The sequence below is a fragment of the Nonomuraea sp. NPDC049419 genome, assembly GCF_040676995.1.
Classification (GTDB): Bacteria; Actinomycetota; Actinomycetes; order Streptosporangiales; family Streptosporangiaceae; genus Nonomuraea; species Nonomuraea salmonea.
This window is the reverse complement of record NZ_JBFAQB010000002.1, coordinates 115,344-170,618: the sequence shown is the minus strand read 5'-3', so window position 1 is coordinate 170,618 and position 55,275 is coordinate 115,344. Positions and strand designations below refer to the sequence as shown.

General features: G+C 71.9%; 54 protein-coding genes and 4 tRNA genes (2 of these 58 running past the window's edge). 22 read left to right on the top strand and 36 right to left on the bottom strand.

Annotation, left to right across the window (positions count from 1 at the left end; genetic code table 11):
• A protein-coding gene (locus AB0K12_RS06085; protein WP_364556021.1) for an amidohydrolase family protein crosses the window boundary here: on the top strand, window positions 1-341 show its end. 643 nt of this gene lie to the left of the window's left edge; the window shows 341 of its 984 coding nt (coding positions 644-984); its start codon lies off the left edge, out of view; the stop codon is at window positions 339-341.
• Here the strand turns inward: AB0K12_RS06085 and AB0K12_RS06080 are convergent.
• From AB0K12_RS06080 to AB0K12_RS06040, 9 genes are all read right to left on the bottom strand, one after another.
• Window positions 303-821, bottom strand: a complete 519-nt coding sequence (locus tag AB0K12_RS06080) for an FtsW/RodA/SpoVE family cell cycle protein (protein ID WP_364556019.1) — start codon at window positions 819-821, stop codon at window positions 303-305. The genes AB0K12_RS06085 and AB0K12_RS06080 overlap by 39 nt on opposite strands.
• On the bottom strand, window positions 737-988 hold the full coding sequence (locus tag AB0K12_RS06075) for a penicillin-binding transpeptidase domain-containing protein (protein WP_364556017.1): 252 nt from the start codon (window positions 986-988) through the stop codon (window positions 737-739). The genes AB0K12_RS06080 and AB0K12_RS06075 overlap by 85 nt, the downstream gene beginning before the upstream one ends.
• On the bottom strand, window positions 985-1,128 hold the full coding sequence (locus tag AB0K12_RS06070) for a hypothetical protein (RefSeq protein WP_364556015.1): 144 nt from the start codon (window positions 1,126-1,128) through the stop codon (window positions 985-987). The genes AB0K12_RS06075 and AB0K12_RS06070 overlap by 4 nt, the downstream gene beginning before the upstream one ends.
• Window positions 1,125-2,333 carry a rod shape-determining protein gene (locus tag AB0K12_RS06065; RefSeq protein WP_364556013.1) on the bottom strand — a complete coding sequence of 403 codons (1,209 nt, stop codon included), beginning with the start codon at window positions 2,331-2,333 and terminating at the stop codon, window positions 1,125-1,127. Before AB0K12_RS06065 ends, AB0K12_RS06070 begins: the two co-directional genes overlap by 4 nt.
• Before the next feature lie 135 nt (window positions 2,334-2,468).
• Complete coding sequence (locus tag AB0K12_RS06060) at window positions 2,469-2,900, bottom strand: nuclear transport factor 2 family protein (protein WP_364556011.1); 432 nt, start codon at window positions 2,898-2,900, stop codon at window positions 2,469-2,471.
• Between the two features lie 132 nt (window positions 2,901-3,032).
• Window positions 3,033-3,104: transfer RNA gene (locus tag AB0K12_RS06055), tRNA-Val, on the bottom strand.
• 8 nt (window positions 3,105-3,112) lie between these two features.
• Window positions 3,113-3,183, bottom strand: a tRNA-Cys gene (locus AB0K12_RS06050).
• 15 nt (window positions 3,184-3,198) lie between these two features.
• A tRNA-Gly gene (locus AB0K12_RS06045) sits at window positions 3,199-3,270 on the bottom strand.
• A gap of 79 nt (window positions 3,271-3,349) precedes the next feature.
• Window positions 3,350-4,549 (bottom strand): hypothetical protein, encoded by a 1,200-nt coding sequence (locus AB0K12_RS06040; protein WP_364556009.1) that lies wholly within the window; start codon window positions 4,547-4,549, stop codon window positions 3,350-3,352.
• A gap of 124 nt (window positions 4,550-4,673) precedes the next feature.
• Between AB0K12_RS06040 and AB0K12_RS06035 the strand changes: the two genes are divergently transcribed.
• The 3 genes from AB0K12_RS06035 to hutH are packed head-to-tail and all read left to right on the top strand — an operon-like array spanning window position 4,674 to window position 7,543.
• Window positions 4,674-5,225, top strand: a complete 552-nt coding sequence (locus AB0K12_RS06035; RefSeq protein WP_355414258.1) for a hemerythrin domain-containing protein — start codon at window positions 4,674-4,676, stop codon at window positions 5,223-5,225.
• Between the two features lie 43 nt (window positions 5,226-5,268).
• The gene (locus AB0K12_RS06030) at window positions 5,269-5,976 is read left to right on the top strand and encodes a helix-turn-helix domain-containing protein (protein ID WP_364556006.1); all 708 of its coding nucleotides are present in this window, start codon (window positions 5,269-5,271) and stop codon (window positions 5,974-5,976) included.
• A 16-nt stretch (window positions 5,977-5,992) separates the two neighbouring features.
• Window positions 5,993-7,543 carry a histidine ammonia-lyase gene (gene hutH, locus AB0K12_RS06025; protein ID WP_364556004.1) on the top strand — a complete coding sequence of 517 codons (1,551 nt, stop codon included), beginning with the start codon at window positions 5,993-5,995 and terminating at the stop codon, window positions 7,541-7,543.
• A gap of 4 nt (window positions 7,544-7,547) precedes the next feature.
• Here the strand turns inward: hutH and AB0K12_RS06020 are convergent, their stop codons facing one another.
• Window positions 7,548-8,765: a Rid family hydrolase gene (locus tag AB0K12_RS06020; RefSeq protein WP_364556002.1), complete on the bottom strand. Its 1,218-nt coding sequence runs from the start codon at window positions 8,763-8,765 to the stop codon at window positions 7,548-7,550.
• 7 nt (window positions 8,766-8,772) lie between these two features.
• Between AB0K12_RS06020 and AB0K12_RS06015 the strand changes: the two genes are divergently transcribed.
• The 3 genes from AB0K12_RS06015 to AB0K12_RS06005 are packed head-to-tail and all read left to right on the top strand — an operon-like array spanning window position 8,773 to window position 11,497.
• Complete coding sequence (locus AB0K12_RS06015) at window positions 8,773-9,690, top strand: LysR family transcriptional regulator (RefSeq protein WP_364556000.1); 918 nt, start codon at window positions 8,773-8,775, stop codon at window positions 9,688-9,690.
• On the top strand, window positions 9,657-10,670 hold the full coding sequence (locus AB0K12_RS06010) for a chorismate-binding protein (RefSeq protein ID WP_345386444.1): 1,014 nt from the start codon (window positions 9,657-9,659) through the stop codon (window positions 10,668-10,670). Before AB0K12_RS06015 ends, AB0K12_RS06010 begins: the two co-directional genes overlap by 34 nt.
• Window positions 10,667-11,497, top strand: a complete 831-nt coding sequence (locus tag AB0K12_RS06005; protein ID WP_364555997.1) for an aminotransferase class IV — start codon at window positions 10,667-10,669, stop codon at window positions 11,495-11,497. Before AB0K12_RS06010 ends, AB0K12_RS06005 begins: the two co-directional genes overlap by 4 nt.
• A gap of 184 nt (window positions 11,498-11,681) precedes the next feature.
• Here AB0K12_RS06005 and AB0K12_RS06000 read toward each other — a convergent pair whose 3' ends face one another.
• Window positions 11,682-13,091 (bottom strand): hypothetical protein, encoded by a 1,410-nt coding sequence (locus tag AB0K12_RS06000; protein WP_364555995.1) that lies wholly within the window; start codon window positions 13,089-13,091, stop codon window positions 11,682-11,684.
• 92 nt (window positions 13,092-13,183) lie between these two features.
• Here AB0K12_RS06000 and AB0K12_RS05995 point away from each other — a divergent pair, with 92 nt between their 5' ends.
• On the top strand, window positions 13,184-13,804 hold the full coding sequence (locus AB0K12_RS05995; protein WP_364555993.1) for a DUF305 domain-containing protein: 621 nt from the start codon (window positions 13,184-13,186) through the stop codon (window positions 13,802-13,804).
• Between the two features lie 68 nt (window positions 13,805-13,872).
• Here the strand turns inward: AB0K12_RS05995 and AB0K12_RS05990 are convergent, their stop codons facing one another.
• Complete coding sequence (locus AB0K12_RS05990; protein ID WP_103958541.1) at window positions 13,873-14,289, bottom strand: SsgA family sporulation/cell division regulator; 417 nt, start codon at window positions 14,287-14,289, stop codon at window positions 13,873-13,875.
• Window positions 14,290-14,749: 460 nt separating this feature from the next.
• Here AB0K12_RS05990 and AB0K12_RS05985 point away from each other — a divergent pair.
• Window positions 14,750-14,824 (top strand) — tRNA-Val (locus tag AB0K12_RS05985).
• Between the two features lie 357 nt (window positions 14,825-15,181).
• Here AB0K12_RS05985 and AB0K12_RS05980 read toward each other — a convergent pair.
• From AB0K12_RS05980 to AB0K12_RS05970, 3 genes are all read right to left on the bottom strand, one after another.
• Window positions 15,182-16,714, bottom strand: coding sequence for a hypothetical protein (locus AB0K12_RS05980; protein WP_364555991.1), 1,533 nt, complete (start codon window positions 16,712-16,714; stop codon window positions 15,182-15,184).
• 1 nt (window position 16,715) lies between these two features.
• Window positions 16,716-17,036: a hypothetical protein gene (locus tag AB0K12_RS05975; protein WP_364555989.1), complete on the bottom strand. Its 321-nt coding sequence runs from the start codon at window positions 17,034-17,036 to the stop codon at window positions 16,716-16,718.
• Window positions 17,037-17,203: 167 nt separating this feature from the next.
• Entirely contained in the window at window positions 17,204-17,800 is a 597-nt protein-coding gene (locus tag AB0K12_RS05970) for a GntR family transcriptional regulator (protein WP_364557700.1), read from the bottom strand.
• A 62-nt stretch (window positions 17,801-17,862) separates the two neighbouring features.
• Between AB0K12_RS05970 and aceE the strand changes: the two genes are divergently transcribed.
• A complete protein-coding gene (aceE, locus tag AB0K12_RS05965) occupies window positions 17,863-20,322 on the top strand; it encodes a pyruvate dehydrogenase (acetyl-transferring), homodimeric type (protein ID WP_364555987.1) in 2,460 nt (819 codons plus the stop codon).
• 66 nt (window positions 20,323-20,388) lie between these two features.
• Here the strand turns inward: aceE and AB0K12_RS05960 are convergent, their stop codons facing one another.
• The 7 genes from AB0K12_RS05960 to AB0K12_RS05930 all read right to left on the bottom strand — a co-directional run bounded on the left by AB0K12_RS05960 (window position 20,389) and on the right by AB0K12_RS05930 (window position 28,890).
• On the bottom strand, window positions 20,389-21,678 hold the full coding sequence (locus AB0K12_RS05960; protein ID WP_364555985.1) for a HAMP domain-containing sensor histidine kinase: 1,290 nt from the start codon (window positions 21,676-21,678) through the stop codon (window positions 20,389-20,391).
• Window positions 21,675-22,364 carry a response regulator transcription factor gene (locus tag AB0K12_RS05955; protein WP_364373584.1) on the bottom strand — a complete coding sequence of 230 codons (690 nt, stop codon included), beginning with the start codon at window positions 22,362-22,364 and terminating at the stop codon, window positions 21,675-21,677. The genes AB0K12_RS05960 and AB0K12_RS05955 overlap by 4 nt, the downstream gene beginning before the upstream one ends.
• Window positions 22,365-22,457: 93 nt before the next feature.
• The gene (locus AB0K12_RS05950) at window positions 22,458-23,795 is read right to left on the bottom strand and encodes a cation:proton antiporter (RefSeq protein WP_364555982.1); all 1,338 of its coding nucleotides are present in this window, start codon (window positions 23,793-23,795) and stop codon (window positions 22,458-22,460) included.
• A complete protein-coding gene (locus AB0K12_RS05945) occupies window positions 23,752-25,158 on the bottom strand; it encodes a cytochrome P450 (protein WP_364555980.1) in 1,407 nt (468 codons plus the stop codon). The genes AB0K12_RS05950 and AB0K12_RS05945 overlap by 44 nt, the downstream gene beginning before the upstream one ends.
• Window positions 25,152-26,447: an alpha-hydroxy acid oxidase gene (locus AB0K12_RS05940; RefSeq protein WP_364555978.1), complete on the bottom strand. Its 1,296-nt coding sequence runs from the start codon at window positions 26,445-26,447 to the stop codon at window positions 25,152-25,154. The genes AB0K12_RS05945 and AB0K12_RS05940 overlap by 7 nt, the downstream gene beginning before the upstream one ends.
• Window positions 26,448-26,458: 11 nt before the next feature.
• On the bottom strand, window positions 26,459-28,015 hold the full coding sequence (locus AB0K12_RS05935) for an NAD(P)-binding domain-containing protein (protein ID WP_364555976.1): 1,557 nt from the start codon (window positions 28,013-28,015) through the stop codon (window positions 26,459-26,461).
• 92 nt (window positions 28,016-28,107) lie between these two features.
• Window positions 28,108-28,890 (bottom strand): DUF4352 domain-containing protein, encoded by a 783-nt coding sequence (locus AB0K12_RS05930; protein ID WP_364555974.1) that lies wholly within the window; start codon window positions 28,888-28,890, stop codon window positions 28,108-28,110.
• Window positions 28,891-29,026: 136 nt separating this feature from the next.
• On the opposite strand from AB0K12_RS05930, the gene AB0K12_RS05925 reads away from it, so the two are divergent.
• Together AB0K12_RS05925 and AB0K12_RS05920 are read left to right on the top strand one after the other, a co-directional pair.
• Window positions 29,027-29,773: an SDR family oxidoreductase gene (locus AB0K12_RS05925; RefSeq protein ID WP_364555972.1), complete on the top strand. Its 747-nt coding sequence runs from the start codon at window positions 29,027-29,029 to the stop codon at window positions 29,771-29,773.
• Window positions 29,774-29,874: 101 nt separating this feature from the next.
• Window positions 29,875-30,735: a hypothetical protein gene (locus AB0K12_RS05920; protein WP_364555967.1), complete on the top strand. Its 861-nt coding sequence runs from the start codon at window positions 29,875-29,877 to the stop codon at window positions 30,733-30,735.
• Window positions 30,736-30,843: 108 nt separating this feature from the next.
• Here the strand turns inward: AB0K12_RS05920 and AB0K12_RS05915 are convergent, their stop codons facing one another.
• From AB0K12_RS05915 to AB0K12_RS05905, 3 genes are read right to left on the bottom strand one after another with little or no spacing between them, the layout of a single operon-like run.
• On the bottom strand, window positions 30,844-34,062 hold the full coding sequence (locus AB0K12_RS05915) for an AAA family ATPase (RefSeq protein WP_364555965.1): 3,219 nt from the start codon (window positions 34,060-34,062) through the stop codon (window positions 30,844-30,846).
• A complete protein-coding gene (locus tag AB0K12_RS05910) occupies window positions 34,046-35,344 on the bottom strand; it encodes an oxygenase MpaB family protein (RefSeq protein WP_364555963.1) in 1,299 nt (432 codons plus the stop codon). Before AB0K12_RS05910 ends, AB0K12_RS05915 begins: the two co-directional genes overlap by 17 nt.
• 22 nt (window positions 35,345-35,366) lie before the next feature.
• A complete protein-coding gene (locus tag AB0K12_RS05905; protein WP_364555961.1) occupies window positions 35,367-36,077 on the bottom strand; it encodes a Crp/Fnr family transcriptional regulator in 711 nt (236 codons plus the stop codon).
• A gap of 179 nt (window positions 36,078-36,256) precedes the next feature.
• Here AB0K12_RS05905 and AB0K12_RS05900 point away from each other — a divergent pair, with 179 nt between their 5' ends.
• Window positions 36,257-36,865, top strand: a complete 609-nt coding sequence (locus AB0K12_RS05900) for a sigma-70 family RNA polymerase sigma factor (protein WP_364555959.1) — start codon at window positions 36,257-36,259, stop codon at window positions 36,863-36,865.
• 1 nt (window position 36,866) lies between these two features.
• On the opposite strand, the gene AB0K12_RS05895 is transcribed toward AB0K12_RS05900, so the two are convergent.
• The 3 genes from AB0K12_RS05895 to AB0K12_RS05885 all read right to left on the bottom strand — a co-directional run bounded on the left by AB0K12_RS05895 (window position 36,867) and on the right by AB0K12_RS05885 (window position 40,114).
• Complete coding sequence (locus tag AB0K12_RS05895; RefSeq protein WP_364555957.1) at window positions 36,867-38,156, bottom strand: hypothetical protein; 1,290 nt, start codon at window positions 38,154-38,156, stop codon at window positions 36,867-36,869.
• A gap of 246 nt (window positions 38,157-38,402) precedes the next feature.
• Window positions 38,403-38,822 carry a hypothetical protein gene (locus AB0K12_RS05890; protein ID WP_364555955.1) on the bottom strand — a complete coding sequence of 140 codons (420 nt, stop codon included), beginning with the start codon at window positions 38,820-38,822 and terminating at the stop codon, window positions 38,403-38,405.
• 125 nt (window positions 38,823-38,947) lie between these two features.
• Window positions 38,948-40,114 (bottom strand): alpha-hydroxy acid oxidase, encoded by a 1,167-nt coding sequence (locus AB0K12_RS05885; RefSeq protein WP_364555953.1) that lies wholly within the window; start codon window positions 40,112-40,114, stop codon window positions 38,948-38,950.
• A gap of 89 nt (window positions 40,115-40,203) precedes the next feature.
• Between AB0K12_RS05885 and AB0K12_RS05880 the strand changes: the two genes are divergently transcribed.
• A complete protein-coding gene (locus AB0K12_RS05880) occupies window positions 40,204-40,854 on the top strand; it encodes a metal-dependent phosphohydrolase (protein ID WP_364555951.1) in 651 nt (216 codons plus the stop codon).
• On the opposite strand, the gene AB0K12_RS05875 is transcribed toward AB0K12_RS05880, so the two are convergent.
• From AB0K12_RS05875 to AB0K12_RS05865, 3 genes are read right to left on the bottom strand one after another with little or no spacing between them, the layout of a single operon-like run.
• Window positions 40,807-41,070, bottom strand: coding sequence for a DUF4031 domain-containing protein (locus tag AB0K12_RS05875; protein WP_364555949.1), 264 nt, complete (start codon window positions 41,068-41,070; stop codon window positions 40,807-40,809). The two genes, AB0K12_RS05880 and AB0K12_RS05875, sit on opposite strands and share 48 nt — an antisense overlap.
• Entirely contained in the window at window positions 41,067-41,819 is a 753-nt protein-coding gene (locus AB0K12_RS05870) for an HAD family hydrolase (RefSeq protein ID WP_364555947.1), read from the bottom strand. The genes AB0K12_RS05875 and AB0K12_RS05870 overlap by 4 nt, the downstream gene beginning before the upstream one ends.
• Window positions 41,820-41,837: 18 nt before the next feature.
• Complete coding sequence (locus tag AB0K12_RS05865) at window positions 41,838-43,019, bottom strand: cytochrome P450 (protein WP_364555945.1); 1,182 nt, start codon at window positions 43,017-43,019, stop codon at window positions 41,838-41,840.
• Window positions 43,020-43,391: 372 nt separating this feature from the next.
• Here AB0K12_RS05865 and AB0K12_RS05860 point away from each other — a divergent pair, with 372 nt between their 5' ends.
• From AB0K12_RS05860 to AB0K12_RS05845, 4 genes are all read left to right on the top strand, one after another.
• Window positions 43,392-44,633, top strand: a complete 1,242-nt coding sequence (locus AB0K12_RS05860) for a hypothetical protein (protein ID WP_364555943.1) — start codon at window positions 43,392-43,394, stop codon at window positions 44,631-44,633.
• Between the two features lie 51 nt (window positions 44,634-44,684).
• The gene (locus AB0K12_RS05855; RefSeq protein WP_364555941.1) at window positions 44,685-45,371 is read left to right on the top strand and encodes a DUF2786 domain-containing protein; all 687 of its coding nucleotides are present in this window, start codon (window positions 44,685-44,687) and stop codon (window positions 45,369-45,371) included.
• A 120-nt stretch (window positions 45,372-45,491) separates the two neighbouring features.
• Entirely contained in the window at window positions 45,492-45,614 is a 123-nt protein-coding gene (locus tag AB0K12_RS05850; RefSeq protein WP_364555939.1) for a hypothetical protein, read from the top strand.
• 5 nt (window positions 45,615-45,619) lie between these two features.
• Window positions 45,620-46,384 carry an SDR family oxidoreductase gene (locus tag AB0K12_RS05845; protein ID WP_364555937.1) on the top strand — a complete coding sequence of 255 codons (765 nt, stop codon included), beginning with the start codon at window positions 45,620-45,622 and terminating at the stop codon, window positions 46,382-46,384.
• 112 nt (window positions 46,385-46,496) lie between these two features.
• Here the strand turns inward: AB0K12_RS05845 and pgm are convergent, their stop codons facing one another.
• Window positions 46,497-48,128 (bottom strand): phosphoglucomutase (alpha-D-glucose-1,6-bisphosphate-dependent), encoded by a 1,632-nt coding sequence (gene pgm / locus AB0K12_RS05840; RefSeq protein ID WP_364555935.1) that lies wholly within the window; start codon window positions 48,126-48,128, stop codon window positions 46,497-46,499.
• 97 nt (window positions 48,129-48,225) lie between these two features.
• Between pgm and AB0K12_RS05835 the strand changes: the two genes are divergently transcribed.
• From AB0K12_RS05835 to thrS, 3 genes are read left to right on the top strand one after another with little or no spacing between them, the layout of a single operon-like run.
• Window positions 48,226-49,128, top strand: a complete 903-nt coding sequence (locus AB0K12_RS05835) for an LLM class F420-dependent oxidoreductase (protein WP_364555932.1) — start codon at window positions 48,226-48,228, stop codon at window positions 49,126-49,128.
• 39 nt (window positions 49,129-49,167) lie between these two features.
• A complete protein-coding gene (locus AB0K12_RS05830; protein ID WP_364555930.1) occupies window positions 49,168-49,764 on the top strand; it encodes a GH25 family lysozyme in 597 nt (198 codons plus the stop codon).
• A gap of 41 nt (window positions 49,765-49,805) precedes the next feature.
• The gene (gene thrS / locus AB0K12_RS05825; RefSeq protein ID WP_364557698.1) at window positions 49,806-51,797 is read left to right on the top strand and encodes a threonine--tRNA ligase; all 1,992 of its coding nucleotides are present in this window, start codon (window positions 49,806-49,808) and stop codon (window positions 51,795-51,797) included.
• An 84-nt stretch (window positions 51,798-51,881) separates the two neighbouring features.
• Here thrS and AB0K12_RS05820 read toward each other — a convergent pair whose 3' ends face one another.
• Complete coding sequence (locus AB0K12_RS05820) at window positions 51,882-52,607, bottom strand: PIG-L family deacetylase (protein ID WP_364555927.1); 726 nt, start codon at window positions 52,605-52,607, stop codon at window positions 51,882-51,884.
• Between the two features lie 35 nt (window positions 52,608-52,642).
• Window positions 52,643-53,164 carry an Asp23/Gls24 family envelope stress response protein gene (locus AB0K12_RS05815; protein ID WP_364555925.1) on the bottom strand — a complete coding sequence of 174 codons (522 nt, stop codon included), beginning with the start codon at window positions 53,162-53,164 and terminating at the stop codon, window positions 52,643-52,645.
• A gap of 76 nt (window positions 53,165-53,240) precedes the next feature.
• Here AB0K12_RS05815 and AB0K12_RS05810 point away from each other — a divergent pair, with 76 nt between their 5' ends.
• On the top strand, window positions 53,241-53,771 hold the full coding sequence (locus AB0K12_RS05810; protein ID WP_364555923.1) for an HIT domain-containing protein: 531 nt from the start codon (window positions 53,241-53,243) through the stop codon (window positions 53,769-53,771).
• Between the two features lie 115 nt (window positions 53,772-53,886).
• Here AB0K12_RS05810 and AB0K12_RS05805 read toward each other — a convergent pair whose 3' ends face one another.
• Window positions 53,887-54,093 (bottom strand): hypothetical protein, encoded by a 207-nt coding sequence (locus AB0K12_RS05805; protein WP_364555921.1) that lies wholly within the window; start codon window positions 54,091-54,093, stop codon window positions 53,887-53,889.
• 170 nt (window positions 54,094-54,263) lie between these two features.
• Window positions 54,264-55,275, bottom strand: the 3' portion of a protein-coding gene (locus tag AB0K12_RS05800; RefSeq protein ID WP_364555919.1) for a family 10 glycosylhydrolase. It continues 551 nt past the right edge of the window; 1,012 of the gene's 1,563 nt are visible here — the last part of the coding sequence; the start codon falls outside the window, past its right edge; it ends in the stop codon at window positions 54,264-54,266.

Here is a 55,275-nt window from a genome sequence, read left to right as displayed (position 1 = left end):
GCCTGCCGTTCCTGGACGAGACCTGCTGGCAGCTCATCCGCTACCCCAACCTGTACGCCGACCTCGCGGCCACGATCAACTTCATCGTGCGGGCGCCCAGGATGTTCGCCGAGATCCTCGGCAAGCTGCTCTTCTGGTGCGGCGAGGACAAGATCATCTACGGTTCGGAGGCGCCGATCTTCCACCCGCAGTGGGCGCTGCGCGCGTTCAGGGACTTCCAGATCCCGCAGGACCTGTGCGAGGGGTACGGCTACCCGCAGCTCACCGACCAGGCCAAGCGCAAGATCCTGGGGGAGAACCTGCTACGCCTGCACGGCCTTGCTCCGGTGCACGGCCTGTAGCAGCCCGACGGCCACCAGACCGGCCACCGTGGCGGAGCCGCCGTACGAGACGAACGGCAGCGGCACCCCCACGATCGGCGTCAGCCCCAGCGTCATGCCCACGTTCATGAACGTCTGGACCCCGAGCCAAGAGACCATGAACCGCAGCGTCTGCGCCGACGCGGGCAGCCGGCCCGCCACCGGCGGCGTGATCTCCCGCACCGCCGTGCCGTCAGGGCGGACCACCCGCAGGCCGACGCGCGGGCTGTGCAGGGTGCCGCCGTTCGCGATCGCCGCGTACGCCCGCGCCAGCTGCAGCGGCGTGACCAGCACGCCGCCCTGCCCGATGGCGAGGTTCGCCGCGTCGCCGCCCCGCCACGTGCCACCGCCCCGGCAGTTCTCCCGCGCCAGCTCCCTCAGGTACGCCGCCCGCGCCCGGTCCGCGAGCTCCGGGTAGCCCTGTCCGCGCGGCGGCAGCTGTCGGCCCTCGTCGCCCGCCACCGCTCCTTCTTGGCTGCCTCGCCCGGCAGGTTCACGCCCGTCGGCGCGCCGAACCCGAACCCGCGCGCCGTCCGCTCCAGCGCCGGCGAGCCGCGCCGCCACAGCTCGTCCGCCAGCCGGTAGAAGATCGTGTCGCACGAGTGCACCAGCGCCCCGTGCATGGTCATCCGGCCCAGGTCCGCGCTGCCGCGGCGCCGTAGACGGTGGCGCCGGCCGCGCGCAAGGGGTCGAGCGGCGTCACCGTGCGGTCCACCACGACCAGCGGGACCGCGACCGCGAGCACCACCAGGACGAACGCCCGTCTCACCGCCGTGACCATTCGGGCAGCAGCACGTCACGCATCGCCTGGAACCGCTCGACGCAGCGGCCCGCGCCGAGCGCCACCGAGTAGAGCGGCTTGTCCACGACCCTGATCGGCATGCCGGTCGCCGCACCCATGCGCTCGGCCAGGCCGCGTAACAGCGCGCCGCCGCCGGTCAGCACGATGCCGTTGTCCAGCAGGTCGCCCGCCAGCTCGGCCGGGCACTGGTCGAGCGTGGTCTGGACGGCGTCGATGATGGCCTGCACCTGGTCCTCGATGGCCTCGCTGATCTCCTCGGAGGTGATGGTGGCCGTCTTCGGCAGGCCGCTGACCAGGTCGCGGCCCCGCACGGGGGCCGAGGTCCGCACCGGCGCGGGGCTCTGCGCCGCCGGCGCGCTCTCCGGCCTGGCCCTGGACCTGAACGGGTTCCAGCCGCGCGGCGCGGGCGGCTCCCGGGGCTCCTCCTCGGGCGCCACGACGTCGTCCGGCGGCTCGGGCACCGGGCCCACCCGGTGGCGTCCTCGCGGCGTCTCGTCCGCGTCGGGCGCCGGGAGCGCCACGCCCAGGTCGATCTTCAACCGCTCCGCCGTACGCTCGCCGAGCAGCAGCGCGTGCTCCTTCTTGACGTACGTGATGATCGCCTCGTCCAGCTCGTCGCCGCCCACCCGCAGCGACTTGGCGACCACGACGCCGCTCATCGAGACGATCGCCACCTCGGTGGTGCCGCCGCCGATGTCCACGACCATGTTGCCGGTGGCCTCGCCCACCTTCAGCCCGGCGCCGATCGCGGCCGCCATGGGCTCCTCGATGATGTGCACCCGCCGCGCGCCCGCCTCGTACGCGGCCTCCTTGACCGCCCGCTGCTCGATCGAGGTGGTGCCGCTCGGGACCGCCACCACGATGCGCGGCCTGGCGAGGAACCGGCTCGGGTGCGCCCGCTGGATGAACATCCGTAACATCCGCTCCGCCGCGTCCAGGTCCGCGATCACGCCGTCCTTGAGCGGCCTGATCGTGGCGATGTGCGGGGGAGTGCGGCCGACCATCCGCTTGGCGGCCTTGCCGACGGCGACCACGGTGTTCTTGTGCAGGTTGATCGCTATGACGGAGGGCTCGTTGAGCACGATGCCCTTCCTGCGGACGTAGACGAGCGTGTTGGCGGTGCCCAGGTCGACCGCTATGTCATGACCGAGAAGAGCCCATGCGCACGCCATCGCCGCACAGCCTTTCGACCGGAACAGGGCAGGGGGACACTGCCCGCCCAGCCGCTGCCCTCAGTAACCCCCCCCCACAAACGGCACAAACCCCTAACCCGCCGCTTTCCAGGGCTCTCCAGGGCTCTCCAGGGCTCAGGTGGCGGTGCGCCAGGACTGTTCCTCGACGAGCTCCACGCTGCGCCAGCCGCCGGGGGTGCGGCGGAGACGGTGGTGGTACCAGCCGCCGCCGTGCAGGAAACCCTTGGTCCGCGCGCCCGTCATCTCCCGCGTGGGGGCCAGCGTGTCGAGGAACGGCGCGCTCACCCGCGCCTCACCGTCGCCGAACGCGAACGTGGCCGCGCCCACCAGATGTGACCGGCCGGGCCAGTGCGAGAGCACCTCGGCCAGCCACGCCTTGACCTCGTCGCGGGTGCCGCTGATGCCTCCGGACGAGCGGTAGTCGATGCTCGCGTCCGGGGTGAACACCTCGTCCAGCAGGTCCCAGTGCCCTGAGTCGACGGCTCTGGTGTAGCGGGCCAGCAGCTCCGTGATCTCTGATCGGTCGGCGATCTCCTGCGCGTCCATGGACTGATCGTCGCGCTACGCGAGGCTTCTGGCCAGCAGCCCTTGGAGGCGATGCGCGGGCACCCGTACGGAGAAGGGCGCATCGGAGAAAGACGAAGCCCCAGCCGGTGAGGGCTGGGGCTGCGTCAGGGGTGGACGATACTGGGATTGAACCAGTGACCTCTTCCGTGTCAGGGAAGCGCTCTCCCGCTGAGCTAATCGTCCTTGGTGTGAGGTGGCGACGGGATTTGAACCCGTGTGGACGGCTTTGCAGGCCGCTGCCTCGCCTCTCGGCCACGCCACCGAGCCGGAAGCTCCGAGCGGAAGACGGGATTCGAACCCGCGACCCTCACCTTGGCAAGGTGATGCTCTACCACTGAGCCACTTCCGCGTGTCGCCCCGGTCGCTGCCGGGTGACGTAGAGAACTCTAGCGAATCTCGGCCCACTCCCCAAACTGGAATCCGAACACCTACGGCGTGAGCCGCACGCCCACCGGATGCGGGCCCTCCGTCTCCAGCCGGTACTCCCGCCCGTTGATCGCCCGGTTGTGCTCGATGACCCGCTCCGACGGCGGCTGCTCCCCGCCCATGATCGCCTCCTGCATGCGGGTGAACCGCTCGTGGGCCTCGCGCACGTAGCCGGTGCCCAGGGTGATGACGTCCACCTGCGTGGTGAGCAGGTCGCGCAGGTAGCCCTTGTTCGGCTCGAACGTCACGGGCGGCGGCAGCGCGGGCGCCAGCACCTGGTCGGGGTCGCGCCCGTCGAACCGCTTGAACAGCTCGGCGGCCAGCCGCAGATGTTCGAGCTCCATCATGAGGTGCAGCTCCCAGATCGCGCGCACCTTGGGCTCGGACTCCGTCTCCATGAACGAGTGGTAGAGGTAGCACTCGTTGTACTCGTGGTTGAGCAGCATCTCCCACCAGCTCTCGCCGGGATCGACGAGCGACTCGTAGTGGGTGACGTGCTCCTCCTCGATGAGCCCGATCTCCTGGTAGAGCTGCCGCGCGATGGGCTCCATGTAGGTGGGGCCGACGTTCATGTAGAAGTTCATGGTCTGCTGCTCGGCCGCCATGATCGTCAGCGCGTGCAGCCGCGACAGCGGCTCGGTCTCGCGGCGCTCGTAGGGCCGGCGCACGTTGTCGATCGGGTCGCGATGATGCTGGTACGTCGGCCGTCCCGGCATGACCTCGGTGAGCTGGTCGACGATCTTCTCCGCCTTGCGGCGCTCGATCATCTCGTACAGGTTGGCGTAGCGGTAGAGATGGTCGAAGTCCTCCAGCACCCCGAACTGGTAGGCCTGCTTCAGGTACGGATCCGGCTCCATCCGCGCCACCCAGGCCGTCAGGTCCACCGCGACCTGCTCGTACGCGATCGTCGTCTCCAGCACCGACGACGAGCCCGGCAGCAGCCAGTTGACCGCCTTCTGCTGCTGCGCCTCGATGTAGCGCACGCGCGCGAGCTGCCGCTCGACCTCGAGGTCGGCGCAGTGCCTGGCCAGGTGGTGGCTGAACATGACGGCCTCGACCTCGATGCCGTTCATCGTGATGATCCGGCACCGCGTGTAAGGATCGGCGGCGTCGGGGTCGATCGGGGTGACGTTCAGCTCCCGCCAGCCGCGCAGCTGCTCGTCCAGCGGGATACCCCGCTCCTGGAGTGGGTCGAAGGACATGGTGCTGCGCGTACCCGCGCCCGTGCCGGGCAACCTCCGCGTTCGGTGCTCGAAGCGCCCGCGTTCGGTAAGCCGGCGCGTGCCGGGACGGCGCCGGGGTAGGGCGCTCGACGTGGCTGAACACGTGGCTGAACACGATGTCATCGAGCTCCTGATGGCCCAGCACGGGCGGATCAGGGACCTGTTCGACGAGGTGGAGCAGGCGCCTCCGGACAAGGTCGGGGAGGCGTTCGAGCGGTTGACGCGCCTGCTGTCGGTGCACGAGACCGCCGAGGAGGAGATCGTCCACCCGTACGCGCGCAGGAAGCTCGACAACGGCCAGGGCCTGGTGGCCGACCGGCTGGCCGAGGAGAACAAGGCCAAGCGCCTGCTCCTCGACCTGCACAAGGCGGGCGTGGACGACGCGCGGTTCTGGGAGGGGCTGGCGGAGCTGCGTACCGCGGTGACGGCGCACGCCCGCAGCGAGGAGCGCTACGAGTTCGCCAAGCTGCGCGCGCGGACGTCGGTGGCGGAGCGGCGGACGATGGCGGCGGCCGTGCGCGCGGCGGAGTCGATGGCGCCGACCCGCCCGCACCCGGGCACCGAGTCGATGACGAAGAACGTGCTGGTGGGCACGCCCATGGCGATCATGGACCGGGCCCGCGACATGCTCCGCAAGGCTTTGGGCAAGCGGTAACCCTTCGATGCGCAGCGAAGTGTCGCCGTACTAGCGTCGAGGCATGGAACACATCGCCGCAGACGCCGACATCGCGCCCGTTGCCGCGCTGATCGCGGAGCCGGCGCGGGCCGCGATCCTGACCGCGCTGCTCGGCGGGCGCGCGCTGGCCGCCGGTGAGCTGGCCAGAATGGCCGGGGTGAGCGCCGCCACCGCGAGCGCCCATCTCGCCAGGTTGCTGGACGGCGGGCTGGTGGCCGTGGTCCGCCAGGGCCGCCACCGCTACTACCGCCTGGCCGGGCACGAGATCGCCGAGGTGCTGGAGGTGCTGGCGCGGATCAGCGCCCGCCCGCCGGTGCGCTCGCTGCGCCAGTCGCGCCAGGCCAGGCAGCTGGAGGAGGCCCGCACCTGCTACGACCACCTCGCGGGCCGCGCCGGGGTGAGCCTGCTCGACCGGCTCAAGGACGGCGGCCACTACGACGGCCACGACCTGACCGGGCAGGGGGAGCGGCTGCTGTCGCGGCTCGGCGTGGACGTCGCCGGCACGCGCAGGTCGCGGCGGCGCTTCGCGCCCGAATGCCTGGACTGGACCGAGCGCAGGGCGCACCTCGGCGGCGCGCTCGGCGCGGCGATCACGGAGGTGCTGTTCGAGCGCGACTGGCTGCGCAGGGGCCCCGTGCCGAGGGCCGTGACCTTGACCGACGCGGGACGGCAGGGGCTGGAGGAACTCTTCGGAAGTAAGGAGCTAACATCGGGTACGCCGGTTACCTAAGCGAGAGAGACGCACCATGCGCGACAACGAAGTCGTGACCGTCGGCCCAGAACCGCTGACCTTCGACGACGTCATCAGGGTGGCCCGCCACGGCGCCCCCGTACGCCTCAGCGACGACGCCGTCGCCGCCATCGCCGCCGCCCGGCAGCGAGTGGACGAGCTCGCCGAGACCCCCGTCCCCCACTACGGCATCTCCACCGGGTTCGGCGCCCTCGCCACCCGGCACATCGACCCGGCGCTGCGCGCCCAGCTCCAGCGCTCCCTCGTCCGCTCGCACGCGGCAGGCAGCGGCCCCGAGGTGGAGACCGAGGTGGTGCGCGCCCTCATGCTGCTGCGCCTGCACACCCTTGCCACCGGCCACACCGGCATCAGGCCGACCACCGCCAAGACGCTGGCCGCGCTCATCAGCTCGGGCATCACGCCGATCGTGCACGAGTACGGCAGCCTCGGCTGCTCGGGCGACCTGGCGCCGCTGGCGCACGTGGCGCTGACGCTCATGGGCGAGGGCGTCGTCAGGGACGCGTCGGGCGCGGTGCGGCCCGCCGCCGAGGCGCTCAAGCAGGCCAGGATCGACCCGGTCGAGCTGGCCGCCAAAGAGGGCCTGGCGCTGATCAACGGCACCGACGGCATGCTCGGCATGCTCATCCTCGCCATCCACGACCTCACCAAGCTGGTCAGGACCGCCGACGTGAGCGCCGCGATGAGCGTCGAGGCGCTGCTCGGCACCGACCGGGTGTTCGCGCCCGAGCTGCAGGAGCTGCGCCCCCACCCGGGCCAGGCGCGCTCGGCCGCCAACATGGTGAAGGTGCTGCGCGGCTCCGGCATCATGGCCAGCCATCGCGACCCGGCCGCCTGCACGCGGGTGCAGGACGCGTACTCGCTGCGCTGCGCCCCGCAGGTGGCGGGCGCGGCCCGTGACACGATCGCGCACGCCGCCTCCGTCGCCGGGTGGGAGCTGGCCAGCGCCGTGGACAACCCGGCCGTGCTGGCCGACGGCCGGGTCGAGTCCAACGGCAACTTCCACGGGGCGCCGCTGGCGTACGTGCTGGACTTCCTCGCGATCGTGGCCGCCGACCTCGCCTCGATGGCGGAGCGGCGTACCGACCGGTTCCTCGACGTGGCCCGCAACCACGGCCTGCCGGCCTTCCTCGCCGACGACCCCGGCGTCGACTCAGGCCACATGATCGCCCAGTACACCCAGGCCGCCCTGGTCTCCGAGCTCAAGCGGCTGGCCGTGCCCGCCAGCGTCGACTCCATCCCGAGCTCGGCCATGCAGGAGGACCACGTCTCCATGGGCTGGTCGGCGGCCCGCAAGCTGCGCAAGTCGGTGGACGGGCTCACCCGGGTGCTGGCCGTCGAGGTGCTGACCGCCGCCCGCGCGATCGACCTGCGCGCCCCGCTGGAGCCCGCGCCCGCCACGGCCGCCGTCGTACGGGCGCTGCGCGAGACCGTGCCCGCCCCCGGCCCGGACCGGTTCCTGGCCCCCGAGATCGAGGCCGCGGTCCGGCTGGTCGCCGAGGGCGGCGTGGTCGCCGCCGCCGAGTCCGTGACGGGGCCGCTGGACTGACCCCCTACCGGTGCGGCAGGGCCACGATCAGGTCCACCTCCAGGCGCAACCCCGGCATGAACAGCTTCGACACCTCCACCGTCGTGCTGGCCGGGGGAGTGCCGGTGAGGTAGCGGCGGCGCACCGCGCCGTAGGCGAGACGGTCGTCCATGTCCGTCAGATACGTGCGGATGAACGCCACGTCCCCGAACGTCGCGCCCTGGTCCTCGAGGATCCGCGCGATGACCTGGAAGACGTGCTCGGCCTGCTCCTCCATGGTCTCGCCGACCACCTGCCCGCGCTCGTCGAAGGCGGCCTGGCCGGAGATGTAGAGCATGTCTCCGACGCGGGTGGCGTGCGAGTACGCGCCGTTCGTGGCGGGGATCGTCGGCAGGTTGAGCGGCACCGCCCGATGGACGGCCGCCCCGCTCACCGGCCCGGCGAGGTGGGTGGCGATGGCCGTCAGGTCGTGGCCGCCCAGGCCGGCCGCCTCGGCCTCCTGGAGGCGGGCGCGGGCGGCGGTGGCCAGCGTGGCGTCCTGCCAGGCGCCCAGCGCCAGGTCCTTGGCCGCGTGGCCGAGCGAGTAGCGGGTCTGCGCGGCCGGGGAGCGCAGCCGCTCGGCCAGCGCGCCCAGCGGGGTCGCTCCCAGCACGTCCGCCAGGGCGTCGCGATCCACGCCGTGCGCCTCCCCGTACGCGAACGTCTCGGCGAGCAGCACCTGGGCGGGCACGAGCGCGCTCATGACGGCGATCTTCATGGCCGCGCCCGCCCCCAGCGGGCCCAGCTCGCGCACCTGCCCGAAGATCGACAGCACTTCCCGGCACCCCGAGACGTCACCGCCGGCCAGCACGGTCAGCGTGCCGTCGGCCGCGGGCCCCACGCTGCCCAGCACCGGCGCGTCCACCAGGTTCACCGACGGCGGGAGCAGCGCGCGCAGCTCGCGCACCGCCTCCGGGCCGATCGTGGACATCTCCACGACGGTCGCTCCCGGCCGCAGCCGATGTCGCGCGGCCGTCAGCACCTCGCGGACCGCGGCCGGGTCGCTGAGCATGGTGATGACCAGCTCCGCGCCCTCCACGGCGGCGGCCACAGGGCCGTCCGCCCGCCGCCACGTCGTCACCTTGTGCCCGGCGTCCACGAGTCGCCGGGCCATGGGGACGCCCATGCGTCCCTGTCCCAGAAAAGCAATCACGGCTCCGAGTGAAGCCGACCGTTTGGTATTCCACCAACAACTTGATTGCATGGCTGCCATGCCCGACACGAATGCCTTCGACACCGGCGCGCTCCGGCTGTTCGACGAGGTGGCGCGGAGCGGGTCCATCACCGCCGCCGCCGAGCTGCTCGGCTACACCCAGTCGGCGCTCTCGCGGCGCATCGCCGCACTCGAACGCGCCGCGGGCGGGCCGCTGTTCGAACGCCTGCCGCGCGGCGTCCGCCTGACCCCCGCCGGCGCGGCCCTGCACCGGCACGCCGTCGCCGTGCTCGACCGGCTCGGCCGGGCCGGCGAGGAGCTGGCCGCCATCCACCGGGGCGAGGGCGGGCAGCTGCGGGTCGGCTCGTTCGCCACCGCCAACGTCGCGCTCGTGCCGCACGCGCTCAGGCGGTTCGCGGCCCGGCGGCCCGGCGTCGAGCTGCGCCTGACCGAGGGGCTCAGCGCGCCGCTGGTCGAGCGGCTGCACGCCGGAGCGCTCGACGTGGCGGTGATCAGCGACTACCCGGCCGGGCTGCCCGCCGAGGAGACGCGTACGGTCCCGCTGCTGGCCGACCGGCTGCTCGTCGCGCTGCCCGCCCGGCACCGCCTGGCCGCCGAACCCGACGTGGACCTGCGCGACCTCGCGGAGGAGACCTGGATCGAGGCCGCCCCGCGCGGCCAGCCGACGCTGCTGCTGCGGGCGTGCGCGGCGGCCGGGTTCACCCCGCGCGGCGGGCTGCGGGTGGCCGAATGGTCGGGCAAGTTCGGGTTCGTCGCGGCGGGGCTCGGGGTGACGCTGGTGCCGGAGCTGGCGGCGGGAGCCGTACCGGCCGGGCTGGTCCTCAAACCCCTCAGGGGTACGGAGCCCGCACGCAAGGTCTACGCGGCCCTGCCCGATACGCCACTGCCCGCCGCGCTGGAGCTGGTCGAAATGCTGGGACAATGGGAGATGTGTACCGCGATTACGCCCACTTAGGACACGTTCTCGCCACCGGGCTGCGTGACGTGACCTCCGACCTCGCCGCGCTCGACGGCGAGGGCTGGTGGGCCGTCGTCGTCGACTACGAGGGCAAGGTGACGTGCGCCCGGTTCGACCACGTCCGCCCGGCGCCCCTGCCCACACCCTCGGGGCCGTGGCGCGGCCCGCGTCCCGACCAGTGGCGCAGCTCGCTCGACCGCGCCGCGTACGAGCGAGGCGTCCAGGCCATCCGCGCTTACATCGAGCAGGGCGAGGTCTACCAGGCCAACCTCTGCCGCGTCCTGACCGCGCCGCTCGCCCCCGACGCCGACCCGCTCGCCCTGGCCGCCCGGCTGGCGGCGGGCAACCCGGCGAAGTACGGCGGCGTGATCAGCCTGCCCGGCCTGAGCGTCGTCACGGCATCGCCCGAGCTCTACCTGTCGCGCGACGGCGACGTCGTGGAGTCGCGCCCGATCAAGGGCACCGGCGTCACCGAGGCCGACCTGCTCGACAAGGACTACGCCGAGAACGTCATGATCGTCGACCTGGTCCGCAACGACCTGGGCAGGGTCGCCGAGGTCGGCTCGGTCGAGGTGCCCGCGCTGTGCGTGGCCGAGGAGTACCCCGGCTCCGTCCACCTCGTCTCCACCGTGCGCGCCAGGCTCCAGGCGGGCGCGGGCTGGCCGGAGCTGTTCGAGGCGACGTTCCCGCCCGGGTCCGTCACGGGCGCGCCCAAGTCGTCGGCCCTGCGCATCATCAATGAGCTCGAACCAGCACCGCGCGGCCCGTACTGTGGGGCCGTGGGCTGGGTCGACGCCGACCGAGGCAGGGCGGCGCTGGCCGTAGGCATCAGAACATTCCAGATCTCGGCCGGCGAGATCCGGTTCGGCACGGGAGCGGGCATCACCTGGGGCAGCGACCCCGGGCGCGAATGGCTCGAGACCGAGCTCAAGGCAGCCAGGCTGATCGCGCTGGCATCACAGGAGGAAACTGCATGAACATCCCTGTCTGGGTCAACGGGGAGCTGATCAACCCCGCTGAGGCCACCGTCTCGGTCTTCGACCACGGGCTCATGGTCGGCGACGGCGTCTTCGAGACCATCAAGATCATGAACGGCAGGTCGTTCGCGCTCACCCGCCACCTCGATCGGCTCACCCTCTCCGCCCAGCGCATGGACCTGCCCGAGCCCGACGTCGAGGCCATCGCCGCCGGCATCGACAAGCTGCTCGACGCCGCCCCCGCCTGGGAGCTGGGCCGCATCCGCGTCACCTACACCAGCGGCCCCGGCCCCCTCGGCTCCGACCGCGGCGACCAGGGCACCACCAGCGTCGTCATCGTGGACGAGCAGAAGCCCTTCCCCGCCACGGCGAACGTCGCCGTCGTCCCCTGGCCGCGCAACGAGCGCGGCGCCCTGGCCGGCGTCAAGAGCACCTCCTACGGCGACAACGCCAAGGCCCTGCTGCACGCCAAGCGGCGCGGCGGCGGCGAGGCGATCTTCGGCAACCTGGCCGGCGACCTCTGCGAGGGCACCGGCTCCAACATCTTCGTCGTCCGCGACGGCCGCCTGCTCACCCCCACCCTCGCCTCCGGCTGCCTGGCCGGCGTCACCCGCGCGCTGGTGCTCGAATGGTGCGGCGCCGAAGAGGCGGACGTCCCCCTCCAGGCCCTGTACGAAGCCGACGAGGCGTTCCTCACCTCCACCACCCGCGACGTGCAGCCGATCAAGCTCGTCGACGACACCGAGCTGCCCGCCGCCCCCGGCCCCATCACCACCAAGGCCATGCGGATCTTCGCCGAGCGCTCCGCCGCCGACCTCAACCCGTGACCCAGGCCGCCCCGTCGTGACGCGCGGCGGGGCCGGACCGTTTCGCATACCGCCCGACGAGCCGCCGCTCACCATGGAGTGGCCGTGGGCCCGCATCGCACCCACGGCCGTCACGCTGGACGGCGCCGCCATCGCCCGCGCCGCCGGGCGCTCGTCGTCCTGCCGGCCCGCCTGACCGCGCGGGTCAGTACGACTGCTGCGTCTGGACGTTGAAGTCGTCCATCTTCACCTTCGCGGCCGGGTCGGTGAGCGGGTCGTGGATCTTCAGCACGTCCAGGCCGGCCCTGATGTCGCTGGAGTAGATGTAGCCGTTGTAGTAGTACGCCGACCACGTGCCCGCGATGCCGTCGCCCGGGAACGGCCCGCGGTCGAAGAACCCGATCTCCTTCGGGGCCGCCGAGTCGGTGAAGTCCCAGATGGACACGCCGCCCTGGTACCACGACTGCACCATGACGTCCTTGCCCGGCACCGGGATGAGCGAGCCGTTGTGCGACACGCAGTTCTCGTTCTGCTGCTGCTCGCGCGGGATCTTGAAGTAGCCGCGCTTCTCCAGCCGACCGTCCACCAGGTCGTAGATGGCGTTCGCGCCCTTGGTCTGCGGCGTGTTGCGGTCGCAGGTGGCCTGGCTGCCGCCGCCCAGCTCGTCGCCGAAGACGACCTTCGTCCCGTCGTTGTTGAACGTCGCCGAGTGCCAGATCTGGAAGTTCTCGGTGTCGGTGAGCTCCTGCAGCACCCGCGGGTTGACCGGGTCGCTGATGTCGAGCAGCACGCCGTCGCCGAAGCAGGCCGCCGCGGCCACCTTCTTCTCCGGGTAGGCGGTGATGTCGTGGCAGCCGGAGCCGAGGTCGCTGGCCGCGCGGTCGGGGAACAGGTTCGGCTTGGCGACCACCTTCGCGTTCTCCGGGGCCGCCAGGGGGACCTCCACGATCTGCAGCAGCTCGTGCGGGGCCGGGCAGGTGGGGGAGTCGGGCTCGGGGCCGGGCGAGGAGACGTACACGTAGAGCGTCTCACCGGCCGGGACCATCGTGTGGGTGTGCGAGCCGCACTCGGTCTGGACGGCGCCGACGTACCGCGGGCTCCGCTTGTCGCTGACGTCGAAGATCCGCAGGCCCTCCCACGCGCGGGGGCCGTCGGCGGCGTCGCACTCGGGGCCCGCGCGCGGCTCGTCGATGGACAGGATCAGCAGATCACCGTGGATCGTCACGTCGTTCTGCTGGGCCGGGCAGGAGACCTGGCTGACCACCCTGGGCCGCTCCGGATCGCCGATGTCGTAGATCGCGAAGCCGCCGAAGTTGCCCACGTACGCGTAGTCGCCCTGGAAGGCGAGGTCGGTGTTGAAGTCCTCCTCGCCGTTCAGCGGAGCGGTCCGCGGCACGTTGGCGACATGCCGGACATTGGGGCTGGTCTGCGCGCCGCTCCCGTCCGAGGACGTGCCGCCCTCCCGGGATCCGGTCGTGGCCGGCGCGGGCTCGGCGGAGGACGCCGCTCCCGGTTCGGCGGCGGGCGCCGCGGCGCAGGCGGAGGCCAGGACCAGCACCGCCGACACCAGCGTGGCCCGCAGCGTGGTGCCGCGCACCTTGGTACCGCGCGACATGGCGAAGATCAACGCGCATCCCCTTTGTCTCGTAGCTCACTATGGAAGCTATGTCAGCAGGATCGGGGACGCGTACGGTAATCATCACACTTATGGCGACATTTGCCCTTGCGGGATGTGCGCAGGAGCCTCCCGCGCCGGCCGGGCCGTCACCCGTGGGCACCGAGGCGCCGGTGATCGTGCCAGGCAGCCCCGGGGCTCCCGCCCGCACCGCCCGGCCGGGAGAGCGGGTCGGGCGCACGCCGTCGTCCGCCGTCGCCGCCGACGTGCGCTTCGCCGAGGGCATGATCCCCCATCACCGCCAGGCGCTGGAGATGACCGCGCTGGTCGAGGCCCGTACGACGACCGGGAGCATCCGCTCGCTGGCCCGCCAGATCTCCGCCGCCCAGACGCCGGAGATCAAGGTCATGACGAACTGGCTCGCCGAGCTCGGGCGCCGCGCCCCGGCCGGTCACGACCACACGCAGGGAGCCGCGTACGGGATGGCCACCCAGGAGCAGCTGAACGCGCTGCGGGGCGCCAGGAACGGCGCCTTCGACCGGCTGTTCCTGCAGCTCATGACCCGCCACCACGAGGGCGCGGTCAAGATGGCCGGCGAGCAATTGGCCGGCGGGCGCGACCAGCGCATGCGGCTGCTCGCCAAGGACGTCTACTCGGGGCAGAGCATCGAGATCGCACGGATGCGACGGGTGCTGGAGTCGCTGCCGGCGTAAGGGGGCCCTGCATGATCACGTCCGGCGTTCCTGGGGGAGATCGCCGGACGACGTGCCGCCTTCTTCGGTCAGGAGGGCCAGAGCATGTTGGTCAGCTCGGCGTCCAGGTCCATGTAGTCGGTCTCGCGGCCGGCCGGGACCTTCTCGTAGGTGCGGTGCAGGAACTCCGTGAGCGGGGCCAGCGGCACCTCGAACAACGCCTGCCCGAACGGGGAGGTGAGGCTGATGTGCAGGGTGCGCTCGCCGTCGGCGCGCGCGGGCCACACCTGCACGTCGCCGTCACCGACACGCCGAACGATGCCCACGGTGAGCAACTCGCGGGCGAAGATCCACTCGACCGGCTCGTCGTTCCCTACGTGGAAGGCCATGCGGATGGCGTACGGGTCGTCGGCTGTGTAGCTCAGCCCGGCGAGCAGGGGGACGGTAGTACGGTCGGGGACCACAAGCCGAAGGCCAAGCTCGGCGGAGACGGTGGTGCTGTTCATCGTCAGCCAAACCTTTTCGTCGTAGGTCCCCTCTTCGGGGCTTTCACTGCTCTGACGGACTTCGTCCGGAGCTATGACGCGGAACGAAGAAACCTGTAGGAAAGATTCCGCCCCAGGGGCCTTCTGTAACGCACATCACAGCTGGACATTTAGGCATCTACCAGGCTAAACGGCATCAATCGGGTCGTATTTACAAGGGTTTTGCGTGCTGTGGAGCCTGCCCCGGACGCACCGTCCATGAACGTTTCCCGCTCAAGATCCTGGCCGAAGATCGTGGCCGATGCTTCCCGGACAGGACGATGGTATGCCACACGCCCGCCGCGCCGGTGGGCAACCGCCGCGTTTCACCCGAATCCCTCTGACGCGGCCCACGGCGGGCCTCCCCGGGCTATTGGTTTCGCCGTACGTCCCGGAGTGCGGTATGGTTTTCCCCGTCGGAACCGCAAGGGGCCGGCAGGGCGGGCGATTAGCTCAGCGGGAGAGCGCTTCGTTCACACCGAAGAGGTCACTGGTTCGATCCCAGTATCGCCCACCAGCTCAAAGGCCGCTTCCGAGTCGGGAAGCGGCCTTTCTGATCTTCTGAGTGGCTCACGGTTCCTCGGGACTGCGGGCGCTCGATGAGGTGCCGCCGGTGCGGGCGCACGACGTCCGGGTACGTGACCGCCGAGGCGGACGGTCTCCGCCAGGTGGCCCCCGAAGTGCAGCTGATTGGCAAGGCCAAGGGCGCGCGGTCGAAGGACGAGCCCGCTTTCGGGGAGGAAGCGCCGGTGGTCGGGTCCTGCGCACAGCCCTGGCGCCCCCGCCTACGACTACCCCGGTAGAACAGCCTGGCCTGCTCGATGCTGTCGTCCGGAGCGGTTAGACGCTCGTTCCCCTTGAGTGTGGGTGCCGGTCACGTTCGCACGGTGCTGGCCGCGATGCGTCGCCGTATGGCGGCCAGTGCGCGGTCGGCCCGGGAGAAGTCGACGCGTGATCCCTGCCCGTCATCCGTGCTGACCTTGGTCGTCACCGTGAACCGGTCCCCTGGCACGATGAGCGTGAACCGTTCTGCCAGGGTGTTCTTCTCCGGTGCATCCACGAACGTGTAGGTCGGCTCGGCGTCCTCGGTCTTCTTCGCGTCCGGAGGAAGATCCAGCCGGACCGTCCTCACATTCACCGAGACGATGTCCCGATAGCGGTATTCGCTGGTCTGTTCTTCCCGCTCGCGCCGGCCGGTCACGGAGTCCAGCACCGTGCGGTACGCGCCTAGTTTCTGATCCGCCATGCACACGACGAAGACGGTGTAGCGGGACGCGACGTAGCCGTTCCCGACCCGATGATGGCGTATGAGCTTGGTCTTCGGAGGATCGGCGGGGCCGACGATCACGAGCGGCTCGGTGATGCGTCCGGTGCTGTGCAACTCCTCCATCACGATGCCCAAGCGGGCCAGCGCGCGATCGACGACCACTTCGACGTCATGCCGCAACCATCGGCTGATCTGCCCATCTGTGGGGAGGGCGTCCTCGTAGACGCGCAGCTTCTCCCTGTAGTCGTCCATGGCGCGGTTGAACGCGTGGTTGTTCCTCCAGTTGGAGAACGTCGCCCCGCAGGTCGACCAGCCGCCGAGAAGGGTGGTCGCGAGGCCGGTGATGCCGATATAGGGAGCCGGCGAGAGCAGCGAGCGAAGAGGGTCCGGGTAGGCGGTCAGAAGTGTCATGGCCACCCAGATGATCGTGATCCCGCCGGCCAGCGGGAGAATCCCGTAGAGCGGATTCACCCGCGGCTCCCGCACGGGAACCGCCGGAGGCGGTGTGAACAGGGTGCCCATGCGATGCATGCGCTCGGCTCGTTCCTCGTCGCTGAGCGGAGGGACGCGCATCGGTACGGTGCCTCCAGGATGGATCCGCCGGTCCAGCGCCTGCCATGTGGGTGATTCATGGACCGTGACGGTCGTGACGATGCGCCGCGCCCACTCCAGGTCGAGGTCGGCGCTCGCCTTCCGGGCCTCCTCTGAGGGGCCGGCCTCGCTCGCGAAGGCGTGATCGAGATCCTCGTCGCAGATGGCCATGAGAACGGCGGCCGCCGGCGACTCCGGGTCGAGGTCGCGTGCCTTGAGAAGGAGTGCCTGAATCTCGCTCTGAGTCTGATCCGGATGAGCGCGAGGACGCCTTCCCCGAAACTTCGCCAACGCGTACTCGGTGCGGGTGTCGGCCATTCTCCTGGGTGTGGCCGACGGCTCGCGCTCGTGATAGTCGGCGTAATTCTTGCAGGCCTGTTCCCATTGACGTTCGGCCAGCGCTCGGCGCGCGGCGTCCAGATGATCCTGCGGTGCGCGGCTTTCGGCATAGAAACTGTTCTGCTGGGTCTCGACCGCGGCGAAGTTGTTGACGTGCATTCGGTCGGGATCGGGAACGGCTGTATCCCTGTCGCCGGCGAGATCGGTCATCTCACCCGCCGACGATTCCCGATACCGCGGTGATCGCGCCTGCGACCTTGGCAACGTCGTCGGCGGAGGCGCCCCCGGCCGCCAGCATGTCCCGAAGCCTCTGCAGCGAGGCTTTGAGGCGGCCGGTCGGCTGCCCGTCCGCGTCATTCAGGCTCTGCTCGACTTCGGTGACGACCTCCGTCCCGATCGCCTGCGGAATGGATCCGGCGGCGATCAGCTCGCGGAGCTGTGCGATTCCCGCCTGGATGTCGGTCTGCGGAAAGGATAGGCCGCGGTCGATGTTGGTCTGGTTGGTGACCGGCCCGAAATTGTTGACCTGCACGTCGCCTCCTGTCGGTAGCGCGCCCATTTCTGGCTCGAATGCGGGAAAGTCGGTCGCATGTCGTTCCGAGAGGCTAGGAGCATGCTGAGCCGCGGCGGCGTACCGGGATCGGAGAAATGTATCCGAACGGATAGCCGCCCTCGGGCATCTATGGGCCGGGAACCGTGTCAGGGGGCGTAGGCGAGGACGTGGTTTCTTATCAGGACGGGGAGGGCGGGGTCGTCGCGTTCGATGGCCTCCACCAAGGGCTCGTGGTCCAGGGCGTTCTCGTGGGGGCGCAGGCCCAGCAGGCGGATCGACAGGTGGGTCCAGACTTCGACGCCGAGCGACTCCCACACCGCCAGCAGCACCTCGTTGCCGGCCGCCGCGACGATCTCGCGGTGGAAGGCGACGCCGTGGCGGACCTGGTCGGTGCGGGAGCCGGTGGCGATGGCCTGCCGCAGGTGGGCTAGGTTGTCTCGGAGCGCGTCGGGGGAGGGGCGGCCGAGACGGACGGCGGTCTCCTCGAGGCCGGCTCGCACCTGGTAGACCTCACGCAGGTCGGCCTCGGTGAAGCCGCGCACCTGCGCGCCCTTGTTAGGGGAGGTTTCGATCAGGCGCAGTGTCTCCAGCTCGCGCAGCGCCTCGCGGACCGGGGCCTGGCTGACGCCGAGCTCCGCCGCGAGCCGGCGCTCGACGATGCGGTCGCCGGGCGCCCACCGGCCGTCGATCAGGCCCTCGATGATCGAGGATCTGATCCGGTCGCGCAGCGGGACCCTCACCACCGGTTTCACGCCACGATCCTAGCCGTCTTCGCACATGGGATGATCGATCATAGGATGGATGTATGGAGACAGACTGGGACCCCCAAGAGACGGCGGAATGGCTGGAGTCGCTCGAAGCCGTCCGCCGGGAGGCCGGCCCCGACCGGGCCGAGTTCCTGCTGCGGCGGCTGGCCACGAGCAGCCGCTACGTCAACACGGTGCCGACCGATGACGAGCCCGACTACCCGGGTGATCTTGAGCTGGAGGAGCGCGTAGCGGCGTACGACCGCTGGAACGCCGCCGCGATGATCACCAGGGGCAGCAAGCTGGGGCTCGGCGGCCACCTGTCCACCTACGCCTCGGCCGCCTGGCTCTACGAGGTCGGCTTCAACCACTTCTTCCACGGCGAGCACGACCAGGTCTACTTCCAGGGTCACGCCTCTCCTGGGATCTACGCCCGCGCCTTCCTGGAGGGCCGGCTGAGTGAGGAGCAGCTCGACCTGTTCAGGCGGGAGCCGGAGGGCGGCCTGCCGTCCTACCCGCACCCGAGGGCGATGCCGGGGTTCTGGCAGTTCCCGACCGTGTCGATGGGGCTGGGGCCGCTCAACGCGGTCTATCAGGCCCGGTTCAACCGCTACCTGCTCAACCGCGGCATCAAGGACACTTCGGCCTCCCACGTGTGGGCGTTCCTGGGCGACGGCGAGATGGACGAGCCCGAGGCCACGGCGGCGCTGACCCTGGCCGCGCGCGAGGGCCTCGACAACCTCACCTTCGTCATCAACTGCAACCTGCAGCGGCTCGACGGCCCCGTACGCGGCAACACCCGCATCGTGCAGGAGCTGGAGGGCGTCTTCAGGGGCGCGGGCTGGAACGTGGTCAAGGCGCTGTGGGGCCGCGACTGGGACCCGCTGCTCCAGAACGACCAGCTGGTGGCGCGGCTGTCGGAGACGCCCGACGGCCAGTTCCAGACGTTCGCCGCCTCATCGGGCGACTACATCCGCGAGAAGCTGTTCCACGGCATCGAGGTGCCCCACTCCGACGAGGAGCTGCGCCGGATCGTCGGCGGCTCGCGGGCGGGCCACGAGCCGCGCAAGGTCTACGCCGCCTACCGCCGCGCGCTCGACCACCGGGGCGGCCCGACGGTGATCCTCGTCCAGACGGTCAAGGGCTGGACGCTGGGCGCAGGCGTCGAGGCGCGCAACGCCAACCACCAGATGAAGAAGCTGTCCCAGGACGAGTTCCGCGACCTGCGCGACCGCCTGGGCCTGCCGATCAGCGACGCCGCGCTCGACGGCGACCTGCCCCCCTACGCGCACCCCGGCCCCGACTCGCCCGAGGCCCGCTACGTGGCCGAGCGGCGCGCAGCGCTGGGCGGCCCCGTGCCGTCGCGGAAGGTGTCCCACCACCCGCTGGCGGCCCCCGACGCGCGCCCCTTCGACAAGCTGGCCAAGGGCTCGTCGCAGTCGGTGGCGACCACGATGGCGTTCGTGCGGCTGGTGAAGGACCTCATGCGGGAGCCGGAGACGGGCCGCCGCTGGGTGCCGATCGTGCCCGACGAGGCCAGGACGTTCGGCATGGAGTCGCTCTTCCCGTCGGCGAAGATCTACTCGCCGCTCGGCCAGCGCTACGAATCCGTCGACCGGGACCTGCTGCTCGCCTATACCGAGTCCACCGAGGGGCAGATCCTGCTGGAGGGCATCACCGAGGCGGGCTCGATGGCGTCGTTCACCGCCGCCGCCTCCAGCTACGCCACCCACGGCGAGCCGATGATCCCGTTCTACATCTTCTACTCGATGTTCGGCTGGCAGCGGACCGGCGACCAGATGTGGGCGCTGGCCGACCAGCTCGGCCGGGGCTTCCTCATCGGCGCCACGGCGGGCCGCACCACCATGACGGGTGAGGGGCTGCAGCACGCCGACGGGCACTCCCAGCTCATCGCCTCGACCAACCCGGCGTGCATGGCGTACGACCCGGCGTTCGCGTACGAGGTGGGCGTGATCGTCCGCGACGGCCTGCGGCGCATGTACGGCGAGGCCGGCGAGGACGTGTTCTACTACCTGACCGTCTACAACGAGCCCAAGCCGCAGCCCGCCATGCCGGAGGGTGTCGAGGAGGGCATCGTCAAGGGCATGTACCGCTTCTCCGAGGGCGGCGGGCAGGCGCAGCTGCTGGCCAGCGGCACCGCCATCCACTGGGCGCTGGCGGCGCAGGAGCTGCTGCGCGAGGAGTACGGCATCGGCGTGGACGTCTGGTCGGTCACCTCCTGGAGCGAGCTGCGCAGGAACGCCATGACGGCGACCGGCGTGCCGTACGTCCAGGAGGCCCTGGCCGGGGCGCGCGGGCCGGTGATCGCGGTCAGCGACTGGATGCGGGCGGTGCCCGACCAGATCGCCCCCTGGGTACGTCAGCCGTGGACCTCGCTCGGCACCGACGGCTTCGGCCTGTCGGGCACCCGCGAGTCGGTGCGCGAGCACTTCGGCGTGGACCCGCGCTCGATCGCGGACGCGGTGCTCAAGGCCGTGCAGGAGGAGTCCGGCGCCTGAGCCCGCATCGTCAGGCCGGGCCGGAAGGGAGGGGCCCGGCCCGACACCGGAGGGCCCCGCCGGTGTTCAGGGTTTCGAGGCCGGTTCGGGGCGGGGTTCGGCGGTGAGTCCGGGCTGGTGGGCGGGCAGGCGTACGGTGAAGGCCGCGCCTTCGCCCGGCCGCCCGTCCGCGGTGATCGTGCCGTGATGGCCCTCCACGACCTCGCGCACGAGCGCCAGCCCCAGCCCGAACCCGGTCCCCTCGAACCGGCCGAACAACCGTTCGGTGTCCGCCGGGTCGAGGCCGACCCCGTCGTCCTCGACGGTGAGCAGCACGACGCCGGGCTCGCACGACAGCCGCATCCTGATGTGGCCGCCGGGCCCGGTGTGGCCGAGCGCGTTGTCGAGCAGCGCGGAGACGACCCTGCGCAGGGCCGACTCGACGCCGCGTACGACGTGGTCGCCGGGCCCGTCGCAACGCACCTGCACGTCCACGCCGCGGGCGGCGGCCCGCGCGCCGTCGGCCGCGGCCACCTCGGCGGCCAGCACGGCGAGGTCCACCGGCCCGAACGGCCGCCGCAGGTGCTGGAACTGGGCGGAGCACAGCAGGTCCTCCACCACCTCGCCGAGCTGCCTGGTGCCGGTGACGAGGTGATCGGCCTCGTCGATGAGCAGGATCGGGTCGGTGCCGCCGCGCAGCCGCCTGGACAGCAGCTGGGCGCGGGTGTTCAGCCGGGTCAGCGGGGTGCGCAGCTCGTGGCTGACGTCGGCGGCGAAGCGCCGCTGCCGGGCCAGCGCCTCGCCCAGCGGCGCGATGGCGCGGCGGGCGACGACCTGGCCGACGACCAGCGCGGCCAGCAGCCCGGCCACCTCGGCGCCGACCAGCGTCTGCAGCAGCCGCTGCCGCTCCGACACCTGGTAGCGCAGGTCCAGCGCGGCCTGCACGATGGTGTCGCCGCGGCGGCGGGTGTGCACGAGATACTCCTGGCCGGCCACCGTGACCTGCACGGTCTCCTCGGGCATGCCGCCGGAGACGTGATTGATGGAGCTGCGCAGGGGCAGCTCGGCGGGCGCGCCGGGCGAGGCGGTGATGGTGCCGTCGGAGCGCAGCTGGTACAGCCAGACGCAGGGCGGCGGGTACGCCACCGGCGAGCGCGCGGCCGTGACCGCCAGGTCGCGCATCGCGGCGGTGCCCTGGCTGTGCACCATCGCGCACCACACCAGCACACCGACCAGCGCCAGCACCACCGAGAACGCGCCCGCCACCTGCACGGTGACCCGGCGGCGGGCCCGTCTCAGCAGGCGTCGGCCAGGATCGGGCTCCGGCTCAGGACGCCGCCCCGGGTCGGCCGGGCGGTGCGGCGCGATGACGCTCACAGCGCGCCCAGGCGGTAGCCCACGCCGCGTACCGTGCTCACCACGCCCGCGCCCAGCTTGCTGCGCAGGTAGTACACGTAGGTATCCACGATCGACTCCTTCTTCGCCCCGTCGAAGACCTGCTGGCGCAACGCCCTGCGGGTGTGCACCTGGCTCGGGCGCGCGGCCAGCGCGCTGAGCAGCCGGCACTCCTGCCCCGACAGCATCACCTGCTCGCCGCTGGGCAGCCGGACGATGTGCGACTCCGCGTCCAGCCAGCCCTCGCCCAGCGGCAGCAGCGTGGCCATGTCGAGGTTGCGGCGGTGCAGCGCCCGTACCCTGGCCAGGAGCTCGTCGATGTCGAAGGGCTTGACGAGATAGTCCTCCGCGCCGGCGTCGAGCCCGGTGACCCGGTCGGACACCGAGCCGAACGCCGTCAGCAGCAGCACCGGAGTGGTGACCGCCTGCCGCCGCAGCCGCCGCAGCAGGTCGATGCCGTCCATCGAGGGCAGGCCGCGATCGACGACGAGCACGTCGTACGCGCGGCTCAGCCCAAGGTGCAGCCCCCGCTGTCCCTCCAGCGCCAGATCGACCGTGTAACCCTGTTCGGTGAACAGGTCGACCAGCATCGGCCCCAGTTCGCGGTCGTCCTCGACGAGCAGCAGCCGACGGGAGGGCGGGTCGGCCGTGCCTGAAGTCCCAGCCACGGCACCACGGTTACACCACTGTGGCGGAAAAACCAGATCCACCCGTCTCATTGGCCTTCCAGAAGAAGTGTCCACACCCGCTCACCTGGGCGATCACGAAGAGTTGGATGGAACTTCCACGGGCCGCTCGGCCGGCGCCTCGGCCTTCGTGGTCAGCTCCAGCCGCTCGGGCAGGGCGAGCTTGTACAGCGGCAGGGCGGCCGCGGTGGTCAGCACGGCCACCAGCACCAGCATCGAGAACAGCTCCGTGGTGATCATCTGCTGGGCGAGCCCGATGTTGATGAAGATGAGGATCATCAGGCCGCGGGCGTTCATCAGCCCGCCCACCGCGTACGACTCCCGCCACGAGAACCCGAGCCCGCGCATCGCCAGCGAGCACCCGAAGTACTTCCCGGCGAACCCGGCCGCCAGGATCAGCAGGAACGCCAGCACCATGGCGCCGCCGGTGATGCCGCCGAGCTGGGTGTTCAGCCCGGAGAAGGTGAAGAAGACCGGCAGCAGCAGGGTCGAGACGACCTCCATCATGCGGCCGTGCAGGACCTGGCGGAACTCGGGGTTCCGCGGCATGGCGAGGCCGGCGAAGAAGCCGCCGAAGACGGAGTAGACGCCGATCCAGTCCGTCACCCAGCCGGCCGCCAGCGGGACGAGGATCACCACGTACATGCCGGTCGGGCCGAGCCGCCCGGTGCGCGCGACGCTGTCGCCCATCGGCCGCAGCAGCGGGGCCACGACCTTGAGCATGACGATGGCGAACAGCGCGGTCAGCGCGACCGTCGGCAGCGCCCCCGCAGGGCCGTCACCGAGGTGCATGGCCGTCAGCACGGCGAGCAGGCACCAGGCCAGCGCGTCGTCGATGGAGGCGCCCAGCAGGGACAGGCGGCCGAGCGGGGAGTTCTCCAGGCCGCGCTCGTACAGGATCCTGGCCAGCATGGGGAAGGCGGTCAGCGACAGCGCGCCCCCGACGAACAGGGCGAACTGCAGCGGCGGCACCTCCGGGCGGGACAGCAGATCGTACAGCACGAGGGCGGCGCCCGCGCCGAGCAGCAGCGACGGCAGGATGCCCGACGCGGCCAGCACCGACGCCTTGCGTGCCTCGCCCGGCGTGCCGGCGCTGTGGTCGAGGCCGGCGCCGACCAGGAACATGTAGAGGGTCAGGCCGATGGTGCTCATCACGTACAGGACCGGCCGGACCTCCGGCGGGAACAGGGTGGCCTGCGCCTCGGGGAACAACCAGCCGAACAACGTGGGCCCGAGCAGCACGCCGGCGACCATCTCGCCGAGCACGCGCGGCTGCATCACGAGCTGGGCCAGCCTGCCGCAGACCGCCGCCGTGATCAGGATGACGACGAGGGCGGGCAGGACCTTGAGCACCAGGGAGAGGTTCGGGTCAGAGGGAGCGACGTGCGCCAGGTTCATGACCAGGGTGGGCATACCGGTCCTCCGCATCGGAAGCGACAGGGGGGTTGGAGGCGGCCTCGGCGAAGTGGCGCTCGCACAGCCGCTTGCGGTGCGCGTCCCACACCATGTACGTGCCGAGCACGAGCTGGACGAGGCTGCGCCAGACGTCCTCCCAGCGGTCGCGCACCCGCAGGTACGCCAGCGCCAGCCGGGGCCGGTGCGGGGCCCCGCGCGGGGTGAGCAGGCAGGGCCCGCGGCTGGGCAGGGATCTGGTGTGGCTGACGGAGGAGTCGAGGACGTAGCGGCCGAGCACCTCCCGCGCCACCGCGCGCATCGCGATCGGCGCCAGCCGCCAGGCCGGGCACGGCCGGTTGGCCGCGACGCCGAACGGGACGTGGTTCAGCTCCTTCGCCGGCCGATCGAAACGGCCGGGGTCGAAACGGCCGGGGTCGAAGCGGCCGGGGTCGGCGAACCCCGTCCGGTGGAACTCGGGGTAGTTGAAGCACAGCACGGACCCGGCCGGGATCGTGGTGTGCTCGTCCAGCGCGATGTCGCCGCTGGTGATCCGGTGGGCGATGCCGAACAGCGGGTAGAGCCGCAGCGTCTCGTTGATCACCCGGTCGAAGTGGCGGTCATCGGACGTGCGCGCGCGTTCCTGCTCCTCGGGATGCTGGGCGAGGACGAGCAGCAGATGCGCCATGGCCTCACTGAGCTGCACCACGGCGGTGTTGAAGAACGCGCCCTGCAGGTAGTACGCCTGCTCCAGCGGGGTCAGGCCGCCTGGCAGCGGCACCCGTACCTTGTCCAGGCGGGGCAGCAGGTAGCGGGTCAGGCGGTCGCGGCGGCCCATGTGCCGCAGGCCTGTGCACTTGAGCGAGGTGACCACGTCGTCGGCGTTGGCCGCGATCAGGTCGCGGGCCTCGCGCGGGCAGCGCTCGGCGAAGACCAGCTCGTACGCGAACTCCGCCCACACCGGCATCATCAGGTCCCGCAGCCTGACCAGCCCGCGCACGCCCTCCAGGCCGCGCACGGCGCATCGGCGGGCCAGCTCCTCCACCTCGCCCTTCGGCACCGCGAGCAGGGCGCGGGTGGTGCGGGCCACGGCGTCGTACCGCTCGCCCGGCTCCAGGTGCTCCTGGTGCATCTCGGGGCCGGGGGCCAGCCAGTACCAGAACAGGTCCGACAGCGCCGCGCCCCTGCTGCGGCCGTTCGCTGCCGGGTGGGCGTACAGCTCCCGGAAGCGCTCGGCGCCTACCAGCTCGCCGGGCACGGGCACGCCCTCGTCGCCGTTGATCCGGGCGAACACCCGCTCGCGCAGCGCCACCACCCGGCGCGGCAGCCACCACGGCAGGCTCACCAGGACGGCCACCACCAGCAGCACGACGGCGATCAGCATGGCCGCACCATGTCCCGAACCGCGTCCCGAACCGCGTCCCGAACCGCGTCCCGAACCGCGTCCCGAACCGCGTCCCGAACCATGTCCCGGCTCAGGCCGGCCACGCCGGCGCAGCCGCACAGCGTCATGGCCTCCTCGAACTGCGCGCGGAGCAGGCCGAGCACGCCGGCCACGCCCGCCTCGCCGCCGGCCGCGAGACCCCACAGCACCGGACGGCCGACCCCGACCGCGGCGGCGCCCAGCGCCAGCGCCTTGACCACGTCGGTGCCGCGCCGCACCCCGCCGTCCATGAGCACCGGCACCGCGCCCGCGACCTCGGCCACGACGTCCGGCAGCAGGTCGATCGCGGCGGGCATGCCGTCGAGCTGCCGGCCGCCGTGGTTCGACACCAGGATCCCCGCGGCACCGTGGTCGATCGCGAGCCTGGCGTCGGCCGGGTGCGTGACGCCCTTGACCACGAGGGGCAGGTCCGTCATGCGGCGCAGCACGGCGAGGTGCTCCCACGACAGCTCCGGCCACATCACGATCGGCCGCACCGGGCCTCCCGGGAGGTCGCGCAGGTTCTCGCAGTGCAGGTGGGCGGGCAGGTCGTGGAAGCCGTTGCGGACGTCGCGCTCGCGTACGCCCATGACCGGAGAGTCGGCCGTGACCACCAGCGCCGTGCAGCCCGCCGACTCCGCGCGGCGCACGACGCGCTCGGTGAAGGCCAGGTCGGGCTGGACGTAGAGCTGGAACCACAGCTCGGCGCCCGGCGCCGCCGCCGCCACCTCCTCGACGGCGACCGTGGCGGCCATGCTGACGATCATGATGGTCTCGGCCGCCGCCGCGGCCCGCGCGGTCGCCCGCTCGCCCTGCGGGTCGGCCAGGCGGTGGAACGCGGTCGGCGCCACCAGCACCGGCATGGACGCGCGGCTGTTCAGCAGCGTCACGCCGGTCTCCGGCTTGCCCGCGCCGCGCAGCACCCTCGGCACCAGAGCGAGCCGGTCGAAGGCGGCCTCGTTGGCGCGCAGCGTGAGCTCCTCGCCCGCCCCGCCCGCGAAATAGTCGTAGTGGGCGGGGGCGAGGCGCTCGCGGGCGGCGTCCTCGAAGTCCCGCAGCCGCCAGCCGCTCATCGGACCGCGCGGGCGGGTGGAGGCCGGGCCGCGCGGCCCGGCCATGGGGGCGCGGACCGGGCCGTGCGTCGGGCCGTAGCGGGGGTCGCTCAGCGGGACGGGCGGCGGGACGGGCGGCGGGCCGTTCGCCGGGACGGGCGGCGAGGTGCGGGCCGGTTCGTGGACGGGGCTGCTCATCGCCGGGCGCATCACGCGGGGACCGCGGCCGTGCGCCGGGCGAAGAACGCCCGCAGCGGCTCCACGTGCACCTCGGGGGAGTCCCACTCGTTCTCCAGGTTCTCCGTCACGTGGTGCACGGCGACCGGCTGCCCGGGGAGATGGTGGCGGACGACCGGATGCAGATAGTGGCCCTCGTGCGCGCGGGCCGCGTCGCCCTGGCCCGGCCGGGCGACCTCGATGTCGAAGGGGTCCACCTTGTCGTGGCCGGGGCCGTACTCCAGGGTGATCGAGAAGTGGCCGTGTTCACCGATCGGGTGTTCGCGCAGGTCGTACGGCACCTCCTCGTAGTAGCGGGCGGTGCCGCCGTCGAGTGTGATCACGTCGGCCAGCAGCCCGAACTGCTGCCACAGGGCCGAGGTGCGGTTGATCCTGGCGACCACCGCGGCCGCCATCGCCGCCGGGTCGGCGGGCAGCTCCGTGGCCGGCCACGGCACCCCGTGGTCTCGCGACTCCAGCACGCGGTGCAGGGCCCGCACGCCGTAGCGGAAGCCGTGGATGAAGCCGCTCGTGCCGCGCTTGAAGTCGCGCGACTGGGTGATGGTGCCGGCGAAGTACAGGCCGGGAACGTCCACCGACTCGTACGCGGGCGTCAGTGCCGGGAACCTGCCGTCGCACGCGAGCGCCGGCCGGCACTCGGGCGCGAAGATCGAGTCGTCGAAGCGGAACCCGGTGCAGACGATGACCCGGTCGTACGGGATGTCCTTGGTGATCTCGTCCACCCGGACGAAGGCCACGCTCACCAGGTACGTGCCGTCCGGCTGCCGCTCGATGTTCCTGACGTGCCCGTCGAGCACCGCGTTCTGGGACTTGAGCTGGTAGGTGTCCAGCATGCTGTTGTTGATCGCGCGCAGGTGGCCCACGTAGTGGGTGCGCCAGGCCAGCCGCACCGAGCGCGGCCCGGCGACGTGGATGACGGCGGCGGTCTCGACCAGGTTGTCGGCCGTCTCGAAGGCGGAGTTGCCCTTGCCGATGATGAGCACCCGCTGGTTGGTGTAGTCGGCGGGGTCGATGGACGCGTCGCCGTACAGGTCGGCCGTCTCGATGCCCGGGATGGGCGGGATGTTCGGCTTGCTCACCCCGGTCGCCACGACGACCCGCCGCGCCTCGAACGTCCGGCCGTCCTCGGCCGTCACCACGAAGGGACCCGGCCGCTCCACCCTGGCCACCTGGGCGCCGTACTCGATCCGCAACCCGCAGGCCCGCGCGAAGTCGCCGAGATAGCGGACCATGTCATCGGCATGCGGGAAATACCGGTCGCTGTAGCGGGTGAACAGCAGCTCCGGGTCGTCCGACAGCAGGGAGTTCCAATCCACCCGCAGGTTGAGCTCGGGGTCGTCCCAGCCGGTGTGCTTCTTGTTGATCGAGATGAGCGTGCGGTGGCGCGGGAACGTGCGGAAGAACGGGCCCGGCGCCGCGCCCGCCTCGAGGATCACGTAGCTGCGGCCGGACTTGTGGAGGAAGTGACCGAGTTGCAGGCCCGCGGGCCCGGCGCCGATCACCACATAGTCGAGGGGGTTGTCCGCCATGTACGCCTCCGTCACGACAAAGTGCTTGACAGGACGATCGACATTTTTGGCAAGCAATTCTCAGAGAATGCTCAGAGCGCGCCGCCGACGTGCTAGGCCAGTGTCCACTCGGCCTTCTGCGAGCCGAGGCCGGCGTTGATCGCGTACTGGAGCTTGGCGGCCCGTGCCGCCTGCGGCACCTCGAACACCACCACGCCCATGCGCGAGTCGCCGCCGCTGATCGACACCGTCGCGCCGAAGTCCTGCCCCTCGCTGATCTGCTTGACGCTGGGGCGGTATTGCCGGTTCTCGTGGTCGATGAGCCAGGCGCTCAGCAGCGGGGAGTCGGTGAACTGGGTCTGGCCCGTGTTGGTGAAGGTCATCTCCACGGCGACGAGCTTGCTGCCCGCCGCCGGCTTCACGAACTCGGTGGCGGGCGTGGCCTGGTCGATGACGCGGCTGACGGTCGCGGTGAGCTGCAGGGCGGGGTCGATGGACTGGAGCGTGATCGACCCGCCGAGCCCCGCCGGCCCGGTCTGCTGCTGAAGGGTTTGGCCGGCTTGCGTCTGGGCGGGGTCAGCTTGGGCTGGGTCGGTCTGGGCTGGGTCGGTCTGGGCTGGGTCTGTCTGGGCTGGGTCTGTCTGGGCCGGGGTGGTCTCCTGGGCGTCGGCCAGCGGCTCCCTGGACGGCATCACCATGGTCGCCGAGCTTCCCGAAGGCCCGCCGCCGGTGTCGGTCAGCACCAGCGCGAGGGCTGCGCCGCCGCCGAACAGCAGCATCGGCAGGCCGACCACGAACAGCACGATCAGGGGAAGGTTGTCGTCGCGCGTGGCGGGCGGCGGCGCGTAAGCCGGCCCATAGGCCGGCCGGTGGTACGTCGGGGGCGGGTATCCCACGAGTGACTCCTGATAGGGGACGGGAGTGTTGGGACGTTCCACCCGGCCATCCGGTTGTCCTTGATCGGTTTCCGGGGGCGCTGTCCATCCTAGGCCGCCGGAAGACGCTTGCCGAGCGTCCCCTATCGTGCGGGGGATGAGTGGACGTGGAGTACTTGTCACCGGAGCGTCGAGGGGCATCGGCCGGGCCGTCGCGGCGGCCTTCGCCGAGCGGGGAGACCGGGTCGCCATCCATCACCGCGACTCGGCCGGCGACGCCGCGAGCCTGCTCGACGCGCTGCCGGGCGAAGGGCACACGGTGGTCCAGGCGGACCTGGCCGACCCCGAGGCGGTCAGGTCGATGGTGGAGGCGGCGGCCGAGGCGCTGGGCGGCCGGATCGACGTGCTGGTCAACAACGCGGGCGTGTTCCTGCATCACCCGATCACGGAGCTGACGTACGAAGAGTGGCAGGACGCCTGGCAGCGCACCCTGGGCGTCAACCTGATGGGCGCGGCCAACACCGCCTGGTGCGCGCTGCGGCACATGGGCGAGGGCGGCAGGATCGTCAACGTCTCCTCGCGCGGCGCCTTCAGGGGCGAGCCCGACAGCCCGGCGTACGGCGCGAGCAAGGCCGGGCTGAACGCGCTCGGCCAGTCGCTGGCCATCGCCCTCGCGCCGCGCGGCATCGCGGTGGCCACGGTCGCGCCCGGGTTCGTCGAGACCGACATGACCAACGAGCACCTCAAGGCGCCGCGTGGCGACGCGATCAGGGCGCAGAGCCCGTTCGGGCGGGTGGCGCGGCCCGAGGAGATCGCCGCGGCCATCGTGTACCTGGCCTCGCGCGAGGCCGAATGGGCCAGCGGGGCCGTCCTGGATCTCAACGGGGCCTCTTACCTGCGCTGATGCCCGTCTGCCGGGGATCTCGTGATCTGTCGGCATTCCGGGGCTATTGTGAATTCGCAGGACGCCTCGGGACTCGTTCGTTCGTTCGTGAGGGGGTCGGTGTGGCCGGTCGCCGCGGGTACGCGTGGTCATCGCTGGCGATCTGCGTCGCGATCGTGCTCGCCGCCCTCCTCCTGCATGGCGTGTTCGGCGACATCGGGCTGCTCTACACGGTGCTGCTCATCCCGATCGGGCTGGCCGTCTTCATCGTGGCGCACGACGTCCTGCACCGCAGGAACGCGGCCGCCGCCGAGCGCCGGCAGCTCGTCAGGGAGCGCGATCACGTCCGCCGCACCGTGGACTTCATCGCCGACCCCGACCTGACCGAGCAGGAGCGGCTGGCCGTCATCGACGCGTTCATCCCGCGCTTACGCCGCGAGCCTGCGGACTCGCTCCACGATCGGTACGTGCTCGTCCCCGAGCTGGCCGCGCCCGCCCGCGCCCTGCTCGAACGCGCCAGGCGGGCCGTCATGTCGGTCTACACCTCGCAGGCCATGCGGCTGCGGCTGCTCGACGGGCTGGCCAACGAGGTGCTGCTGCCCCGGCAGATCTGGGAGATCGCGGTGCTGCTGCGTACCCAGACCCGGCTGTGGCAGGAGCAGGAGCGGGCCATGAGCGGCGTCGTCACGCCCGAGCTGCGGGCCGTGCTGGCGCCGCAGCAGGAGGCGCTGCACCGCTCGGCGGCGGCCGTGGAGGCCCGGGTGACCCGGCTGGAACGCTACGCCCACCGGGTCGCCGAGGCCGATGCCGCCCTGCGCGCCCGCGACGCGCTGGCCCGTAACGACGCGTACCGGGCGCTGCTCGCCCACACCGACGACACCGACGGGCTCGCCGCCCTGGAAGCCCAGGGCGAGGCGCTGGAGGAGACCCTCGCAAGGACCGTCCGCCAGGCAGTCGAAGCCGGCCACACCCTCACCACCTGACCACCCGCCGGGGGCGCGCCACCGGCCGGAAGCCCATCCCTACCTCGAAGGGACAGCAAGGCAGGTCGGTGGTTCGGTGACCCGCGGTCGACAGGGCCCGCGGTGGGGCTAGGTGGCGACGCGGCGGTCCAGCAGCAGGGCGCCGCGGCCGGAGAGCAGGGTGCGGCACCAGTTGCGCAGGACCGAGGATTTGGGGCCGTCCAGGTCGCTCTCGTCGAGCAGGTCGGCCCAGTCGAGCAAGGACTCGGCGAGCATCAGGGGGACGCCGCGGCGTTCGTGGACCTCGGCGGCCGCCTCGAAGTGGCCGGCGGCGCGCTGCTCGTCGCCCATCGCCACGCACAGGTGGGCGAGGTAGTGGTGGCCGCAGTGGTGGGCGATCGTGCCGTGGCCGAACGTCTCGCCGCCGCCGGCCAGCGCGTCGTACAGGCGCCCGGCCAGCTCGGCACGGCCCAGCCGGGCGGCGGCCACGGCCAGGTTGTCCAGCGCGGGCCGGTGCGCCATGTTGCGCGGCGGGGTCTCGCCGCCGTCGGCGAGTATGCGGTCGAGCAGCGGCCCCGCCTCCTCGTCGGCCAGCTCGCACAGGTAACGCAGCACCGCGTGCACCGGATCGACCCTGGGCGCCTGCCCGGCACGGCGCAGCCGGTCGCGCAGCTCCCACAGCCGCCCCTGCAGCCGCCGGATCTCCGCGATCTGCTCGGAGAAGATGGCCACCGCCTCCAGCCGCCGGCCGATCTCGGAGCCGAGCCGCAGCGCCGCCTCCGCCTCCGCCTCGGCCTGCGCGAGGTCGCCCTGCATGAGGGTGAGCCCGGCCTTGGAGTAGCCGATCAGCCAGTTGAGGTGCGGCTGCCCGAGCCGGTGCGCCAGCTCGTCGGCCCGGTCGAGCAGGTCGGCCGCCTTGGCGGCGTCGCCGCTGTCCAGCACGGGGGGCGTGCGCTGCACGTACGCGTGGAACAGCGCCAGGTCGTCACCGGTGCGGCGGGCCGCCTCCAGCATCTCGTCACCGTCGCGGTGGCGCTGGTGCAGCGGGTCGGCGGGGATGATGGTCAGGCTGCGCATGCCGAGCACGCCGGCCAGCGTGCGCGGGTCGCCCGACTTGCGGGCCAGGGCCACCGCCTCGTCGCTGAGCGCGAAGCGCCGCTCGCCGTCGGGCGCCCAGATCAGCTCGGAGGCGAGCTGCGCGGCCAGCAGCGCGCGGGTGCTGACGTCGGTGGAGTCGACCACCTTGCGCGCCTCGGTGAGCAGCGCGATGCGCTCGCGGTCGGGTGCCGCCGAGATGGAGGAGCCCCGGTCGCCGCCGAGCGCGGCGGTGACGATCAGGTCGTGGCGCTCGCACTCCCTGGCCAGGTCGGCCGCGTCGAGCAGGGTGCGGCGGGCGTCGGGGTGCCCGGCCAGCCACATCGCCCTGCCGCACTCGACCAGCAGCTCGGCGCGGCGTTCGCGGGTCGCGCCGGGGGAGTCGGGGAGCAGGGCGAGCGCCCGCTGGTACCAGGTGACCGCCTCGCGGTGGGCGAGCCCGGCCAGCGCGTGCTGGGCGGCGTGCACGGCCGCGTCGGCCGCCGCGCTCACCCGTGCCGGGTCGCGGCCCTGCTCGGCGGCGGCCAGCAGGTGGGCGGCCACCACATACGGCCTGGTCCGCATCGCGTGGGGGCCGGTGGCGAGCAGCGCGTCGGCGATTCGCCCATGCAGCAGCGCGGCGCGCGGCGCGGAGAGCGTGGTGTAAAGGGCGGTCCTGGTCAGCTCGTGGGAGAACTGGCAGGACCCGTTGTCCAGCATGGTCACCAGCCCCGTGCCCATGGCCTCCTCGACGGCGGCCACGAAGCGCGGCTCGTCCAGGTCGAGGCCGCCGCGCAGCTCGGCCGAGTCCATCCGCTCGCCCACGGCCAGCAGGCTCACCAGGTCGCGGGCGTCGGGGTGGAGCTGCGCGACGCGGGCCGTCACCATGCGGGTGACGGAGTCGGGCACGGCCAGCGCGTCGAGGTCCTTGCCCGCCCCCAGCTCCCTGATGACCTCGCTGACGAGGAACGCGTTGCCGCCGGTGATGCGGTGCAGCCGCTCGGCGTCGGCGCGGGCCCGCGACAGCGCGAGCGCGTCGCTCACCTCGTCGAGCCCGAACGCCGGCACCGGGATCACCCGGGCGTCGGCGGTCAGCTTGTGCAGCTCGGGCAGCGTCTGCGAGGGCGCGGACTCGACCGGCACCGGCCGCGACATGGCGAGGACGAGCAGCGGCAGCGCGTCGGAGTCCCACATCAGGGCGCTCAGCATCTGCAGCGACTCCAGCGTCGCCCACTGCAGGTCGTCGATGATCAGCAGCACCGGGCGTACGGTGGCCAGGCGCTCGATCAGCGTGCGGGCGGCGGCCATCAGCTGGTAGCGCTCGGAGACCGGCTCGGTGGCCGGCGGCACCTCCAGCGACAGCGGCGGCGCGGCCAGCGAAGGCGCCAGCCGGACGAGCTGCCCGCACTGCTGGTCGATGCCGGCCCGCAGCAGCAGCGCGGGCGAGGTGCGGGCCAGCCGCTCGACGGCGCCCGCGATCGGCTCGTACGCCTTGCGCGCCGGATCCGTGCACCGCCCCGCCAGCACCGTGAACTGCCGCTTGAGCGCCCGCCTGGCCGCCTCGGAGGCGAGCCGGGTCTTGCCCACGCCCGGCTCGCCCTCCAGGATCACCAGCTTGCCGCCGAACTCGGCCGCCGCCAGCTCGCCGTCCAGCGCCCGCAGCTCCTCCTCGCGGCCCACGAACGGCAGCGCGCCCCCGTCGTCCAGCCACGGCGCGAGCCCGCCGCCGAGGTGGTGGTCGGCGCTCTGCCAGTGCAGCTCGTACGTGTGCAGCGGCTCGCGCAGCCCCTTGCCGGGCAGCCGCCCGAGGTCCTTGAACTCGTGCCTGCTGCGCCCCTGGGCCAGCCGCCTGACCAGGTCGGTGCAGAGCACCTGACCGCCCTCCGCGATCGCCACCAGGCGGGCCGCCTCCACCGTGGGCAGCCCGCTCACGTCGTCGTGCCCCCAGCACACGTCGCCGGCGGCCAGCGCCGCCCTGATGGAGATCTTGTCCATGGCGCGCTCGTTCTCGTCGGCCACCGCCTGCTGGACCGCGATGATCGCGTCGAGCCCCGCCGTGGCCGAGCCGAACACCGCCATCAGCCCGTCGCCCAGGCTCTTGGTGAACGACGAGCCGCTCGCCGTCACGACCGAGCGCAGCAGCTCGTACAGGCGGCGGAAGACGACGTTGGCCCGCTCCTCGCCGAGCCTGATGCGCAGCGCGGTGGAGCTGACGACGTCGGTGAACAGGATGGTCGCCGTGGTGAGCGTGCCCGGCTCATGTGGGGCTGTCACTGTGCGGCCCTTTCCGCCCGCGGGCGGGCGCTCGTAGCCTCGTGCGTACGTTCCTGCGGATCGCGCGGGTCTGCACGGCCGCGCGCGACTGCCTGATCCGCCAGGCTCGGGCCAGCTCGTCGGGGATCCTGAACGCCGCCTGCCCGTCGGAGTGGCGGTCGATCAGGGCGACCACGATCTGCCGCCCGGCCTTGCGTACCAGCCAGCGAACCACACCGTCCACCGGCCCGGCCAGCCACGAGGAGCCGTGCGCGGCCTTCGCGGCGGCGAACAGGGCGGTGAACCACCAGGCGGGCGCGGGCACGCCGAGCAGCTCGGGCACCCGGTCGGCGCCGTGGGAGGCGTGCCGGAAGATCCAGTGGACCAGGCTGCGCGGCATCTTGCGCCAGCCCAGCGGCATGAACGCCTCCATCTCCTTCAGCATCACCGCCATCAGCAGGCGGCCCTCGTCGCTGGTCTCCAGCAGCCGGCCGAGGCGCGCGCTGACCGGCTCGACGTCGCCGAGGGTGAGCGGCCCCTCGCGGCAGACCTCGATGCCCATGAGGTGGCCGAAGACGCTCCACGTGTAGAGGTTGGCGGCGCGTTCCTCGTCGCTCAGCACCACGCCCATGGTCTCCATGGCCTCCCACGTCACCACGGAGAAGTCGAAGAGCGTGGCGAGCAGCAGCTCCTGGTTGACCGGCGCGCCCAGCCGCTCGGTGTCCCAGTGGTCGGCGTAGCGCTCGTCCACCAGGGCGCGCACGAACGAGTGCAGGATGCGCAGCCCGATCGCCGTCGTGTGGCCAGGCCGGCCGGGCTGGAGGCTGTCGGTGCTCTTCAGCCCCATCACGTCCACCAGCATCTGCCCGGTCTCGGCGACCCTGCGGGTCATCCCGTGCGTGGCGAGGTTGGAGACGCCGGCCAGCACCTTGGCGCTGGACACCTCCGCGTACGCCATCGGCAGGCAGGCGAAGAACAGCGCCGCCGACTGGTAGAGCCCGTGGTCGGCGAACACCGCCTGCCCCCTGGCCAGCAGCTCCCGGTCGTCACCCCACTCGGGCAGCTCCTTGGCGAAGTCGAGCGCCTCGAAGATCCGCGACGCCGGCGGCTCCCCCGAGGGCTCCCTGGCCTCCCGCTTGGCCGCCCCCAGCTCCGCGACCACCGCCTTGACCAGCTCCAGCGCGCCCCGCCCCGGGGGCTGCTCCTGCAGGTATTCGGCGACCACCTTGTCGACGTCGGGATCGGCCTGCTGCCGTAGCTGCCGGAATCTCTCCTCCGGCCAGCGCCCCTCACGATCGTTCATGTGCCCCGTACTCCAGATTCGGTCAGAGGCCGCCCCGTTTCCGCAGGGCGGCGACGTCCAGCAGCGTGATCGTCCGGCCTTCGACGGCGATGAGGTTGCGCGCCACCAGCGACTGCAACGCCCGGTTGACGGCCGGGCGGGAGGCGCCGATCAGCGCGGCCAGGTCGGACTGGGTCAGCCCGGGCAGGTCCACCACCCCGCCGGCCTGGCCGTGCTTGTCGGCCAGTTGCAGCAGCAGCTTGGCCAGCCGCCCGCCGAGGTCGAGGAAGGCCAGGTCGGCCGCCTGGTCGGTGAGCCTGCGCACCATGCGGCCGAGCAGCCGCAGGAACTCGTCGGCCAGCCCAGGGTGCTCGCGCATGAGCTCCAGCAGCCGCACTCTGGGCAGCGCGAACACCCAGGCGGGCCGCGCGGTCACGATGGAGGCCGAGCGCGGTGAGTCGTCCAGCAGCGCCATCTCGCCGAAGGTGTCGCCGCGGCCCAGCATGTTGAGGACGATCTCGTCGCCGTGCTCGGTGGTGAACACCACCTTCACCAGACCGTCCAGCAGGACGTAGAGCGACTCTCCCGGGTCGCCCTGATGGAAGATGATCTGCCCCGACCGGTAGCGCCGGGTCAGGCCCGCCCGCGCCGTGCTGCGGATGCCGCTCTCTCCGAGCACCTGGAACAACGGGATCTCCGCCAGCACCGCGGCGACCGGCTCGGCGTCGTGGGGAAGGCCGCTGCGCCCGTTCATGCAAGAACTCTAGGCCGCATTCCGCCGGGGGACAGCTTCTGGAAAGCGATCTTTGAAATGTGACCAGCGACACACCCAGGCTGTCACGTCCGGAACAGTCTTTCCGGATCATCCGGCGCACGGTGGGTGAGCCGGCCGGAGCCGACCCCCCGAGTGTCCGGACCGGCAGGGAGAACGACATGCACGTGGACACCATGGAACGCCTCGACACCCGCTCTGACACCCGTCCCGACCCGCGTCCCGACACCGGAGCCTTGGTGGCCGCCGCCCAGGAGGGCGACGCGCTGGCCTGGGAGCGGCTGGTCGAGGAGTTCAGCCCCATGCTCAAGGCCCGCATCCGCAGGTTCAGGCTCGGCCACGAGGACGCCCAGGACGTCCTGCAGACCACCTGGCTGCTGGCCTGGCAGAACCTCAAGAGCGTCGAGGACGGCCAGCGCATGGCGGGCTGGCTCGCCACGATCGCCTTCCGCGAGTGCCTCAAGCTCACCCGCAGGACGAAGGAGATCTGCACCCCCGACCTCGACTCGCTGGGCAGCACCGACGACGTCGACAGGGAACTGGCCAGGATCTGGCTGGCCGGCACCCTCGAAGAGCTCGTCGAGGAGCTGCCCGCGGCCCAGCGGGTGCTGTTCAGAGCGCTCACGGAAACCTCCGAGCCCCACTACGTGGACGTGGCGCGCAGGCTGGGCAGGCCGGTCGGCAGCATCGGGCCCACCCGAGCCCGCTGTTTCGCGAAGCTACGCGGCCTGCTGCAGGCGCGCGAGATCACCCGCGACTTCCTCGACTGACCTAGTCACCGGGCTTGCCTGACGGAGCGGACGTGTCGGGCGGGTCAAGCGGGATCGCCTCCAGGAACGGCTCGAAGTCGAAGTGCGCCATCTCGTACGCGTCGGGGTCGGTCTCCGACGGGTACCGGTAGAGCTTGCGCGGCCGCAGTCCCGGCCGGTCGACGAACATCTGGCTGATCGCCTCGGGGACGAGCCCCTTGCGCATCTCCTCGGCCAGCCCGTCGGCGACCTCCTTGCCGAAGGGCACCCGGTAGAGGGCGTCCACCTTCTGGTAGACGCGGAAATAGCTGACGATGAAGCGCATCCGGTCGGGATAGGACACCCAGTCGCGCACCCCGGCCAGGGACGCCTCGCGGTCCTCGGTGACGAACTCCTCGGCCAGCTTGCGCACCTTCTCGTTCTGGATGGGCGCCCACGCCTCGTCGAGGTCCACGCCGGGCGGCGGGGTCAGCGGCCTGCCGACCTTGACGTCGCTCAGCGGGGTGGCCACGGCGAACAGGTGGCGGGTGTAGAGCGAGGACCACAGGCCCTCCAGCGTGCGCGTCAGCCAGGGCTGGTCGGCGTGCGCGGCGGCGTACAGGCGGAAGCGGGGGAACGGGCGGCGCGTCACCAGGGAGCGCAGCGAGCGCCACGACACCCGGGTCAGCCAGCGCACCGGACGGTACAGCACGAGTTCGAGCGCCGCCTGCGCGCGCGCCTGCTCATAAGCCGACAGCGCGATGTTCGCCCCCAGCATCAGCTCGGCCCGCTCCGCCGGGTCCCGCGTCGCGGCGGCCGCCACCATGAGCTGCGCGGCGTCCTTCAGGTAGCGCGGGTCGGCCGGCGACAGCAGGCCGGTGAGGAACTCGGGCGGCGTGGGCGTCACCTCGGACTCGGGGCTGACCTTGAGGAAGCGGTCGGGCGTGTCGTTCCACAGGTTGACCGCCAGGCTGGCGGTCTCCAGGAAGATGGCCCGGTTGGCCAGCGCCAGCCCCAGCTGGTAGCTCGGCCCGAGCAGGGTCAGCAGCGCGGCCCTGAACAGCCGGCGGAAGCGCTGCGGCACGCGCAGGCGGCGGCCGAAGTCCTCGATGAACGGCGAGCCGGGGCCGAGGTCGAGGCTCTCCCCGACGGCCTTGGAGGTCCAGGTGGCGTAGCAGTACCAGTTGTTCGCCTCCCGGCCCAGGTGGGCCGCGAGGTCGGAGGCCACGCGGTGGTAGCTGTAGGCGATGACCATCGCTTCGAGTGCCGCGCTCCGGTCCTTGTACGCCGCGATGCGCAGCACGTCGTCGGCGGTCATCGGAGTGTCGGACATCAAGTCTCCCGTTATGCCGGTCCCGTCGCCCCCGGGGCATGCTCATGGAGTAAAGAGCGCCCCCAGGAGCGTCAGATACAGTCGGCGGCCTGCTTTGCCCCGTGGCCGCCAGGGCTGGAGCGTAGGAGTGTCCGCTTGCGAGGGGCTTGCACTAACATCGCCATGCTTCTCAGCCTTGGTGCTGGTTCGTACATCGGCCCGTCCCCAGGACCGCCCCGGGCGGTCGCCGCCCGGGGCGGATGCCGCTCACTCCTTGACGGTGATCTTGCTGATCACCACGAATCCGCCGAGCGCCCCCGCGGTGCCGGCGGCCGTGGTGGTGGTGAGCATGACCACGAGGTCATAGGTGCCGGGGGACAGCTGCCCCCGCATCGGTATGGAGGCCGTATATCGCCCGGAGCCGGGGGTGAACGTCATCTCAACGGGCGGCGCGGGATGCCGCGACTCGCCGCCGCCGATCCGGTCGGCGATGATCTCCAACTGCCAGCGGCCCACCAGCCAGTCGACAAGCTCGCCGGTGACCTCCCAGCTCACGTCCACGGTCCAGCCCTCGCCACAGTGGACGACGTTCGTGGGCTGCGCCCCGGGATCGATCACCTGGCCATGGAGAATGCCCGCCAACTGCTCGGCCGGCACTTTCATCACCTGGAATTCTCCGGTCGCCATTGCGATCTCCTCTCCGCGGGACGGGTCCCCGTGCGAAGGAGCAGAGCGACGACGGCGGCGGCGAAATACGAGCTTTTCGCCTCTGACATGGCGCCGTTTCCTCTGGCGGCTTCCGGGACCCGGGGTCAGCGGTCCCTGAGCCTGACGAGGTCGGGGCCCAGCCCCTCGACGCCGCCCGCGCCGAGCAGCTGCAGCGTGCGTACGAGCTCGGCCCGCAGCAGCGCCAGCACCCGGTCCACGCCCGCCTCGCCACCGGCCATCAGGCCATAGAGGTAGGCCCTGCCGACGAAGCAGGCGCGGGCGCCCAGCGCCACCGCGGCCGCCACGTCGGCCCCGCTGCGCACGCCGCCGTCGAGGAAGACCTCGGTGCGGTCACCGGCCGCCGCCACCACGGCGGGCAGCAGCTCCAGCGGGGTGGCCGACCGGTCGAGCTGGCGCCCGCCGTGGTTGGACACCACCACGCCGTCCACGCCCAGCGCCGCCAGCTCCTTGGCGTCGTCGGCCCGCTGCACGCCCTTGACCAGCAGCCGCCCCTGCCACGCCGACCTGATCCACTCCAGGTCGGCGAACGTCACAGAAGGGTCGAACATCAGGTTCGTCAGCCCCGCGAGGTCCTCGGGAGCGCCGTCCACGGTGGCGAACCTGAGCGGCTCACCGGTCAGGAAGTCGAACCACCACGCCGGATGCCGCACCGCCTCCAGCACGCCGCGCCAGCGCAGCGTGGGCGGGACCGTCAGGCCGTGGCGCACGTCGCGCAGCCGCGCCCCCGCCACCGGCACGTCCACGGTCACCACCAGCACGTCCATGCCGGCCTCCGACGCCATCGCCAGCGTCTCCAGGGTGCGGGCGCGGTCGCGGACCACGTACAGCTGGAACCAGTTCCAGCCGGCGGGCGCCGCCGCGGCCACGCCGGCCGCCGTCGTGGTGCCCATCGTGGACAGCGTGTACGGGACGCCCGCGCGCTGTGCCGCCCGCGCCACCGCCCGCTCGCCGGACCGGTGCATCATGCGGGTGAACCCGGTCGGCCCGAGCACGACCGGCATCGAGACGCGCCGGCCCAGGATCTCCACCGAGGTGGGCGCGTCGGAGACGTCACGCAGCACCCGCGGCGCGAACTCCACCCGCTCGAACGCCGCCACCGACCTGGCCAGCGACAGCTCGGACTCGGCGGCGCCGTCGACGTAGTCGAACACCATGCGCGGAGCCCGCCGCGCGGCCAGCCGCCGCAGATCGGACACGTCGGCCGCGGCCGCCACCCGGGCCGCGCGCGACCACCGGGGGCCTCGCGGCATGACGGCCCGCAGCTCCCGCCACCGGGGCAGGCGCCGAGCGTCTCCGCCTGTCGTACCGATGCCAGGAACGCTACCACTACGGTGGAACCATGATCGAGGGTGCGACGTCCTTCCCGCGGTGGGCGGAGCCGGCGGGGGAGTCGCGCGCCTCGCGCGCCGTGCACGCCGAGCTGCTGGCCCGCTGGTCCGAGCCGCACCGCCGCTACCACACCCGCGACCACCTGGCCGCCGTCCTCGCCGCGATCGACCTGCTGCCCGGCGAGGCCGGCGACGAGGCCGCGGTACGCCTGGCCGCCTGGTTCCACGACGCCGTCTACGACGGCAGGCCGGGCTGGGACGAGGAGCGCAGCGCCCAGCTCGCCCAGTCGAGGCTCCCGCGCTGCGGCGTGCCGGCGCACCGGGTGTCGGAGGTGGCCAGGCTGGTGCGCCTCACGGCGGCCCACGACACGCTCGCCCCCGGCGACCGCGACGGCGCCGTGCTCTGCGACGCCGACCTCGCGGTGCTGGGCGGCCCCGGCTACGACGCCTACGCCCGCGCCGTCCGCCAGGAGTACGCCCACGTGCCCGACGACCTGTTCGCCGCCGGGCGGAGCGAGGTGCTGCGCCGGCTGCTCGCCACGCCCGTCCTGTTCCGCACGCCACGCGCGCGGGCGCTGTGGGAGGAGCCCGCGCGGGCCAACATGACCGCCGAGCTAGCGGCGCTTGCGGCGGCGCAGACCGGCCGCGATCAGCCGCTGTAGCAGCTCGCGCGAGCTGACCGCCTCGGCGCCCAGCTCCACCGCCTGCGCGTGCACGGTCTCCGGCACGTCGTAGTGGTCGCGGTCGAACGCCCGCGGCGGCACGCCCAGCCGTCCCGCGAAGTCGTGCAGCTCATCGAGGGAGTCGTCGCTGACGAGGTGCGACCACATCAGGCCGCGCGGCCCCGGCCAGTGGGGCGGATCGATCAGTACGGTCACCCTCTCAAGGGTAGGACCCGCCCACGCACCCCCAGCTCACTCAGATCACCCACGACGACGAGCCCGCCCGCCGCGTCCCCGGCCTTCGCACCGGCCTTCGCCCCGACCGCGACCACCGTGCCGAAGCCGCCCCTCCTGCCCGCCTCGACGGCCGGCAGCGCCGAGGCCACCACGGCGATCCCGGCGGCCGGCAGGTCGAGCCGGCGCGCGGCCTCCAGGAAGAGCGCCGGGTCGGGCGTGCCCGGCAGGTTCATCAGCGCGGCGTCGTTGCCGTCCACCATGAGGTCGAACAGGTGCATCACCCCCGCCGAGGTGACCAGCCTGCGGCCGTGCAGGCTGGCGGAGCCGGCCGCCGTACGGGCGCCGCGCCTGCGCAGCTCGTGCAGCAGCGCCACCGTGGGCGGGAAGGCGGCCACGCCGTACTTGCCGGCCTGCTCCAGGAAGGAGCGGTCCTTGGCCAGGCCCAGCCCGTGCACGGTGGGGGCGCCCGGCTCGTCGGCCGGCGAGCCCTCCGGCACGGTGATGCCGCGCGCGGCCAGGAAGGTGCGGATGCCGTCGAGCCGCGGCCGGCCGTCCACGTGCCGCAGGTAGTCGTCGCGGATGTCGAACGGCTCCGAGCGGCCGCGCAGGAAGGCGTCGAAGACGTGTTTCCAGGCGGCCGCGTGTCCCCGAGCGGTGTCGGTGACCACGCCGTCGGTGTCGAAGACGACGGCGCTGATCACGGTCAGGTCGATGACATGCTCGTCCACATGGCGAACGTAACCGCTCTACCAGGCGACGGGTAGCTCTTTGACGCCGTAGACGATGGCCAGTTCCCTGAACGGCACCTCGCCCGCCACCCGCAGGCCGGGGAAGCGGCGCAGCAGCGCGGGGAAGGCGATGCGCATCTCCATCTGGGCGAGCGGCGCGCCGACGCAGCGGTGGATGCCGTGGCCGAACGCCATGTGCGAGCCCGTGGTCTCGCGGCCCGGGCGCACCTCGTCCATGTCCTCGCCGAGCGCGGGGTCGCGGTTGGCGCCGGTGAGCGAGCACAGCACCATCTCGCCCTTCTTGATCGGCACCCCGTGCAGCTCCAGGTCGTCGCGGGCGAAGCGGGGGAAGGCGACCTGCACGACCGTCATGTAGCGCAGGAGCTCCTCGACCACGTCCACGATGTAGCCGTCGACCTCGCGCACCTTGGCCGCCTGCTCGGGGTTCTGGATCAGCCACAGGGTGCCGAGCGCGAGCATGCTGGTGCTGGTGTCGTGGCCGCCGGTGAGCAGGCCGTCGGCCATGCTGGCCAGCGTGCGGTCGTCCAGCTCGTCGCCGTGCTCGCGCAGCAGCTGGCCGAGCAGGCCGTCGCCGGGGTTCTGCCGCTCGCGGGCGACCAGGTCCACGAGGTACGTCATCGCGTCGTTGATGGCCTGCAGCGACGCCTCGGGCCCCGCGGTGAAGTCGAACCGGTCCTTGCTGATCTTGACGAAGTCGGCCCGCTCCTCGTAGGGGACGCCGAGCAGCTCGCACACCACCAGCGACGGGATCGGCAGGCAGAACTCCTCCATGAGGTCCACCGGCATGCCCTCGGCGCCCTTGGCCTCGATGCGGTCGAGGTGCTCCTCGACCATGGCCTCGATGCGCGGCTCCAGGCGGCGCAGCCGCCGCATGGTGAACTCGGGTGTGAGGAACCTGCGCAGCCGCGTGTGCTCGGGCGGGTCGCGGAAGCCCAGGCCGCCCGGGTCCTCCTGGTTGGAGCCGAGCCCGATCACGCCGGCGAAGTCGTTGCTGAAGCGCTCGTGGTCGCCGAGCACCGCGCGGACGTCCTCCCAGCGGGTGACGAGGTAGACGGTCTGCCCTCCGGGGATCTCCATCGGGAAGACTGGGTGCTCGTTCCTGATGCGGCCGAGCTCGCCCACCGGGTCGAACCCCTCACGCATGAACTGGACGAGCGGGAACTCTTCTGTCTCTGACATCGATATCCGTCCTGCTGGGATGCATCACACCAAGTTGGGATAAATCCCTGCATCGATGGTCCCATCCGGAAGGGCGGGTGTTGCCCTCCGAAAGGAGGAATTTACCCCTCCGACTGGCCGACGGGGGCGGCAGGGTCACCGGCTGAGCTGCCTCTTCCCGGTCTCATTGTGCGCGGGCCGCGCGAGCCGGTGCCACCCCCCGGGCGCGCGGGATGGCGCGTTCCAGGCAGGTACGTTGCGTCAAGGTCACAGAACTGCCGTGAAACCAGGGCAAACTGGGGCAGCAGACGGCGTTTGGCGTACAAGATGGCGACATTCTGCGATGATCTCGTCGCATAGAGCCGGAGTTTGAGCCCTCACGGATAGTGACAGATGCCGACATTTGAGGAAATAACAGCCTTCATCGCCGAGAAGCCGCTCGCCACCGCCGTCATCGCGCTGCTGAGCCTGGCCGGGCTGGTCCTGGCCTTCCTGGTGGTCAGGGTCGTCTGGCGCGTCGTCGCCTGGTTGTGGTCCAGGTACGTCGCCCCGCGCCCCGTCGAGGACGTGCTGACCGTCGTGGCCGCGTCCATCGCCACCGGCGTGTCCGCGCAGGGCATGTGGCGCTTCTCCGGCGACGTGCTGGGGCTCGACGGCCCGCTGCGGTTACTGCTGTTCGCGTTCATCGAGGTCGCGATCATCACCAGCGCCGTACGCGCCCGCCGCAACATGCGCGAGAACTTCTCCGCCGGCATCGACGGCATCGCCGTGTGGGCCCTGACCTGCCTGACCGCCGTGCTGTCCAGCATGGACGCGCGCAGCCTGCCCGAGGCCGTCTTCCGCCTCGCCGCCCCGCTCGTGGCCGCCTGGCTGTGGGAGCGCGGCATGGCCATCGAGCGCCACCGCATCCGCGGCACCGGCCGCATCAACTGGCGGCTCACCCCCGAGCGGCTGCTGGTCAGGATGGGCCTGGCCGAGGTCAGCGACCGTACCGCCAGCGAGGTCGACGCCCACCGCCGCCTGACCAGGGTCGCGCTGGCCGCCAAGAAGGCCAAGGCGCTGCGCGAGGGCGGCGCGTCCGAGCGCAAGATGCGCGCCGCGCTCGCCAAGCTCGACAAGGCGATGGACCAGGCCGTCGAGCACACCGGGCTGGCCGTCGACCCGCAGCGCCAGGAGGCCCTGCTGGCCCAGATCGCCGCGCTCTACAACACCTCCGCGCTCATCGACGCCGACCCCCGCGTGCCCTGGGAGCAGGACGCCGAGCAGCACCCCGTGCCCGCCCGCCCCGCGCTGCCGCCCGCCCTGGCCGAGCTGGTCCGCGAGGAGGACGAGGACGTCACCGTGCTCGACGCCACTCCGCAGGTGGTCAGCACCGCCGAGCGCGCCGCCCTCATGCGGGCCGCCCGCGAGTTCTGGGACCGGCAGATCGCCAAGGGCATCGTCCCGCGCACGGTGGACATCGCCCAGGAGATCGGCATCTCGCTGGCCACCGCGCGCGAGTACCGCGCCCTGTGGAAGCTGGAGCCCCGCGCGCACGCCCTCATCGAGGCGCTCTACCAGCAGCACGGCATCGTCGACACCGGAGCGTTCCCCGCCATCGCCGACGACGGGCGGGTCCTGACGAGCAAGTCCTGACCCCGGCTAGCATCGTGCCCGCAGATCAGCGGGCACGGGAGGGGGCCTCGGTTGCGGGAGCGCACGCTCGACCGCGTCAGGAAGCTGCTGGCCAAGGCCGAGCGCACCGACAACGAGCACGAGCGGGCCACGTTCATGGCCGCCGCGTCGGCGCTGATGGCCAAGCACGGCATCGACTCGCTGCCGCCCGCCGGCACCCGCCAGACCCCCGCCGACCGCATCGTCACCCTGCCGCCGCCGTGGGCCAGGGAGAAGGCCAGGCTGGTGAGCCTGGTGGCGCAGGCCGTACGCTGCCGGCCGCTGCTCATCGGGCGCGGCGACGGCGGGCAGCGGGTGCACGTGTTCGGCTTCGCCGCCGACCTGGAGCGGGCCGACGTGCTCGCCACCTCGCTGCTGCTGCAGATGGCCTCCGGCCTGGCCAGGACCGAGCCGCCGGCCGGCGCCGTCCGCGCCTACCGGCGTTCCTGGCTGCTCGGCTTCACCGACGAGGTCTACCGGCTGCTGTGCGCGGCCGAGAAGCAGGCGGCGGCCGAGGCGGCGCCCACCGGCACCGCGATCGTCCTGGCCGACCGCAGGGCCGAGGTCGATCGGGTGGTCGCCGCGCACTATCCGCGCGTCCGCATGAGCGTCCCGCGGACCAGCGGCACCGGCTACCGCGCGGGCGTCGCCGCGGGCCGCAGGGCCGACCTCGGACGTACGGGCATGAGCACCGCCACGGCTCCGGAACTCGGGCGGTAAGCCCTTTCCGGATGGCCGTTTGACCTTGGGGCGATCAGGGCATCCCCGGGGTGGTCTCGCGCCGCGGGGCGACGGCGGTCGTGCCGGGGCGGCTACTACGGCTCCTACGCCCAGACCGGCGTGCAGTCGGCCTCGCGCTTCAGCGTCGCGTACGCCACCGGGCGGCTCGGACTGAGCGGCCACGCCGCGCTGCCCGGCGCCAAACACATCGACATCGCGGCCTTCGACCCACTCAAGGAGTGACCGGCATGGACATCAACGGCAGCGTCGCCGTGATCACCGGCGGCGGCACCGGCATCGGCGCGGCGGTGGCGGAGCGGCTGGCCGCCAAGGGCGCGGCGGCGGTGGTCGTCAACTACTCCCGCTCGGCCGACGAGGCCCGCGCCACCGTCTCGCGGCTGGAGAGCATGGGCTGCAAGGCGTCGGCGGTGGCGGCCGACGTGTCCGACGACGCCGCCGTACGCCGGATGGCCGAGCGCGTGCTCGCCGACCACGGGCGCGTGGACGCGCTGGTGTGCAACGCGGGCACCACCACCTGGGTGCCGTTCCCCGACCTGGAAGGGCTGACGGACGAGGTGTGGCGGCGGCTGCTCGGCGTCAACCTCATGGGACCGTTCTACTGCGCCCGCGCCTTCGCCCCCGCCCTGCGCGCGTCGCGGGGCGCCGTCGTCAACGTCGCCTCCATCGCGGGGCTGCAGGCCACGGGCTCGTCCATCGCGTACGGGGTGAGCAAGGCGGCGCTCATCCACCTCACCCGCGACCTGGCGGTGGCGCTCGGCCCCGAGGTCAGGGTGAACGCCGTCGCGCCCGGCATCGTGGCCACCCGCTGGCACATCGACCGGGTGGGGGAGCAGGTGTTCTCGGAGATGGCGGCCAAGGAGGAGCTGAAGGCCCCGCTCCGCCGCACCGCACAGCCCGGCCACATCGCCCAGATGGTCACGTCCCTGCTGGAAGCGGACCTGATGACGGGCGAGGTGTTGGTCGGCGACGGCGGCCGCCACCTCGGCTACTGACCGCCCGGCAGGTATTCGGGCGGCGCGCCTCGGACCGGCGGATCCTCGCCCGAGGCCCGCTTACGCCTGAGACCCGCTCCCGCCCGAGGCCCGCCTCGCTTGGGGCGGGCTTTCAGGCGAGGGCGGCGGAGACGAGGGAGCGGGCCTCCTCCTGGACCTTGGCGAGGTGGTCGGGGCCTTTGAAGGACTCGGCGTAGATCTTGTAGACGTCCTCGGTGCCCGACGGCCGGGCCGCGAACCAGGCGTTCTCCGTCGAGACCTTCACGCCGCCGAGCGCGGCGTCGTTGCCGGGCGCCGACGTCTGCACCGCCGTGATCGGCTCGCCGGCCAGCGACGTGGCCGTCACCTGCGCGGCCGACAGCTTGCCGAGCACGGCCTTCTCCTCGCGGGTGGCGGGCGCGTCGACGCGGGCGTACGCGGGCTCGCCGAACCGCTCGGTCAGCCCGCGGTAGTGGGCGCTCGGCGACTCGCCGGTGACGGCGAGGATCTCGGAGGCCAGCAGGGCGAGGATGATGCCGTCTTTGTCGGTCGTCCACACCGACCCGTCGCGCCGCAGGAACGACGCACCCGCGCTCTCCTCGCCGCCGAACCCGAGCGACCCGTCGAGCAGGCCGGGCACGAACCACTTGAAGCCGACCGGCACCTCGTACAGCCGCCGCCCCAGCGACTGCGCCACGCGGTCGATGATGCCGCTGCTCACCATCGTCTTGCCCACGCCGGCGTCGGCGGGCCAGCCGTCGCGGTGGGCGTAGAGGTAGGAGATGGCGACGGCGAGGTAGTGGTTGGGGTTCATCAGGCCGCCGTCGGGGGTGACGATGCCGTGCCGGTCGGCGTCGGCGTCGTTGCCGGTGGCGATGTCATAGGTGTCGCGGGCGGAGATGAGGGAGGCCATCGCGTACGGCGACGAGCAGTCCATGCGGATCTTGCCGTCCCAGTCGAGCGTCATGAACCGCCACGTCGGATCGACCAGCGGGTTGACCACGGTCAGCGACAGCCCGTGCCGCTCGGCGATCTCCCCCCAGTAGGCCACGCTCGCCCCGCCCAGCGGGTCGGCCCCGATGCGCACCCCGGCCGACCTGATCGCGTCGAGGTCGACGACGCTCGGCAGGTCGTCGGCGTAGGTGCCGAGGAAGTCGTAGCGGCCCGCCCGCTGCAGCGCCGTGGCGTAGGGGACCCGGCGCACGCCCTTGAGACCGTCCTGCAGCAGCTGGTTGGCGCGGTCCTGGATCCAGGAGGTGGCCTCGGTGCCGGCCGGTCCGCCGTGCGGCGGGTTGTACTTGAACCCGCCGTCGCCCGGCGGGTTGTGCGACGGCGTCACCACCACGCCGTCCGCCAGGCCGCTCGTGCGGCCCTGGTTGTGGCGCAGGATGGCGTGGGAGACGGCGGGCGTCGGCGTGTAGCCGTCACGCGAGTCGATCAGCACGTCGACGCCGTTGGCCGCGAACACCTCGATGGCCGACACCCGCGCCGGCTCCGAGAGCGCGTGGGTGTCGATGCCCAGGAACAAGGGGCCGTCGGTGTCCTGGTCGCGCCGGTATTCGCAGATCGCCTGGCTGGTGGCCAGGATGTGGTCCTCGTTGAAGGCCGTCTTCAGCGACGAGCCCCGATGCCCCGAGGTGCCGAACGCGACCCGCTGCCCCACCTCGCCGGCGTCGGGATGCAGCGCGTAATAGGACGTCACCAGCCTGGCGACGTCGACCAGATCGGAGGGCCGGGCGGGCTGTCCTGCGCGTTCGTGGGTCATGTAGGTCACTTTACAAACGGGGAGCGGCCCGGCGGGTGACCGCGTGGCGGCGTGGGGGGATACATTCGCCTCAGCCACTAGAACGGAGTTCTGTTCCATGCGATACGGCATCCTGCTCTCGGAGTCCGCCAAAGACGGTGACCCCATCACCGGCCTGCGCGACCAGATCGCCGGCGCCGCCGAGCGCGGCTTCACCTCGGCCTGGCTGTCCAACATCTTCGGCCTCGACGCCATCACCGCCCTGACGGCGGCCGGCGTGCAGGCCCCGCCTCTGGAGCTCGGCACCGCGGTCGTGCCCACCTACCCGCGCCACCCGGCCGTGCTCGCCCAGCAGGCCATGACCGCCAACGCCGCGCTGGGCGGCCGGTTCACGCTCGGCATCGGCCTGTCGCACCAGGTCGTCATCGAGGGTGTCTACGGCTACAGCTTCGAGCGGCCCGGCAGGCACATGAAGGAGTACTTGGACATCCTGCTGCCGCTCTCGCGCGGCGAGAAGGTGTCGTACCAGGGCGAGACGCTCAAGGCCGAGCTGAAGCTCGGCACGCCGGGCGCGGGCCTGCCCGTGCTCGTGGCCGCGCTGGGCCCCCGCATGCTGAAGCTCGCCGGCACCGTCGCCGACGGCACCGTGCTCTGGATGACGGGGCCGAAGACGATCGCCGAGCACATCGCGCCGAGCATCAGGGCCGCCGCGGCCGAGGCCGGCCGTCCCGAGCCGCGCATCGTCTGCTCGCTGCCCATCAGCGTCACCGACGACCCCGAGGGCGCCGTCGCCCGCGCCAACGAGATCTTCTCGGTGTACGGGACGCTGCCCAGCTACCGTGCCATGCTCGACAGGGAGGGCGCGGCGACTCCCGGCGACGTCGCCGTCGTCGGCGACGAGGACACCGTGCTCGCCAGGCTCGACCAGCTCAGGCAGGCCGGGGTGACCGACTTCGTGGCCTCGCCGTTCGCCGGCCGGCAGCGCACACTCGACCTGCTGACCGGCGCGGCGAAGGGCTGAGCGCCCGGCGTCCCCATAAGATCCGACAAGGTGAAGAGCGTGCTACATGGCATTGATGTGTCCAACTGGCAGGGCACCGTCGACTGGGCAGGTCATGCCGAGGCCGGGGTCGCCTTCGCCTTCGCCAAGGCGAGCGAGGGCGGCGACTTCACCGACAAGTGGTTCGCCCGCAACTGGAACGGCATGCGGGAGAGCTGGATCGTCTGCGGCGCGTACCACTTCGCCAGGCCCAAGGGCGACCCCATCGAGCAGGCCCGCCACTTCCTGCGGGTGATCCAGTCGGCCGGCGGGTTTCGCCGCGGCGACCTGGTCGCGCTCGACCTGGAGACCAACGACGGCGCGCGGCCCGAGCGGGTGGCCCGCTTCGCGCGCCGCTGGTGCCACTACGTCGAACGGCACGGCGGCGTGCGGCCGTTCATCTACACCTTCAGCGCGTTCGCGCGCGGCGGACACTGCGCCGGGCTGGCCGAATACCCCCTGTGGATCGCCAGCCCGCACAGCCCCCGCGGCCGTCCTTCCGTGCCCAGGCCCTGGCGCGACTGGACCATTCACCAGTACGCCAGCAGCCCCGTCGACCGCAATGTCTTCCACGGATCACGGCAGGAGCTGACAAAGCTGGGGTTTCACCCGCGATAGCATCGGTGTTCTCATCACCGAACCCTGCCTCGGTGCCGGGCATCGAGCGCGATCCACGAGGAGTCACCGTGTCAGCCGAGCTACGCATCACCCTCGCCGGAGCCGAGCGTGTGGTCGCGGCCGGCACGACGGCCGGTGAGGCGCTCGAGGCCGACGGCCGCACCGTCATCGCCGCCCTGGTCAACGGCGAGCCCCGCGACCTCGCCCATCCGCTGTCCGACGGCGACGCGGTCGAGCCGGTCGAGATCTCCAGCGAGATCGGCCGGTCCATCGTCCGCCACTCCACCGCCCACGTCATGGCGCAGGCGGTGCAGGAGCTGTTCCCCGAGGCCAAGCTGGGCATCGGGCCGCCCGTCGACAACGGCTTCTACTACGACTTCGACGTCGCCCAGGCCTTCAACCCCGACGACCTCAAGCGCATCGAAAAGCGCATGCGCGAGATCGTCAAGCAGGGGCAGCTGTTCTCCCGCCGGCCCGTCTCCGACGACGAGGCGCGGGCCGAGCTGGCGGCCGAGCCCTACAAGCTGGAGCTGATCGGGCTCAAGGGCGGCGCCGACCAGGAGGAGTCGGTCGAGGTGGGGGCAGGTCAGCTCACCATCTACGACAACCTCGACGCCAAGAGCGGCGAGCTGCGCTGGAAGGACCTGTGCCGCGGGCCCCACGTGCCCTCCACCCGGTCCATCCCGGCGTTCAAGCTCATGCGCTCCGGCGGCGCCTACTGGCGGGGCAGCGAGAAGAACCCGCAGCTGCAGCGCATCTACGGCACCGCGTGGGAGTCCCGCGACAAGCAGGACGAATATCTCAAGCTGCTCGAAGAGGCCGAAAAGCGCGACCACCGCAAGCTGGGCGCCGAGCTCGACCTGTTCAGCTTCCCACCCGAGCTGGGCAGCGGCCTGCCGATCTTCCATCCCAAGGGCGGGATCATCCGCAAGGAGATGGAAGACTACATGCGCAGGCGGCAGGCCGAGGCGGGCTACGAGTTCGTCAACACGCCCCACATCACCAAGTCGTCGCTGTTCGAGACCTCCGGCCACCTGCCGTGGTACGCCGACGACATGTTCCCCGCCTTCGAGCTCGAGGGCACCGAATACCGCGTCAAGCCGATGAACTGCCCGATGCACAACCTGATCTTCAGGGCGCGCGGGCGCTCCTACCGCGAGCTGCCGCTGCGGCTGTGCGAGTTCGGCTCGGTCTACCGCTACGAGAAGTCCGGCGTCGTCCACGGCCTCACCCGCGTGCGCGGCATGACGCAGGACGACGCCCACATCTACACCACCCGCGAGCAGATGGCCGACGAGATCAAGTCGCTGCTGCGGTTCGTGCTCAGCGTGCTGCGCGACTTCGGGCTCAACGACTTCTACCTCGAGCTGTCCACCCGCGACGACTCCGAGAAGTTCATCGGCGACCCCGCCGAGTGGCAGGAGGCCACCGACGCGCTGCGCCAGGTGGCCACCGAGTCCGGCCTCGAGCTCGTCGACGACCCGGGCGGCGCGGCCTTCTACGGCCCCAAGATCTCCGTCCAGGCCAAAGACGCCATCGGCCGCACCTGGCAGCTGTCCACCATCCAGCTCGACCTCAACCAGCCCAAGCGCTTCGGCCTCGAATACCAGGCCGCCGACGGCTCCCGGCAGACCCCGGTGATGATCCACCGGGCGCTGTTCGGCTCCGTCGAGCGCTTCCTGGGCGTGCTCACCGAGCACTACGCCGGCGCCTTCCCGCCCTGGCTCGCCCCGGTCCAGGTGGTCGGCATCCCGATCGCCGAGGCCCACGTCCCCTACCTGCACGACGTCGCCAAGCGGCTGCGCGCGAGCGGCGTCCGGATCGAGGTCGACGCGGCCGACGACCGCATGCAGAAGAAGATCCGCAACGCGCAGAAGGCCAAGGTGCCGTTCATGCTCCTGGCCGGCGACGACGACATCGCCAACGGCGCGGTCTCGTTCCGCTACCGCAGCGGCGAGCAGAAGAACGGCGTCCCGATCGAAGACGCCATCGCCGAGATCGTCAGCGCCGTGGAGCGCCGCATCCAGGTCTGACCCCGCCGAAGCCTCAGCCTCCCTCCCGAAGGGGGGCTGAGGCTTTTCCCGGCAGGGCGGCGCTCGCTGCGGGGCTCCGAAACCTCAGCGGGGGTAGAGGCGGAAGGAGACGGCGGGGGTGCCGCCGAAGCGGGAGGCCTCGTCGTGCGCCGAGCCTTCGAGGAAGTCGCGGGCGTATTTCTCCGGGTCGGTGCCGGGCTGGAGGGCTTCGATGTAGGTGCGGTGTTCCGTGAGGGAGCGGACGCCGCGTTCCAGGCCCTGGGTGACGTCCACGGCGTGGGTGGGGGTGTCGGAGCCTGCCACGGCGATCCAGCGGACGCCGTTCCAGGGCTCGGGGCCCGCGTCGGGGAAGATCCAGCGGTTGCCGGCGTCGCCGACGGCGTCCATCGTGGCGCGGCCGACGGCGCGGTGGTCGGGGGTGTTCCAGATCGTGCCGCCCCAGGTGTCGTCGAAGTTCAGCGTGATGACGAGCTCGGGGCGGTGCCGGCGGATGGCGGCGGCGAGGTCGCGGCGGAGCCGGGTGCCGTACTCGATCACCCCGTCGGCGTGGTCGAGGAACTCCACGCTGCTCACTCCGACGACCGCCGCGCTCGCCCGCTCCTCGCGCTCGCGCAGCGGCCCCGCCTCGGCGGGGGCGAGCGTGTCGATGCCCGCCTCGCCCCTGGTCACCATCACGTACGCGACATCGCGCCCCGCGTCGGTCCAGGCCGCCACCGCCGCCGCGCAGCCGTATTCGAGGTCGTCGGGATGCGCCACGATGGCCAGGGCGCGCTGCCAGTCCTCGGGCATGGGTTCTAGCTGATCGGTCATACCCGCCATCCTGGCAGCCGCTCGCCGGAAGGGCGTCAGGACTCCGAGGAGGCGTCGTCCTCAGGGGCATCGCGGGAAGCGGGGCGGCCCTCGCCGGGGAGCCGGACGTCGTCCACCGTGACGTTGACCTCGGTCACCCGCATGCCGAGCATCCGGCTGACGGTCCGCGCCACGTTCGTCTTGACCTCGGAGGCGACGTCCATGACCACGTGACCGTACTCGACCACGATCGTCAGGCTGACCGCCACCTGGCGGTCCTGGATCTGCGCGCTGACACCCTGGTTGCTGCGGCGGGAGCCGATGCCGATGCGGTCGCGTACGGACTCGAAGGCCCGCACCAGATCCCCGCCCAGGTCGGCGACGCCCGGCACCTCCAGGGCGGCCAGCGCGGCGACCTTCTCCACGACCTCGTCGGCCACCTTGATCCGCCCCTTGACGGCGGCATCGGCGGTCGGCGCCTCGATGTACGACGGCTCGCCGCCTCGGGAGCCTTCGGAGGGTGGGTCGGCGGGCGGGGCGGTCTGTTCGGCCACCTGTTCGGCCACGGCTTCACTCATCGCGTCCTCCTGTTGGGGGTGCACAGGATTGTGCCGGAAGAAGACCCGGTTTGTCCGGGGTCCTATGCTGCTAGATATGCACGATCAGGCAGGGGCAGGGTCCCCCGACAACTTCGAACGGCTGTGGACCCCGCATCGGATGGCCTACATCAAGGGCGAGAACAAACCGACCGGCACCGGGCCCGGCGACGGGTGCCCGTTCGACGCCATCCCGAAGATGACCGACGAGGACGGCCTGATCGTCAAGCGCGGGCAGGTGGTGTACGCCGTGCTCAACCTCTACCCGTACAACTCGGGTCATCTGATGGTGGTGCCCTACCGTCACGTGTCCGACTACGACGAGCTGGACGCGGCGGAGGTGGCGGAGCTGGGCGACTTCACGCAGCGCTCGCTGCGGGCGCTGCGCAAGGCGAGCGGCGCGCAGGGCTTCAACGTCGGCATGAACCTCGGCCACGTCGCGGGCGCCGGCATCGCCGCGCACCTGCACCAGCACGTCGTGCCCCGCTGGGGCGGCGACACCAACTTCATGCCGGTCGTCGCGCAGACGAAGGTGCTGCCGCAGCTGCTTCGCGACACCCGCCAGCTGCTCGCGGACGCCTGGGACTGACGGGCGCGGCCGCCCGGCCGCGGGCAGGAACGCGGCCGGCACCACCCCCGCCGACGCCTGCTCGGGCCGCAGGATCGCGTAGACGAGGAACGCCGCGGCGGCGTCACGATCGGCGTCAGGTTCGGGCTGAGCAGGGGCCGATCGCGCTCGTCCTGGCCGGCTCCCACAGGTTGGGCGTGTCGTCCGGGGTGAGATCGTTCCATTGCAGCCCCGGCGCCCCGATGAGCGCCACCCGCCCGGCAGGCGGCTCGGCGGCGGAGGCCGCCTGGGTGGCCGGCACCTGGCCGGCCGGAACGGCCAGTACGGCCAAAGCGCGCCGCACGCCGACGACCTCCCGCGCTCGCCTGCTGAGGCACTGTGGCACGGCTACGCTCCCGGCCGCGTCACTGGACGTGACCGCCCTCTCACGCGTCACTCCCGGACGCGGGAGAACGGAGAAAGGGCCGGTCCCCGTCACGGGGACCGGCCCTCAAAGGCCCAGCAGGCGAAGCGTCAGGTCGCGTCCACCTTCACCTTGACCGCCTTGCTCTCGTTGTGCAGCCGGTCGAGCGCGGTCACCAGGTAGGTGCCGGCCGACTTGGCCGCGTAGGAGGGGTCGCTCACCACGGCCACCAGGTTGCGCGCGTCGGTGGTGCGGCAGTCCTTGCCGGACTTCGGCACCTGGTAGACGGCGTAGGCGCGGGCCCCGCCGGACGGCTTCCACGACAGCTGCGCGCCGGACGCCTTGACGCCCGCGGGCGCGGCGGGAGCCTGACCGCCGCGCTCCTTCATCAGCGGTTGCAGCGCCGGACGGCTGTAGTGGGTCTTGGCGACCCGGTCCATCGCGCCGAGCGGGTTGGTGAGCAACTGCTTGGCGCTGAAGTAGACGGCGCCGCTCACCTGCTTGCTGTCGCGGTTGAGACCGATCTGGGCGGGCAGCTCGCCGGCCTTGGTCCAGGCCCTGTCGTCCTTGGTGCCGACGCGGTAGAGGCCCTGGCCGATCCAGAGCTGCACGTCGCTGCCCTTGACCGCGTCGGACCACCAGCGCACCAGCGTGCGGTAGTCGGCCGCCTTGTGCCCGCGCGGCCAGTAGAGCTGCGGCAGGACGTAGTCGACGGTGCCGGACTTGATCCAGGAGCGGGCATCGGCGTAGATCGCGTCGTAGGCCGACATGCCGGACGTCTTGGATCCGCTGGGGTCGTTGGAGGTGTTACGCCAGATGCCGAACGGGCTGATGCCGAACTTGACGTGGTTCTTCGCCTTGTGCACGGCCGAGTCGACCTGCTCGACGAGCTTGTCGACGTTGCCCCGCCGCCAGTCGGCGAGCTTCTGGCCCTTGCCGTACTTCTTGAACGCGGCGGCGTCGTCGAACGTCGCGCCCGCCACTGGGTAGGGGTAGAAGTAGTCGTCGAAGTGCACGCCGTCGATGTCGTAGCGGCCGACCACGTCGGTGATGACCTTGGTCACGTGGTCGCGCACGGCGGGCAGGCCCGGGTTGTAGTAGAGGCGGCCGCCGTATTTGACC

Coding starts and splice junctions, on each gene's coding strand:
- AB0K12_RS06075 (WP_364556017.1), bottom strand. CDS start 988: ATGACCATGCACGGGGCGCTGGTGCACTCGTGCGACACGATCTTCTAC.
- AB0K12_RS06065 (WP_364556013.1), bottom strand. CDS start 2,333: ATGGCGTGCGCATGGGCTCTTCTCGGTCATGACATAGCGGTCGACCTG.
- AB0K12_RS06060 (WP_364556011.1), bottom strand. CDS start 2,900: ATGGACGCGCAGGAGATCGCCGACCGATCAGAGATCACGGAGCTGCTG.
- AB0K12_RS06040 (WP_364556009.1), bottom strand. CDS start 4,549: ATGTCCTTCGACCCACTCCAGGAGCGGGGTATCCCGCTGGACGAGCAG.
- AB0K12_RS06030 (WP_364556006.1), top strand. CDS start 5,269: ATGGAACACATCGCCGCAGACGCCGACATCGCGCCCGTTGCCGCGCTG.
- hutH (WP_364556004.1), top strand. CDS start 5,993: ATGCGCGACAACGAAGTCGTGACCGTCGGCCCAGAACCGCTGACCTTC.
- AB0K12_RS06020 (WP_364556002.1), bottom strand. CDS start 8,765: ATGCAATCAAGTTGTTGGTGGAATACCAAACGGTCGGCTTCACTCGGA.
- AB0K12_RS06015 (WP_364556000.1), top strand. CDS start 8,773: ATGCCCGACACGAATGCCTTCGACACCGGCGCGCTCCGGCTGTTCGAC.
- AB0K12_RS06010 (WP_345386444.1), top strand. CDS start 9,657: ATGGGAGATGTGTACCGCGATTACGCCCACTTAGGACACGTTCTCGCC.
- AB0K12_RS06005 (WP_364555997.1), top strand. CDS start 10,667: ATGAACATCCCTGTCTGGGTCAACGGGGAGCTGATCAACCCCGCTGAG.
- AB0K12_RS06000 (WP_364555995.1), bottom strand. CDS start 13,091: ATGTCGCGCGGTACCAAGGTGCGCGGCACCACGCTGCGGGCCACGCTG.
- AB0K12_RS05995 (WP_364555993.1), top strand. CDS start 13,184: ATGGCGACATTTGCCCTTGCGGGATGTGCGCAGGAGCCTCCCGCGCCG.
- AB0K12_RS05990 (WP_103958541.1), bottom strand. CDS start 14,289: ATGAACAGCACCACCGTCTCCGCCGAGCTTGGCCTTCGGCTTGTGGTC.
- AB0K12_RS05980 (WP_364555991.1), bottom strand. CDS start 16,714: ATGACCGATCTCGCCGGCGACAGGGATACAGCCGTTCCCGATCCCGAC.
- aceE (WP_364555987.1), top strand. CDS start 17,863: ATGGAGACAGACTGGGACCCCCAAGAGACGGCGGAATGGCTGGAGTCG.
- AB0K12_RS05950 (WP_364555982.1), bottom strand. CDS start 23,795: ATGCCCACCCTGGTCATGAACCTGGCGCACGTCGCTCCCTCTGACCCG.
- AB0K12_RS05945 (WP_364555980.1), bottom strand. CDS start 25,158: ATGCTGATCGCCGTCGTGCTGCTGGTGGTGGCCGTCCTGGTGAGCCTG.
- AB0K12_RS05940 (WP_364555978.1), bottom strand. CDS start 26,447: ATGAGCAGCCCCGTCCACGAACCGGCCCGCACCTCGCCGCCCGTCCCG.
- AB0K12_RS05935 (WP_364555976.1), bottom strand. CDS start 28,015: ATGGCGGACAACCCCCTCGACTATGTGGTGATCGGCGCCGGGCCCGCG.
- AB0K12_RS05925 (WP_364555972.1), top strand. CDS start 29,027: ATGAGTGGACGTGGAGTACTTGTCACCGGAGCGTCGAGGGGCATCGGC.
- AB0K12_RS05910 (WP_364555963.1), bottom strand. CDS start 35,344: ATGAACGATCGTGAGGGGCGCTGGCCGGAGGAGAGATTCCGGCAGCTA.
- AB0K12_RS05905 (WP_364555961.1), bottom strand. CDS start 36,077: ATGAACGGGCGCAGCGGCCTTCCCCACGACGCCGAGCCGGTCGCCGCG.
- AB0K12_RS05900 (WP_364555959.1), top strand. CDS start 36,257: ATGCACGTGGACACCATGGAACGCCTCGACACCCGCTCTGACACCCGT.
- AB0K12_RS05895 (WP_364555957.1), bottom strand. CDS start 38,156: ATGTCCGACACTCCGATGACCGCCGACGACGTGCTGCGCATCGCGGCG.
- AB0K12_RS05890 (WP_364555955.1), bottom strand. CDS start 38,822: ATGGCGACCGGAGAATTCCAGGTGATGAAAGTGCCGGCCGAGCAGTTG.
- AB0K12_RS05885 (WP_364555953.1), bottom strand. CDS start 40,114: ATGCCGCGAGGCCCCCGGTGGTCGCGCGCGGCCCGGGTGGCGGCCGCG.
- AB0K12_RS05880 (WP_364555951.1), top strand. CDS start 40,204: ATGATCGAGGGTGCGACGTCCTTCCCGCGGTGGGCGGAGCCGGCGGGG.
- AB0K12_RS05865 (WP_364555945.1), bottom strand. CDS start 43,019: ATGTCAGAGACAGAAGAGTTCCCGCTCGTCCAGTTCATGCGTGAGGGG.
- AB0K12_RS05860 (WP_364555943.1), top strand. CDS start 43,392: ATGCCGACATTTGAGGAAATAACAGCCTTCATCGCCGAGAAGCCGCTC.
- AB0K12_RS05845 (WP_364555937.1), top strand. CDS start 45,620: ATGGACATCAACGGCAGCGTCGCCGTGATCACCGGCGGCGGCACCGGC.
- pgm (WP_364555935.1), bottom strand. CDS start 48,128: ATGACCCACGAACGCGCAGGACAGCCCGCCCGGCCCTCCGATCTGGTC.
- AB0K12_RS05835 (WP_364555932.1), top strand. CDS start 48,226: ATGCGATACGGCATCCTGCTCTCGGAGTCCGCCAAAGACGGTGACCCC.
- AB0K12_RS05820 (WP_364555927.1), bottom strand. CDS start 52,607: ATGACCGATCAGCTAGAACCCATGCCCGAGGACTGGCAGCGCGCCCTG.
- AB0K12_RS05815 (WP_364555925.1), bottom strand. CDS start 53,164: ATGAGTGAAGCCGTGGCCGAACAGGTGGCCGAACAGACCGCCCCGCCC.
- AB0K12_RS05810 (WP_364555923.1), top strand. CDS start 53,241: ATGCACGATCAGGCAGGGGCAGGGTCCCCCGACAACTTCGAACGGCTG.